Annotated in this window: 52 protein-coding genes (2 of these 52 cut by a window edge); 27 read left to right on the top strand and 25 right to left on the bottom strand. The window is 68.5% G+C overall.

What is annotated here, in order from left to right; all coding sequences use genetic code 11:
* On the bottom strand, nt 1-127 hold the 5' portion of the coding sequence (locus SFC76_RS06875) for a YnbE family lipoprotein (protein ID WP_322848748.1). The gene continues 77 nt to the left of window position 1, outside the view; only the first 127 of its 204 coding nucleotides appear in the window; the start codon lies at nt 125-127; its stop codon lies beyond the left edge, outside the window.
* 17 nt (nt 128-144) lie between these two features.
* Nucleotides 145-3318, bottom strand: coding sequence for a YdbH domain-containing protein (locus SFC76_RS06870; protein ID WP_322848747.1), 3174 nt, complete (start codon nt 3316-3318; stop codon nt 145-147).
* An 86-nt stretch (nt 3319-3404) separates the two neighbouring features.
* Between SFC76_RS06870 and radC the strand changes: the two genes are divergently transcribed.
* Both radC and SFC76_RS06860 read left to right on the top strand, forming a co-directional pair.
* Nucleotides 3405-4097, top strand: coding sequence for a RadC family protein (gene radC, locus SFC76_RS06865; protein ID WP_322848746.1), 693 nt, complete (start codon nt 3405-3407; stop codon nt 4095-4097).
* A gap of 194 nt (nt 4098-4291) precedes the next feature.
* The gene (locus SFC76_RS06860) at nt 4292-5395 is read left to right on the top strand and encodes a hypothetical protein (RefSeq protein WP_322848745.1); all 1104 of its coding nucleotides are present in this window, start codon (nt 4292-4294) and stop codon (nt 5393-5395) included.
* A 63-nt stretch (nt 5396-5458) separates the two neighbouring features.
* On the opposite strand, the gene SFC76_RS06855 is transcribed toward SFC76_RS06860, so the two are convergent.
* Nucleotides 5459-5920, bottom strand: a complete 462-nt coding sequence (locus SFC76_RS06855; protein ID WP_322848744.1) for an EF-hand domain-containing protein — start codon at nt 5918-5920, stop codon at nt 5459-5461.
* A 213-nt stretch (nt 5921-6133) separates the two neighbouring features.
* Between SFC76_RS06855 and purB the strand changes: the two genes are divergently transcribed.
* Complete coding sequence (gene purB, locus SFC76_RS06850) at nt 6134-7444, top strand: adenylosuccinate lyase (protein WP_322848743.1); 1311 nt, start codon at nt 6134-6136, stop codon at nt 7442-7444.
* A gap of 142 nt (nt 7445-7586) precedes the next feature.
* Here purB and SFC76_RS06845 read toward each other — a convergent pair whose 3' ends face one another.
* From SFC76_RS06845 to dnaK, 4 genes are all read right to left on the bottom strand, one after another.
* Nucleotides 7587-8105: a thioredoxin family protein gene (locus SFC76_RS06845; RefSeq protein ID WP_416222394.1), complete on the bottom strand. Its 519-nt coding sequence runs from the start codon at nt 8103-8105 to the stop codon at nt 7587-7589.
* A gap of 346 nt (nt 8106-8451) precedes the next feature.
* A complete protein-coding gene (locus SFC76_RS06840; RefSeq protein WP_322848742.1) occupies nt 8452-8904 on the bottom strand; it encodes a TM2 domain-containing protein in 453 nt (150 codons plus the stop codon).
* Between the two features lie 358 nt (nt 8905-9262).
* On the bottom strand, nt 9263-10384 hold the full coding sequence (dnaJ, locus tag SFC76_RS06835; RefSeq protein WP_322848741.1) for a molecular chaperone DnaJ: 1122 nt from the start codon (nt 10382-10384) through the stop codon (nt 9263-9265).
* Nucleotides 10385-10524: 140 nt separating this feature from the next.
* The gene (gene dnaK / locus SFC76_RS06830; RefSeq protein ID WP_322848740.1) at nt 10525-12426 is read right to left on the bottom strand and encodes a molecular chaperone DnaK; all 1902 of its coding nucleotides are present in this window, start codon (nt 12424-12426) and stop codon (nt 10525-10527) included.
* Nucleotides 12427-12619: 193 nt separating this feature from the next.
* Here dnaK and SFC76_RS06825 point away from each other — a divergent pair, with 193 nt between their 5' ends.
* Together SFC76_RS06825 and SFC76_RS06820 are read left to right on the top strand one after the other, a co-directional pair.
* Complete coding sequence (locus tag SFC76_RS06825) at nt 12620-13069, top strand: copper chaperone PCu(A)C (protein WP_322848739.1); 450 nt, start codon at nt 12620-12622, stop codon at nt 13067-13069.
* 52 nt (nt 13070-13121) lie between these two features.
* Nucleotides 13122-13583 (top strand): vgr related protein, encoded by a 462-nt coding sequence (locus SFC76_RS06820; protein ID WP_322848738.1) that lies wholly within the window; start codon nt 13122-13124, stop codon nt 13581-13583.
* A gap of 9 nt (nt 13584-13592) precedes the next feature.
* Here SFC76_RS06820 and SFC76_RS06815 read toward each other — a convergent pair whose 3' ends face one another.
* Nucleotides 13593-14825, bottom strand: coding sequence for a threonine synthase (locus SFC76_RS06815; RefSeq protein WP_322848737.1), 1233 nt, complete (start codon nt 14823-14825; stop codon nt 13593-13595).
* Between the two features lie 2 nt (nt 14826-14827).
* On the opposite strand from SFC76_RS06815, the gene SFC76_RS19585 reads away from it, so the two are divergent.
* Both SFC76_RS19585 and SFC76_RS06810 read left to right on the top strand, forming a co-directional pair.
* On the top strand, nt 14828-15148 hold the full coding sequence (locus tag SFC76_RS19585; RefSeq protein ID WP_416222393.1) for a BrnT family toxin: 321 nt from the start codon (nt 14828-14830) through the stop codon (nt 15146-15148).
* Nucleotides 15141-15431 (top strand): BrnA antitoxin family protein, encoded by a 291-nt coding sequence (locus SFC76_RS06810; RefSeq protein WP_322848736.1) that lies wholly within the window; start codon nt 15141-15143, stop codon nt 15429-15431. Before SFC76_RS19585 ends, SFC76_RS06810 begins: the two co-directional genes overlap by 8 nt.
* 42 nt (nt 15432-15473) lie before the next feature.
* On the opposite strand, the gene grpE is transcribed toward SFC76_RS06810, so the two are convergent.
* The 3 genes from grpE to SFC76_RS06795 all read right to left on the bottom strand — a co-directional run bounded on the left by grpE (nt 15474) and on the right by SFC76_RS06795 (nt 17707).
* Nucleotides 15474-16028, bottom strand: a complete 555-nt coding sequence (gene grpE / locus SFC76_RS06805) for a nucleotide exchange factor GrpE (protein ID WP_322848735.1) — start codon at nt 16026-16028, stop codon at nt 15474-15476.
* A 16-nt stretch (nt 16029-16044) separates the two neighbouring features.
* Nucleotides 16045-17085: a heat-inducible transcriptional repressor HrcA gene (gene hrcA, locus SFC76_RS06800; protein ID WP_322848734.1), complete on the bottom strand. Its 1041-nt coding sequence runs from the start codon at nt 17083-17085 to the stop codon at nt 16045-16047.
* 103 nt (nt 17086-17188) lie between these two features.
* The gene (locus SFC76_RS06795) at nt 17189-17707 is read right to left on the bottom strand and encodes a DUF6438 domain-containing protein (protein ID WP_322848733.1); all 519 of its coding nucleotides are present in this window, start codon (nt 17705-17707) and stop codon (nt 17189-17191) included.
* An 80-nt stretch (nt 17708-17787) separates the two neighbouring features.
* Between SFC76_RS06795 and rph the strand changes: the two genes are divergently transcribed.
* The 3 genes from rph to SFC76_RS06780 are packed head-to-tail and all read left to right on the top strand — an operon-like array spanning nt 17788 to nt 19799.
* Nucleotides 17788-18501 (top strand): ribonuclease PH, encoded by a 714-nt coding sequence (rph, locus tag SFC76_RS06790; RefSeq protein ID WP_322848732.1) that lies wholly within the window; start codon nt 17788-17790, stop codon nt 18499-18501.
* A complete protein-coding gene (gene rdgB / locus SFC76_RS06785) occupies nt 18498-19124 on the top strand; it encodes an RdgB/HAM1 family non-canonical purine NTP pyrophosphatase (protein ID WP_322848731.1) in 627 nt (208 codons plus the stop codon). The genes rph and rdgB overlap by 4 nt, the downstream gene beginning before the upstream one ends.
* A 3-nt stretch (nt 19125-19127) precedes the next feature.
* The gene (locus tag SFC76_RS06780; RefSeq protein ID WP_322848730.1) at nt 19128-19799 is read left to right on the top strand and encodes a GNAT family N-acetyltransferase; all 672 of its coding nucleotides are present in this window, start codon (nt 19128-19130) and stop codon (nt 19797-19799) included.
* Between the two features lie 490 nt (nt 19800-20289).
* On the opposite strand, the gene SFC76_RS06775 is transcribed toward SFC76_RS06780, so the two are convergent.
* Nucleotides 20290-20859, bottom strand: coding sequence for a CAP domain-containing protein (locus SFC76_RS06775; protein ID WP_416222392.1), 570 nt, complete (start codon nt 20857-20859; stop codon nt 20290-20292).
* Nucleotides 20860-20871: 12 nt separating this feature from the next.
* Here SFC76_RS06775 and hemW point away from each other — a divergent pair, with 12 nt between their 5' ends.
* On the top strand, nt 20872-22020 hold the full coding sequence (gene hemW / locus SFC76_RS06770; RefSeq protein ID WP_322848728.1) for a radical SAM family heme chaperone HemW: 1149 nt from the start codon (nt 20872-20874) through the stop codon (nt 22018-22020).
* Nucleotides 22021-22050: 30 nt separating this feature from the next.
* Here the strand turns inward: hemW and SFC76_RS06765 are convergent, their stop codons facing one another.
* Nucleotides 22051-23238, bottom strand: coding sequence for a penicillin-binding protein activator (locus SFC76_RS06765; protein WP_322849083.1), 1188 nt, complete (start codon nt 23236-23238; stop codon nt 22051-22053).
* Between the two features lie 31 nt (nt 23239-23269).
* On the opposite strand from SFC76_RS06765, the gene rsmI reads away from it, so the two are divergent.
* Nucleotides 23270-24124, top strand: a complete 855-nt coding sequence (rsmI, locus tag SFC76_RS06760; protein WP_322848727.1) for a 16S rRNA (cytidine(1402)-2'-O)-methyltransferase — start codon at nt 23270-23272, stop codon at nt 24122-24124.
* 89 nt (nt 24125-24213) lie between these two features.
* A complete protein-coding gene (locus tag SFC76_RS06755; protein ID WP_322848726.1) occupies nt 24214-25260 on the top strand; it encodes a CAP domain-containing protein in 1047 nt (348 codons plus the stop codon).
* 27 nt (nt 25261-25287) lie between these two features.
* Here the strand turns inward: SFC76_RS06755 and SFC76_RS06750 are convergent, their stop codons facing one another.
* On the bottom strand, nt 25288-26757 hold the full coding sequence (locus tag SFC76_RS06750) for a glycosyltransferase (RefSeq protein ID WP_322848725.1): 1470 nt from the start codon (nt 26755-26757) through the stop codon (nt 25288-25290).
* 199 nt (nt 26758-26956) lie between these two features.
* On the opposite strand from SFC76_RS06750, the gene SFC76_RS06745 reads away from it, so the two are divergent.
* The 3 genes from SFC76_RS06745 to SFC76_RS06735 all read left to right on the top strand — a co-directional run bounded on the left by SFC76_RS06745 (nt 26957) and on the right by SFC76_RS06735 (nt 29014).
* The gene (locus tag SFC76_RS06745) at nt 26957-27337 is read left to right on the top strand and encodes a YraN family protein (RefSeq protein WP_322848724.1); all 381 of its coding nucleotides are present in this window, start codon (nt 26957-26959) and stop codon (nt 27335-27337) included.
* Between the two features lie 94 nt (nt 27338-27431).
* On the top strand, nt 27432-28388 hold the full coding sequence (gene gshB / locus SFC76_RS06740; protein ID WP_322848723.1) for a glutathione synthase: 957 nt from the start codon (nt 27432-27434) through the stop codon (nt 28386-28388).
* A gap of 23 nt (nt 28389-28411) precedes the next feature.
* Nucleotides 28412-29014 carry a DedA family protein gene (locus SFC76_RS06735; protein ID WP_322848722.1) on the top strand — a complete coding sequence of 201 codons (603 nt, stop codon included), beginning with the start codon at nt 28412-28414 and terminating at the stop codon, nt 29012-29014.
* A gap of 118 nt (nt 29015-29132) precedes the next feature.
* On the opposite strand, the gene SFC76_RS06730 is transcribed toward SFC76_RS06735, so the two are convergent.
* Complete coding sequence (locus SFC76_RS06730; RefSeq protein WP_322848721.1) at nt 29133-30029, bottom strand: tyrosine recombinase XerC; 897 nt, start codon at nt 30027-30029, stop codon at nt 29133-29135.
* Nucleotides 30030-30105: 76 nt separating this feature from the next.
* Between SFC76_RS06730 and SFC76_RS06725 the strand changes: the two genes are divergently transcribed.
* The 3 genes from SFC76_RS06725 to SFC76_RS06715 are packed head-to-tail and all read left to right on the top strand — an operon-like array spanning nt 30106 to nt 34796.
* Nucleotides 30106-31563 carry a diguanylate cyclase domain-containing protein gene (locus SFC76_RS06725; RefSeq protein WP_322848720.1) on the top strand — a complete coding sequence of 486 codons (1458 nt, stop codon included), beginning with the start codon at nt 30106-30108 and terminating at the stop codon, nt 31561-31563.
* A 41-nt stretch (nt 31564-31604) separates the two neighbouring features.
* On the top strand, nt 31605-33776 hold the full coding sequence (locus SFC76_RS06720; protein WP_322848719.1) for a primosomal protein N': 2172 nt from the start codon (nt 31605-31607) through the stop codon (nt 33774-33776).
* Between the two features lie 33 nt (nt 33777-33809).
* Nucleotides 33810-34796, top strand: a complete 987-nt coding sequence (locus SFC76_RS06715) for a N(4)-(beta-N-acetylglucosaminyl)-L-asparaginase (protein WP_322848718.1) — start codon at nt 33810-33812, stop codon at nt 34794-34796.
* Nucleotides 34797-35016: 220 nt separating this feature from the next.
* Here SFC76_RS06715 and SFC76_RS06710 read toward each other — a convergent pair whose 3' ends face one another.
* The 6 genes from SFC76_RS06710 to SFC76_RS06685 form a co-directional block, all read right to left on the bottom strand.
* Nucleotides 35017-35268 carry an ATP synthase F1 subunit epsilon gene (locus SFC76_RS06710; RefSeq protein ID WP_322848717.1) on the bottom strand — a complete coding sequence of 84 codons (252 nt, stop codon included), beginning with the start codon at nt 35266-35268 and terminating at the stop codon, nt 35017-35019.
* 105 nt (nt 35269-35373) lie between these two features.
* The gene (locus SFC76_RS06705) at nt 35374-35622 is read right to left on the bottom strand and encodes a hypothetical protein (protein WP_322848716.1); all 249 of its coding nucleotides are present in this window, start codon (nt 35620-35622) and stop codon (nt 35374-35376) included.
* 35 nt (nt 35623-35657) lie between these two features.
* Entirely contained in the window at nt 35658-37139 is a 1482-nt protein-coding gene (atpD, locus tag SFC76_RS06700; RefSeq protein ID WP_038662646.1) for a F0F1 ATP synthase subunit beta, read from the bottom strand.
* Nucleotides 37140-37164: 25 nt separating this feature from the next.
* Entirely contained in the window at nt 37165-38058 is an 894-nt protein-coding gene (locus tag SFC76_RS06695; protein ID WP_322848715.1) for a F0F1 ATP synthase subunit gamma, read from the bottom strand.
* Between the two features lie 109 nt (nt 38059-38167).
* Nucleotides 38168-39697: a F0F1 ATP synthase subunit alpha gene (atpA, locus tag SFC76_RS06690; protein ID WP_322848714.1), complete on the bottom strand. Its 1530-nt coding sequence runs from the start codon at nt 39695-39697 to the stop codon at nt 38168-38170.
* Between the two features lie 6 nt (nt 39698-39703).
* Entirely contained in the window at nt 39704-40273 is a 570-nt protein-coding gene (locus tag SFC76_RS06685) for a F0F1 ATP synthase subunit delta (RefSeq protein ID WP_322848713.1), read from the bottom strand.
* A 361-nt stretch (nt 40274-40634) separates the two neighbouring features.
* On the opposite strand from SFC76_RS06685, the gene SFC76_RS06680 reads away from it, so the two are divergent.
* Together SFC76_RS06680 and ada are read left to right on the top strand one after the other, a co-directional pair.
* Nucleotides 40635-41570 carry a hypothetical protein gene (locus tag SFC76_RS06680; protein WP_322848712.1) on the top strand — a complete coding sequence of 312 codons (936 nt, stop codon included), beginning with the start codon at nt 40635-40637 and terminating at the stop codon, nt 41568-41570.
* 49 nt (nt 41571-41619) lie between these two features.
* Entirely contained in the window at nt 41620-42645 is a 1026-nt protein-coding gene (ada, locus tag SFC76_RS06675) for a bifunctional DNA-binding transcriptional regulator/O6-methylguanine-DNA methyltransferase Ada (protein ID WP_322848711.1), read from the top strand.
* 337 nt (nt 42646-42982) lie between these two features.
* Here ada and SFC76_RS06670 read toward each other — a convergent pair whose 3' ends face one another.
* Both SFC76_RS06670 and SFC76_RS06665 read right to left on the bottom strand, forming a co-directional pair.
* Nucleotides 42983-44524, bottom strand: a complete 1542-nt coding sequence (locus SFC76_RS06670) for a hypothetical protein (RefSeq protein WP_322848710.1) — start codon at nt 44522-44524, stop codon at nt 42983-42985.
* A 53-nt stretch (nt 44525-44577) separates the two neighbouring features.
* A complete protein-coding gene (locus tag SFC76_RS06665) occupies nt 44578-46086 on the bottom strand; it encodes a serine protease (RefSeq protein WP_322848709.1) in 1509 nt (502 codons plus the stop codon).
* 136 nt (nt 46087-46222) lie between these two features.
* Here SFC76_RS06665 and SFC76_RS06660 point away from each other — a divergent pair, with 136 nt between their 5' ends.
* Nucleotides 46223-47764 (top strand): CpaF family protein, encoded by a 1542-nt coding sequence (locus tag SFC76_RS06660; RefSeq protein ID WP_322848708.1) that lies wholly within the window; start codon nt 46223-46225, stop codon nt 47762-47764.
* A 67-nt stretch (nt 47765-47831) separates the two neighbouring features.
* Nucleotides 47832-49013, top strand: coding sequence for an aspartyl protease family protein (locus SFC76_RS06655; RefSeq protein ID WP_322848707.1), 1182 nt, complete (start codon nt 47832-47834; stop codon nt 49011-49013).
* A gap of 327 nt (nt 49014-49340) precedes the next feature.
* Here SFC76_RS06655 and SFC76_RS06650 read toward each other — a convergent pair whose 3' ends face one another.
* Both SFC76_RS06650 and phaR read right to left on the bottom strand, forming a co-directional pair.
* A complete protein-coding gene (locus SFC76_RS06650; RefSeq protein WP_322848706.1) occupies nt 49341-49517 on the bottom strand; it encodes a hypothetical protein in 177 nt (58 codons plus the stop codon).
* 18 nt (nt 49518-49535) lie between these two features.
* Nucleotides 49536-50096 carry a polyhydroxyalkanoate synthesis repressor PhaR gene (phaR, locus tag SFC76_RS06645; protein ID WP_322848705.1) on the bottom strand — a complete coding sequence of 187 codons (561 nt, stop codon included), beginning with the start codon at nt 50094-50096 and terminating at the stop codon, nt 49536-49538.
* Between the two features lie 107 nt (nt 50097-50203).
* Here phaR and SFC76_RS06640 point away from each other — a divergent pair, with 107 nt between their 5' ends.
* The 4 genes from SFC76_RS06640 to SFC76_RS06625 all read left to right on the top strand — a co-directional run.
* Nucleotides 50204-51205, top strand: a complete 1002-nt coding sequence (locus tag SFC76_RS06640; protein WP_322849082.1) for an alpha/beta hydrolase — start codon at nt 50204-50206, stop codon at nt 51203-51205.
* 13 nt (nt 51206-51218) lie between these two features.
* Nucleotides 51219-52391 carry an acetyl-CoA C-acetyltransferase gene (locus SFC76_RS06635; protein WP_322848704.1) on the top strand — a complete coding sequence of 391 codons (1173 nt, stop codon included), beginning with the start codon at nt 51219-51221 and terminating at the stop codon, nt 52389-52391.
* A 186-nt stretch (nt 52392-52577) separates the two neighbouring features.
* Nucleotides 52578-55838, top strand: a complete 3261-nt coding sequence (locus SFC76_RS06630; protein WP_322848703.1) for a TonB-dependent receptor domain-containing protein — start codon at nt 52578-52580, stop codon at nt 55836-55838.
* 87 nt (nt 55839-55925) lie between these two features.
* Nucleotides 55926-56335 carry the start of a 2OG-Fe(II) oxygenase gene (locus SFC76_RS06625; RefSeq protein ID WP_322848702.1) on the top strand. Its footprint extends 559 nt past the window's final position, so 410 of the gene's 969 nt are visible here — the first part of the coding sequence; it begins with the start codon at nt 55926-55928; the stop codon falls past the right edge of the window.

Below are 56335 nucleotides of genomic sequence, written 5' to 3'. Positions count from 1 at the left end.
TGATGTTGAGGTTGATCTCGATCGGCTTGTCGGGCGCCGAGACGTTGATGCAGCCACCAAGCGTCGTCGCCAGACCGATCGCGGCCAGCCCCGTCCTGCGTCTCAAGGTCGTGATTCGCTGCTCCATCTTCAATCCTGTTTCGGTCATGGCACGATTCCGCTTGCGGGGGGCTGAATGGGTGCGGGCTGCTGGCTCTTCTGCTGCTGTTGCTGGCGTTCGAGCAATGCCGGCAGGTTGCGCTGGATCAGCCGGCTGGGGTCGTAGAAGGACTGCGCCGAATCGAGCAGCCCGCGGAAGGGCGCCTTGATCCGGATGTTGAACACGAACGGCAGCCGCTGCAGCCGGCGGACGAGGAAGTTGCTCTTCGCGCCCTGCCCCTGCGTCACCCCGGCGAAGCGCACCTCGGTCACCATCTCGCCGGCGAGCGGCCCGTTCATGCCGATCGTCAGGTTGCGGTAGCGCAGCGATTTCAGCGCCTGGAAGGCGATATTGCCCCACAGTCCCAGATCCTTCTGCGAGAGGTCACCGACATAGGCGAGACTGCCGCCGCCCTGCCGCACCGCGAGGCGCCCGCCCTCGATCCGCCCGCCCTGCACGTCGAAGATCATCGGCAGCTCGCCGTCGAAGACGCCGGTCGCGCTCAGGTTCTTGAAGTCGAACTGTTCGAGGAACTGGTCCGCCGCGGCACCCTGGATGCGGAAGGTCATCCGCCGCGCCGCGGATTCGGTGAAGTCGAGTGTCGTCGGCAGCAGCGTCATCGTGCCGCCGGCGAACGGCCAATCGCCGCTGTCGATCCGGACGCGGAGATCGGGGAGCAATTGGTAGACGATCGTGCCGTCGGTGACCGCGATGCCGGGATTGACCGTCTTGATCGTCGCCACCTGCGCCGGCGCGCTCGCGAGGCCCAGCAGGTCGGTAAAGTGCAGGGTCGTGCTGATCCCGGTCACCGGACCGAAGGCGGCGGCGAGATCGGTATCCTTGGTCGCGAACGTGCCGGTCGAGCCGACGCCTTCGGGGCTCCACGCGATATGGCCGTCGCCATTGACGCTGCCGCGCACGTCGGCGACGACGCCGAAGGTCAGGCGGGTGAGCAATTCGGGCTGGAAGTCCTTGGTGAAGGCGATCCCGGGCACGGTCAGATCGGCGGTGCCGCGCCCGCTCGCCAGCGTGTGGCGAATCGCGACATCGGCGACCTTCACGTCTTTCGTCGGCTCGTAGAGCGTCCCGCGCGCGGCGATCGCGCCGCCCACCAGATCGAACGTGACGTCGCGCGCCGCCAGCGTCTTGAAGCGCGGATCGGGTGCGGCATCGTCGACCGTCATCGTCGCCGCCAGCCGCAGCGCACCGCCGCGCAGCGACCAGTCGCCCGCCGCCGCGCCGAGCAGCAGCGGCACGTTGGCGATCTGCCCCGCGCCGCCGCCGAACGTGCCCGCCACCGCGCCGCCGGCGATCCGGCCGGTGAGCTGCGCGAGGTCGATCCGCGTGACCCGCTCCGGGCTGCCCAGCCGCGCCGCGACGCTGTCGAGCACGAAGCCGCCGTCGCCGAGCCGCACCTGCGCACCGCTCGCCGCGACGGTCAGCGGCGTCTGGCCGAGCCGCCCCGCCAGCCGCACCGCCGGCAGCCGCGCCCCGCCGGTCAAGCGTCCATCCGCCAGCGTCACCATCGCCCCGGCGATCGGACACAGCGTCGTACGCAGCGGATCGAGCACCAGCCCCGCCACCGCCAGCCGTTCGATCGCCACCGGCGTACAGGCGGGGTTCGCCACCAAGGTGCCGCGTCCGTTCCAGCGCAGGTCGACCGGCAGCGCCAGCCCGTCGACGCGCCCGTTGCCGAGCGGCCCCGACAACGCCACCCGCGTCGCGATCCGCGTCGCCCCGTCCGGCGTCGCGGTGAAGTCGACCGGCGTCAGCGCCAGCCGCGCACCGCCGGCGGCATAAGGCGCAATCGTCGCGCGGCCGGTGATCGGTCCGCCCGCACGTGCCTGCGCCAGCGCGATCTGCGCATCGGGCAATCCGCCGCCGGCCATGGCGAGGCGCGTATCGATCCGCAGCCGCGCACCCGGCCAGCCTAGGGTCAGCCCCGTACCACCTTCGATTTGCACGCGGGCGCCGCTCGCCGCTTCCAGCGACGCGGCGGTCACCCGCGCCTGCCCCGTGCCGCCGTCCTGCCGGACCGCGAGCGCCGCCGATCCGCCGAACCGATCAGCCGCGCCACGCAGCGCCTGCGCCGCCGCGGCGACCAGCGGCGCGACCGGCGTCCCCGCACCCGCGGCGGTGCCGATCGTCGGCAGCCGATCCGGTGCGATCCGCGCGTTTGCGACGCGGACGGTGCCGGCGAACGTCTGCGCCGCGCCGACCCGATAGCGCCCCTCGATAGCGATGGTCCCCGCGGTCGCGCCGGCTACCGCGGCCGTGCTTGCCGCGAGATCCACCGTTCCGCCCGTCCCCTGCGCGGCGCCATCGAAGGTGACCGCGCCGCGCAGCCCGGCGACCCGCGCACCGGCGCCACGCACCGGTCCGCTCGCCAGCCGGGCGCTGCCCCGCCAGCCGTCCAGCGCCGGCGTCAGCGCCACGTCGATATCCGCCCCGCCCCGTTGCACGTCGACCCCGGCGCAGCGTGCCGCGGCGATCTGCACCGGGCCACGCAGCCGCGGCGCACCGGCGGTCACCGCGACCTTCAGCGCCGCGCGGACCCCGTCGGCGTCGCAACCGCCCTGTGCGAGCCGGTCGCTCACCACCGCGACGGTGCCGGCAAAGCCGCCATCCAGCCGCCCGCGTCCGGCGATCTTCAGCCCCGCGACGCCGAATGGCGTCTCCAGCCGCATCCGCGCATCCGCGACGTCGACGTCGAGCGCCGGCAGCGCGAACGCCTTGCCCGACGACGGCGGGATCACTTTGTCGAGTTCGCCGAGCGACAGCCGTCCATCGATCATCCGCCCGCGCAACCGCACGTGCCCGGCGCGCACCATATCGAGGCGCACGCCGCCGAGGCCGATGCGCGTCCGCGTCTCCAGCCAGTCGGCGACGAGATCGGGATCGGCGGGGTCGCCGATCACCACGTTGGTCAACCGCTGCCGCCCGAACCCCAGATCGCGCACGTCATAACGCGCGACGACGCCGCGCCTGGCGAGTTCGCCGTCGATGACCCGGCTGGCGATCGGCTTGCGTTCGACCCACAGGCCGATCAGCGCGGCGAGCACGACAAGCGCGGTGCCGAGCGCGATCCGTCGCCGCCGACTCCACGACGCGAAGCGTCGCGCCTGCGCGGGCGTCGCGAAGCGTCGCGGCCGCGCGGGCGTATCGTTCAACTCGTCCACGCCCTCGCCCATCGTCGCCCCTCATAGGCGGGGGCGATGCGTCCGCGCAATTGCGCCCATGCCGGACCGACGATAGCCTCGCCGCGATGGCCGCTCCCCCCTCCCCGCCGGACGATGCCGCCGGCCACCGCGAACGGCTGCGCGGGCGGCTGCTCGCCGGCGGCGGCGACGCGCTGCTCGATCACGAGCTGATCGAATATCTGCTGATGCTCGCCATCCCGCGGATCGACACCAAGCCGATCGCCAAGGCCCTGCTACGCGAGTTCGGCGGCATCGGCGGGCTGCTCTGCGCCGATGCCGAGGCGCTGGGCCGGGTCAAGGGCGTCGGCCCCTCCGCTGCCGCCGCGGTCAAGATCGCGCATGCGATCGCGATCCGCCTGCTCAAGGCGGAGGTGACCGAACGCCCGATCCTCGGCAATTGGCAGGCGCTGCTCGATTATCTGCGCGCCGACATGGCGCATCACGGTATCGAGCGATTCCGCGTCCTCCACCTCAACACGCGCAACATGCTCATCCGCGACGAAGTGATGAGCGACGGCTCGATCGATCAGGCCGCGGTCCATGTCCGCGAAGTGATCCGTCGCGCGATCGACCTGGGCTCGGCAGCGATCATCCTCGTCCACAACCATCCGTCCGGCGACCCCGCCCCGAGCCGCGCCGACATCGCCATCACCCGCACCATCGCCGACGCGGGCGCGGCGATGGGCGTCGTGCTGCACGACCACATCATCATCGGTCGCAACGGCCATGTCAGCCTGAAGGCGCAAGGATTGATTTGACGTCGGTGCCGGACTCCCAATCCTGACGGGGGTATTCCGATATCACCGAAAACAATTTCAATGAATACAAAGGGGAAGTGAGTCTAACATTGACTCTCTTCCTGCCCCTATATTCACTCGGTGGATCGATATACGCCGCCGCCAGATCGATTGGCGTCGGATAGCTCGGTAAATTGGGAGATGGGGAAAACAAGATGCTGAAATCATTGGTTCGTTCGACGGCATGCCTGGCGGCGCTGATCGCCGTGACGCCGGCCATGGCGAAAACGTTGACCGTCAAGGTCGATTCGAAGTCGATGCCGTGGGATATGCGCGCCAACCGCACGCTGCGCTACGGCCTCAACGATGGTCGCCCGGCCGCCATCGTCATGGACCCGGCGATCAAGGCGGGCGCGACGATAACGATCACCGCGTCGGGATCGACCGCCTATATGCGTGGCGGCCGCTCGTTGGGGCCGGACGGCGACACGTCCTGGCCGAACGATCGCGGCAATTTCGACTATCTCCCCAGCCACCATATGAGGGCGGCGAAAGAGCCGATCTTCCTCGACGAACTGGTCGGCGCGTTCATCTCCGGCGACGGCGTCATCGTCGGCAGCCCGTTCCCGATCGGCCGCAGTACCAAATTGGTCGTGCCGGCCGGCGCCGCCGGCATCTCGATGGGGCTCAACGACGATGCCTTCTTCGACAACAGCGGCACGCTGTCGGTGACGATCGATATCCCGGTCGCATCCGTCACCGTCGAGGACGCCGATGCCAAGCCGGGCGCTGGCGCGCCGGCGGGCGCCCCCGCCCCCGCGCCGGCGGCACCCGCGACCGTGCATCGCGTCTCGGTCGCAATCGACGCCGCCACCGCGCCCTGGGACCCGGTGGCGAATGCCGCGACGCTGCCGATCGGCGCCAAGGGGGCGAAGCCGCCGGTGGTCGTCCCTATCGAGGTGCCCGCCGGCAAGGCGGTGATCTTCGCCGAAGGCACGACCAACACCGCCGAGGCGGCCGGCGTCGGTGCGATCGGCAACGAAAAGAAGACGATCAACGACACGCTGTCGCCCGATGGCCAGCGCTATCCCAGCTTCTACGTGCCCAAATTGCTTTATCCCGCCTATCGTCACGGGCTAGTCGCGGTGTTCGTCGACGCCAAGGGTGCGGTGGTCAGCCGGCCGTTCATGGTCGGCAAGGGTGTCCGCCTGCCGATTCCGGATGCCGCGGCGGGACTGGCCCTCGGCTTCAACGACGTCGATTTCACCGGCAACACCGGCACGCTTCACGTCACCGTCGAATTGCCACCACAGCAGTAACCGTCCGAACGAAAGGTGCCGCCGGATCGCACCGGCGGCCCCTTTTCTCACGTCACCCCGAGGTTACGACTGGCCCTTGCTCAGGAAGCCGATCAATTCGGGTTGAGAGACCGACTGGCTCTTGTCGGTGTCGGCCTGGGCGAAGGCGGCGTTCACCCATTTCTTGGTCGAGGCGCTTTCGGCGCTCGCCTTGGGGTCGCTGGCCTGTTTCAGCTTGACCATCCAGCTGGCGAATTCGGCCTTTTCGAGCTTGCCGTCCTTGTTGGCGTCATAGGTCGGGAATTCGGTCTGGACCACCGTCGCGACCTGATCGGCGCCTGCGGGTTGCGTTGCCGCAGTCTGCGCAGGGTCGGTCGCAGTCGTCGCATCGGCAGGCGTCGTCGATTGCGGCTGCGCCTCAACAGAACCCGAATCCGGCACAGTTTGTCCCGGCGTCGTCTGAGTTGGTGCAGTATTGGTCTGCGTTTTCGCCAGAGCAGGCGCGGATAACGTCATCACTCCGGCGAGAAGAGCATATTTCAGCATTACCTGTCTCCCATCGTACTACATGAAGCATGCGCCGATCGACTGTGCCGACCGCATCGCATACTTGATGTGGGAAATGATCCTTCGCATGCAATGGTTCCGGATCGGGAGGTTTGTCGCAGGCCGCCCCTGCTGCTACTGCGCCGCAGAAATCCGCGAGTCGGGCCGAAATGGCCGCGACGAGCCGTGCTCCCGTCAGGACGAAGAAACACTATGGTCCCCCGTTATTCCCGCCCCGAGATGACCGCGATCTGGACCCCGGAGGCGCGTTTCCGCATCTGGTTCGAGATCGAGGCGCATGCCACCGATGCGCTCGCCGACCTGGGCGTCGTGCCCAGGGAAGCCGCCGAGGCATTGTGGGCGTGGTGGCGCACCAACCCGGCGATCGACGTGCCCGCGATCGACGCGATCGAGGCGGTCACCAAGCATGACGTCATCGCCTTCCTCACCTGGGTCGCGGACAACGTCGGCGATCAGGCGCGCTTCATGCATCAGGGCATGACCTCGTCCGACGTGCTCGACACCTGCCTCGCGGTGCAGCTCGCGCGCGCCGCCGACATCCTGCTCGCCGACCTCGACGCCTTGCTCGCGGTGCTCAAGCGCCGCGCGGTCGAGCACAAGCTGACGCCGACGATCGGCCGCAGCCACGGCATCCATGCCGAGCCGGTCACCTTCGGCCTCAAGCTCGCGCAGGCCTATGCCGAGTTCGACCGCTGCAAGACCCGGCTGATCGCGGCGCGCGCCGATATCGCCACCTGCGCGATCTCGGGTGCGGTCGGCACCTTCGCCAATATCGATCCGTCGGTGGAGGAGCATGTCGCCGCCAAGCTCGGCCTGTCGGTCGAGCCCGTGTCGACGCAGGTCATCCCGCGCGACCGCCATGCGATGTTCTTCGCGACGCTGGGCGTGATCGCCTCGTCGATCGACCGGCTCGCCACCGAGGTCCGCCACCTCCAGCGCACCGAAGTGCTCGAGGCGGAGGAATATTTCTCGCCCGGCCAGAAGGGCTCGTCGGCGATGCCGCACAAGCGCAATCCGGTGCTGACCGAGAACCTCACCGGCCTCGCGCGGATGGTGCGCGGCTATGTCACGCCGGCGCTGGAGAATGTCGCGCTGTGGCACGAGCGCGACATCTCGCACTCGTCGGTCGAGCGTTATATCGGCCCCGACGCGACGATCACGCTCGACTTCGCGCTGGCGCGCCTCACCGGCGTGATCGACAAACTGCTCGTCTACCCCGAGCGGATGGACAAGAACCTCAACAAGATGGGCGGGCTCGTCCATTCGCAGCGCGTGCTGCTCGCGCTCACCCAGGCGGGTGTCAGCCGCGAGGATTCCTATCGCCTCGTCCAGCGCAACGCGATGAAGGTCTGGGAATCGGACGGACAGCTCTCGCTGCTCGAATTGCTCAAGGCCGACCCCGAGGTCACCGCGGCGCTGTCGCCGGCACAGCTCGAGGAGAAGTTCGACCTCGGCTATCATCTCAAGCACGTCGACACGATTTTCGCGCGGGTGTTCGGGTAAGCCATTCCTCCCCGGCACGGGGAGGGGGACCGCTCGGCGCCAGCCGAGGGGTGGAGGGGGATCGCCGCAGACGCAGCGCTTGCGAAATCCCCCCTCCGTCACCGCTGCGCGGTGCCACCTCCCCGTGCCGGGGAGGATTTGCTCACACCCATTGCGCCAGCCAGTCGGCCAGCCCCTGCGGCGACAGCGAGCGCGCATCCGCCAGCGCCGTCTCGCGCCCGGCATTGACCACCCGGTCGGTCTTCGGATCGACGATCAGCAGCGCGGGCACCCCGGCCGGCCGGCCCTTGATCCCGTAGCGTGCGGGAATGTCGAGATTCTTGTCGAACCGGCCGATATCCACCGTGACCACCTCGTAATGGCGCGCGACGAAGCCGCGCATCGTCGGCAGCTCCATCACGCCGGCGAGCAGCCGGCAATCGAGGCACCAATTGCCGCCGAGATCGATCAGCAGCTTCTTGTGCCCCTTGAGCGCACGCACCTTGGCCGCGGCGACCGCCGCCTTCGCATCGGCATTGCCGTCGTACGGCAGCGGCAGCGGCTGCGACAATTGCTCGAAGCTCGCCGCCCCCACCCGCGGCGCGGCGACCCGCGCATCGGCAGCGACGGCGACCGTCAACGACGCTACCGCGAGCATCGCGGCATAAGGCAATCTGGGCATCGGCATCTCCCGAACGACAAAGCGGCAGTCTGACGTACGCGATATGGGTCTGGCAAGCGTCCGCTACACGGGTCCGACGTTGGCATTATTACAGTTGCGTGAAACGCATTGGCGCATGCAAGCAACAATGTTGCGATCTCAAGCAATTATAGCCATCTCGCGCTTGCCGGATATTCCTCCGGCATCGGAGACCTTCCATGCGCATGTTCGAAACCGCAGCCAGCAGCGTGCTGGCGATCGCGGCCCAGGCGCTGGTGGTCGGGGTGATCATTTCCACCCTTTGACCCATCGGCCCGCCCGCCCCCTTGCCCGCACGGGCCGAGAGGGCGTGGCTCGGGCGGCCGCCTCAATCCCGCGCGTAGCGGGCGTCGAATTCGCGGTTGGACATCACGAGATAACGGATCGCGTCGATCAGCGCCCATGGCCCGGTGACGAGCATCCCGACGACGGTGAGCGTCATCACGAGCATGACGACCCCCGATCCGGTCCGCCCCAGATAGAAGCGATGGATGCCGAGCGTCCCCAGGAAAAGGGCGAGCAGCGCGGCGACGATCTTGTTGCGATCGCTCGCCGGCTCGCGCGGTGCCGGATGCCTCGCCGCCGCTACGCCGCCCGCGGCAGGCATCGCGAAGACGCTCAGCGCGCGATCGCCCTCGGCCTCGAAATCGACGTGGAGGCCGATCGCCGGTTCGCCGCGCTGCGCCCAATCCTCGGGGGTGAAGCGATAGCGCCGGCCGTCGTCGCCCGCGACCAGCCCTTCGCCGGTCCGCTGATCCACCCCCAACACCTGTCCGCGCATGCATGTCCCCCGGTTTACGAAGCGCGCATCATCCGCATCCGCGACAAGGGCGCAAGATGGCGTGAATTGCGGCGGAAGCGAGAGCTCTGTTGAACACTTCATATACCCCGGCGAAGGCCGGGGCCCAGCTGGGGAGGCCGTTGCAAGTCATTACAGACCTTCACCCAACTGGGCCCCGGCCTTCGCCGGGGTGCAGCCATGGTAAGTCACGGACTGCGTTTTGCGGAGGGCTTGCCATTGTTTAGCCCCCGTCCCGCAGGAGCAACGCCGTGCCCGTGAGAGGGTGAACCTCGCGACACGTCCGCCATAACGGGGTGGATCAGGCTCGAGTCCGATCTCACCCCGCGTCGTGCGCGCCTCACTCCGCGGCGAACACGCCCTTCAGCTTGGCGAAGAAGCCCTGACTGTCGGGGCATTCGTCGCCCGTCTCGGTCTCGCGGAACAGTTCGAGCAGCTCGCGCTGCCGCACCGACAGCTTGGTCGGCGTCTCGACCTCGATCTGGATGACCAGATCGCCCTGCCCGCGGCCTTGCAGCACCGGCATGCCCGCACCGCGCTGGCGAAGCTGCTTGCCCGACTGGATGCCCGCCGGGATCTTGATCTCATGCGTGCGCCCGTCCAGCCCGGGGATCGACAGCGCGCCGCCCAGGGCCGCGGTCGTGAAGCTGATCGGCGCGCGCGCGAACAGCGTCGTGCCTTCGCGCTCGAAGATCGGGTGCCGCTTGACGTGGAGGAAGATGTACAGATCGCCCGCCGGCGCGCCCCGCGGTCCCGCCTCGCCCTCGCCGGACAGGCGGATGCGCGTGCCTTCGTCGACACCGGGCGGCACGTTGACGCTCAGCGTCTTGGTCTTCTCGACACGCCCCTCGCCGCGGCAGTCCGGGCAGGGATCGGCGATGATCTCGCCCGCGCCCTGACATACCGGACAGGCGCGCTCGACGACGAAGAAACCCTGCTGCGCGCGCACCTTGCCGTGACCGTTGCACTGCCGGCAGGTCGACGCGTGCGTTCCGGGCTTGGCACCCGAGCCGTGGCAGGTGTCGCATTGTGCCGAGACGTCGACGGTGATCTCGGTCGCCTTGCCATGGAACGCCTCTTCCAGGCTGACTTCCATGTCGTAGCGCAGATCGGCGCCGCGGCGCTGCTGCGCCCGGCCGCCGCCGCGCGCACCGCCCATGAACTCGCCGAACACCGATTCGAAGATATCGGAGAAGCCGCCGAAGTCCTGCGCACCGCCACCGCCGCCGCCGTTCTGGAACGCGGCATGGCCGTAGCGATCATAGGCCGCGCGCTTCTGCGGGTCCTTCAGGACCTCATAGGCTTCGCTGACCGCCTTGAACTTGGCTTCGCTGTCCTTGCACCCGGCATTCTTGTCCGGATGGTATTTCATCGCGAGCTTGCGATAGGCCGACTTGATCGTCGCGCCATCCGCACCGCGCTCGCATTCGAGCAATTCGTAATAATCGACTGTGCTGCTCATGATCGCCTCGCCGCCCCCCGGCCGTCACCCCGGCCGATGCCGGGGCCTCCCCGATGACGGGAGCTGCCGGCGGGCCGGTCGCGGGCGAAGCATCGCTTCGCCGGGACCGCCGCTGGCATGACGGTGGAGATCATAAGTGGTTACGCCTTGTGGTCGTCGACTTCCGAGAATTCGGCATCGACCACGTCATCCTTCGGTGCCTCACCGGCACCATTCTCGGGAGACGCATCGGCCTGGGCCTGCTTCTCGTAGATCGCCTGGCCGAGCTTCATCGCCACCTGCGCGAGCGCCTGCGACTTTTCGGTCATCTGATCGGCATCGCCGCTCTCGACCGCCGCCTTGGCGGCGTCGATCGCCGACTGGATCTCGCCCTTCAGTGCCTCGTCAACCTTGTCGCCGTTGTCGGCGAGCTGGCGCTCCGTCGTGTGGATCAGCGATTCGGCGTTGTTCTTCGCCTCGGCGCCGGCGCGACGCTTCTTGTCCTCGTCGGCGAACTTCTCCGCGTCGCGGACCATCTGCTCGATGTCGTTGTCCGACAGACCGCCCGAGGCCTGGATGCGGATTTGCTGCTCCTTGCCGGTGCCCTTGTCCTTGGCGGAGACGTTGACGATGCCGTTGGCGTCGATATCGAACGTGACCTCGATCTGCGGCACGCCACGCGGCGCCGGCGGAATGCCGACCAGGTCGAACTGGCCGAGCATCTTGTTGTCCGCCGCCATCTCGCGTTCGCCCTGGAACACGCGGATCGTCACCGCGCCCTGATTGTCGTCCGCGGTCGAATAGGTCTGCGACTTCTTGGTCGGGATCGTCGTGTTGCGGTCGATCATCCGGGTGAACACGCCACCCAGCGTCTCGATGCCGAGCGACAGCGGCGTCACGTCGAGCAGCAGCACGTCCTTGACGTCACCCTGCAACACGCCCGCCTGGATCGCGGCACCCATCGCGACGACCTCGTCCGGGTTGACGCCGGTGTGCGGCTCCTTGCCGAAGAAGGTCTTCACCGCCTCGCGGACCTTCGGCATGCGCGTCATGCCGCCGACCAGCACGACCTCGCTGATGTCGTCGGTCTTCACGCCGGCATCGGCGAGCGCCTTCTTCATCGGCTCGATGGTGCGCTTGATGAGGTCGTCGACGAGACGCTCCAGATCGGCGCGGCTGATCGTCTTGACGAGGTGCTTCGGGCCGTTCTGATCGGCGGTGATGAACGGCAGGTTGACCTCGGTCGAGGCTGCCGACGACAGCTCGATCTTCGCCTTCTCGGCGGCTTCCTTCAGGCGCTGCAGCGCGAGCTTGTCCTTGGCGAGGTCGATGCCCTCGTCCTTCTTGAAGCCCTCGGCGAGATATTCGACCAGCTTGTTGTCGAAATCCTCACCGCCCAGGAAGGTGTCGCCGTTGGTCGCCTTCACCTCGAACACGCCGTCGCCGATCTCGAGGATCGAGACGTCGAACGTGCCGCCGCCAAGGTCGTAGACCGCGATCGTCTTGCCGTCCTGCTTCTCGAGGCCATAGGCCAACGCCGCCGCGGTCGGCTCGTTGATGATGCGCAGCACTTCGAGGCCGGCGATCTGGCCGGCGTCCTTGGTCGCCTGACGCTGGGCGTCGTTGAAATAAGCAGGAACCGTGATGACCGCCTGCGTCACCGTCTCGCCGAGATACGATTCGGCGGTTTCCTTCATCTTCTGCAGCGTGAAGGCGCTGATCTGCGACGGGGAATAATCCTTGCCGCCCGCCTGCACCCATGCGTCGCCGTTCTGGCCGCGCACGATGTGGTACGGGACCAGCTCGGTGTCCTTCTTGGTGATCGGATCGTCGAACCGACGACCGATCAGGCGCTTCACCGCGAAGATCGTGTTGTCGCCGTTGGTGACGGCCTGACGCTTCGCCGGCTGGCCGACCAGACGCTCGCCGTCCTTGGCGAAGGCGACGATCGACGGCGTGGTGCGCGCGCCTTCCGCATTCTCGATCACCTTGGGCTTGCCGCCCTCCATCACCGCAACGCAGCTGTTGGTCGTGCCGAGGTCGATACCGATTACTTTAGCCATGTGTGCTTACTGAGCCCCTCACATACGAAACGATGGCAAAAATCATTGCCGAACCCAGGGAACCTTTGCCCCGTTACGGCAGCGAAAGCTCCTGTGTATGGCGGCGATATAGGTGGGGTTCCGCTTGCCGCAAGACGGTGGCGACCATAGGGCTGTGACAGAAATGATCGCGTTTGCGGGAAGAGGAGCGACGATGCGCCGGACAGGAGTGGGAACGATGCTGGTGCTCGCCGCCGCACTGGGCGGCTGCGGCGGACCGGACCGGGTCGAGGTGGACGACGCGTGGATCCGCCTGCCGGCGGTGCCGGGCCGGCCGGGTGCGGCCTATTTCACGCTGCACGGCGGTCGTTCCGACGCGACGCTGATCGACGTCACCGCCGACATCGCGGTACGCGCCGAGATGCACGAGAGCATGGCCGGCGATAGCGGCATGACGGCGATGAAGCCGCTCGCCCGCGTGGCCGTACCGGCGAAGACCAAGGTCGCCTTCACCCCGGGCGGCCGCCACGTCATGCTGTTCGACATCAACCCCAAGGCGAAAGCCGGCCGAATCTACAAGCTGACGCTCAACTTCGGGAATGGCGGCCGGCTGTACGTCGATGCGATGACGGTGAGTGCGGCCGCGGCGGCACCGGATTTCTGATGGGGGAAGCATATCCCCCCCTCTTCGTCATCCCGGCGAACGGGCGGACAGGATGACGATCCCGACGACCCGCGCCCTCACCGACGGCGAACGCAGCCTTGCGGCGTCGGTCTTCCGCGACACGATCGACTATGACGCGGTCCGTCTGTCGCGCAGCAAATGGGCGTTCTTCCAGCCGCGCGACACGGTGATGGCACCGCGCGGCTGCATCCACTTCCACCCCAAGGGCCAGAGCTGGCGCGACGATTTCGCCGCTGCCGCGCTGACCGACCAGGGGCTGTTCATCCACGAGATGGTCCACATCTGGCAGCACCAGCGCGGCATCTTCCTGCCGCTCGCGCGGCATCCGTGGTGCCGCTACGATTACGCCCTCAAGCCCGGCCAGCCGCTCCACCGCTACGGCATCGAGCAGCAGGGCGAGATCGTCCGCCACGCCTTCCTGCTCCGCCACGGCGCGCGCGTGCCCGGCGCGCCGAGCCTCGCGCAATATGAGACGCTGCTGCCGTTCGGCTGAGCGCCCGCTCTACAATGCGTCGAAGTCGATCGCGCCATGCCGGTCGAGCGTCCGCGGCGCCTCGGGCATCGGATATTTGAGCCCGGTCGCGCAATTGAACAGCACCACGCGCTCGTCCTCGTCGACCTCGCCGGTGCGCAGCGCCTCGCGATAGGCGGCGAGCGTCGCGCCGCCCTCGGGACACAGCAGCAGCCCGTCCTTGCGTGCCGCCTCGTCCACCGCCTTGAGGATCGCGGGGTCGCCCACCCCCAGCGCCTTGCCGCCGCTCGCCCGCACCGCGCGCAGGATCAGGAAGTCGCCCACCGCCTTCGGCACGCGGATGCCCGCCGCGACGGTATGCGCATCCTCCCAGCGTGTCGCATGTTCGACGCCCTCCTCGAAGGCGCGGACGATCGGCGCGCAACCGCTCGCCTGCACCGCATACATGCGCGGCCGCTTCGCGCCGATCCAGCCCAGCGCCTCCAGCTCGTCGAACGCCTTCCACATGCCGATCAGCCCGGTGCCGCCGCCGGTGGGATAGAAGATCGCATCGGGCAATTCCCAGCCGAATTGCGCGGCGAGTTCCAGCCCCATCGTCTTCTTGCCCTCGATCCGATACGGCTCTTTCAGCGTGGAGAAATCGAACCAGCGTCCCTCGGCGGCGCCCTTGCCGACGATCGCCCCGCAATCATCGATCAGGCCGTTGACCCGCCACACCCGCGCGCCCTGCATCGCGATCTCGCGCACGTTCACTTCCGGCGTGTCCTCGGGGCAGAAGACGATCGTCTCGATCCCCACCCGCGTCGCATAAGCGGCGAGTGCCGCCCCGGCATTGCCGTTGGTCGGCATCGCGATGCGGGTGACGCCCAGCTCCTTGGCCATCGCCACTGCCATCACCAGCCCACGCGCCTTGAAGCTGCCGGTCGGCAATCGCCCCTCGTCCTTGACCCAGACGTTGGTGCTGCCCGCGCTTTTCGGGATCGGGATCAGCGGCGTCTCGATCTCCCCAAGGCTTATGACATGCTCAGACCCCCGCACCGGCAGCACCTCCCGCCACCGCCACATGTCGGTCTGCCGTGCTGCCAGCGCGTCGCGCGACAGGGTCGCCTTCACCGCGTCGAGGTCGTAGCGCACCAGCAACGGCCGTCCCGCACGCGACAGGCCGTGCAGCCGGTCCGCGTCGTAGCGCTCGCCGGTCAGCGAGCATTCGAGATGCGTGACGAAGGTCGGGCGATCGGCGGTGAGATTGGGGTTGAGCTGCATGCGTGTCTCGCTTTTGGAAGACCGTCGGGTCGCAGACCGGTCATATCCGGTCGCTAGCCTCAATCCATGCCTATCGCCTTCGATCCCGACAAGGATGCGATCAACATCGCAAAACACGGCCTGTCGCTAGCCGAGTTACGACCGTTCGACTCGGACCGGTTGTACGCGTCGACGAGCGATTCGATTATGGGGAGCAGCGCTATCAGGCATTCGGCCGGAGCGACGGCAAGGCACATTGCCTCGTGTTCACCTTCACCGACATGGGCATTCGCGCTATAAGTTTTTGCCGCGCGCACGAGAAGGAGCTTCGCCGTTATGAATAGGCCGGACCCGACACCGCCCTTCGACGCCGATCCTGATTTCGACGACAATCCCGAATGGACCGAGGAGGATTTCGCAAAGGCGCGCCCCGCAAGCGAGGTACTGCCGCCCGAAATCGTCGCGATGCTGGTCCGCTCGGATACCGAATGGGAAGAGGTGACGCTGCATCTCGACCCTGACGTGATTGAAAAATTCCGCGCCACCGGCCCCGGCTGGGAGGCGCGCATCAACGCGGTGCTGCGCGACGCGGAGCCGTTCAACGACATCCAGTCGCACGCCGCGTAATCGGCGCGACCCCGGTTTAACCAACCGGAGCCGCCGCCCACCTCAATCCGGCTTCTTCGCCACGCCGACCAGCGCCGGGCGCAGCAGGCGATCCTTAAGCATATAGCCCGCCTGCATCTCTTGCACGATGGTGCCGGGTTCTGCGTCGCTCGGCACTTCCATCATCGCCTGGTGCTTGTTGGGGTCGAGCATCGCGCCCATCGCCTTGACCTTGGTGATGCCGTTGCGGGTGAACACGCTTTCCAACTCGCGGCCGGTCGCTTCCAGCCCGGTCACCAGCCCCTTCAGCCGCTCGTCGCCGCGCAGATCGGCCGGGATCGCCGACAGGCCGCGCGCCAGATTGTCGGCGACCGACAGGATGTCGCGCGCGAACGAGGTCGTCGCATAATTGCGCGCGTCCGACACTTCCTTCTCGGTACGGCGGCGGAGGTTCTGGATCTCGGCCTGAGCATACAGAGTCTGCTGCTTGGCGTCGGCGAGCTGGTTCTCGAGGTCGGCGATCCGCGCCGCCGCGCCGTCATGCTCCGCCACTTCGGGAGCGGCCTCCGCCGTCTCCTGGCGCAGTGCTTCCACGTCGATCTTGGTCTCTTCGGTCATGTAGGTCCCTGTAGTGTCAGCCCATCAATCGGGCGAGCGTTGCCGCCGTGAAATCCACCATGGGCACGACGCGCGCATAGTTCAACCGCGTCGGCCCGATCACGCCGACCACGCCGACCACCCGCCCGCCGGGTCCGCGGAACGGCCGCGCGATCACCGAAGACCCTGATAAAGCGAACAATTTGTTCTCCGCACCGATGAAGATGCGGGTCGCGTCGCCGGCACTTGCACTGTCGAGCAGATGCGCGATTTCCTGCTTGCCCTCGAGGTCGTCGAGCAGATCGCGCACCCGGTCGAGGTCGGCCGCGGCGGCGGCGTCGATCAGCCGCCCCTGCCCGCGCACGATCAGCACCGGCCGCCGCGCGCCGTCCTCGCTCCATACGGCCAGCCCCGCCTCGACCAGCGCCCGCGCCGCGCCGTCGAGCGCCGCCTCGCCCTCCGCCATCTGCCGCCCGACACGCGCGCGCGCCTCGGCGAGCGTCAGGCCGGACAGCGTCGCCGTCATGTAATTGCCCGCCTCGACCAACGCCGAGGGCGTCATCCCCGCGGGAAGCTGGATCACCCGGTTCTCCACCGAGCCATCCTCGCTGACCAGCACCGCCATCGCCTGATCGGGCGACAGCGCGACGAATCCGATCGACCGCAGCGCCAGTTCGCGCTTGGGCACCATCACCAGCCCCGCGCAGGCCGACAGGCCCGACAATGCCGCGGTCGTCGCCGCCAGCGCCTCCTCGACCGGACCGCGATGCCCGGCGCGCGCCTCGATCGCGGCGCGTTCCTCGGCGGAGGGTTCGAGCGCCTGCATCATCCCGTCGACGAACAGGCGCAGCCCGCGTTCGGTCGGGATACGGCCGGCGCTGGTATGCGGGCTGGCGAGCAGCCCCAGTTCCTCCAGCTCCTGCATCACGCCGCGGATCGACGCCGGCGACAGGTTGAGCCCGGAGGCGATCGCGATCGTCTTCGACCCCACCGGCATGCCGTTTTCGACATAGCCGTCGACCACGGCACGGAAGATGTCGCGGGCGCGATCGGTGAGTTCGGTGACCGGTTGTGCCATGCGCTTTATCTAGGCCGGATCGTGGCGGCGCAACAGGCCTGCGCCGCCGTCTGCGCCGATACCGGCGATCCACCGCATGCGGATCGCCGGTGGAGGACGCGCCTCACGATGCCCCCGGCCGCTGCGGGGTGCCGATCAGGCCGGCGATCGGCAGCAGCGCCGCCGCGCCGCGCAGCGCCTCGCGCATCGCGGGATCGCCGCAGCCGTAATAGAAAGCGAGATGCTGGCGTCCGCCGCTCGCCTCGCTCCATGTCACGTCGACGCTGGGCAGGTCGGTCGGTGCGTTGCGGCAATCGGGCGTCCCGGGCTGATAGATCGTCTCGCTGCCATGCGGCCGATACGGTGCCAGTCTGGCGGCGAACAGGTGATAGGCGGCGGCCGATGCCTGGAAGGTGCGCGTTCCCGCGACGGTGGTGAACCGTTTGCCCTCGAACGTCCCCTTGCCGTCCGGCGCGATCGTCACGGCATAGACCGGGCAGGTACCGTGGCAGGCGCCGGTTTCGTAGCGGATCGTCTCGCTTTCCAACGCCACCGGCTTGCCGTCGCCGCGCGACGCGTCGACGACCACGCATCCCGACAGGCCGATCGCCGCCAATGCTACACCCAAGACCGTGCCGCGCATGTCCTTCTCCCCTTGCTCACCACTGGCGTGTGCCAGCCGTGCCGTCTAGGGCTGCGCCATCGAACCTTGAGGAGAGTTGAATGCGCCCCAGCGGCCGCGCCCCCGACCAGATGCGGGCGATCACCATCGAACCGAACTTCACCCGCCACGCCGAAGGATCGGTACTGGTCGGCTTCGGCGATACCAAGGTGCTCGTCACCGCCAGCCTGGAAGAGCGCGTGCCGCCATTCCTGCGCGGCAAGGGCGAAGGCTGGGTGACCGCCGAATATGGCATGCTGCCCCGGGCCACCCACACCCGCGGCAGCCGCGAGGCCGCCAAGGGCAAGCAGTCGGGCCGTACCCAGGAGATCCAGCGTTTGATCGGCCGGTCGCTGCGTTCGGTGGTCGACATGAAGCTGCTCGGCGAGCGCCAGATCACGCTCGACTGCGACGTCATCCAGGCCGACGGCGGCACGCGCACTGCCGCGATCTCGGGCGCCTGGGTCGCGCTGCGCCTCGCGGTGAACACGCTGATGACCAGCGGCAAGCTGACCGTCGACCCGATCCGGCAGAAGGTCGCCGCGGTCAGCTGCGGCATCTATCAGGGCACGCCGGTGCTCGACCTCGACTATCTCGAGGATTCGGCGGCGGATGCCGACGGCAATTTCGTCTTGCTCGAAAACGGCAATATCGCCGAGGCGCAGGCGACCGCCGAACACGCCACCTATGACGAGGAGGCGCTGCTCCGCCTGCTCCGCCTCGCGCGGATCGGCTGCACCGAGATCTTCGCGGCGCAGGATCGCGCCGTCCAATGAGCGGCGAAGGCGATATCCCGCAGGCGATCCGCAAGCTGAAGCCCGGCCGGCTGGTCATCGCCAGCCACAATGCCGGCAAGGTGCGTGAGATCGCCGAACTGCTCGGCCCTCATGGCATCGCGCCCGTCTCGGCGGGCGAACTCGACCTGCCAGAGCCCGAGGAGACCGGCACCACCTTCGTGGCGAACGCCGAGCTGAAGGCGTTGCAGGCGGCCGATCTGTCCGGCCTGCCCGCGCTGGCCGACGACAGCGGCCTGTGCGTCGATGCGCTGGGCGGCGACCCCGGCATCTTCTCGGCGCGCTGGGCGGGGGAGTCGAAGGACTTCGACCTCGCGATGCGGCTGGTCGAGGATCGCCTCAACGAAGAGCCCGACCTGCCGCGCAGCGCGCATTTCGTCTGCGCGCTGGCGCTGGCCTGGCCCGACGGCCATGTCGAATGGTTCGAAGGCCGCGTCGACGGCACGTTGGTCTGGCCGCCGCGCGGCGCCAACGGCTTCGGCTATGACGCGATGTTCCTGCCCGAGGGCGGACCTGAGACGTTCGGCGAGATGGACGCCGCCGCCAAGCACGCGATCAGCCACCGCGCCGACGCGTTCCGCCAATTGGTCGCCGCGGTTCTCTAGGCGATGACGGGCGTCGATCCGGTCCTCGTGCGGGGCTGGCTCGCCGCCCGCTCGCTGTCACGCGGCCTGCCGGCGCCGGTCGCCGACCATGGCGGCTGGCGCGTCGACACGGGCGGCGAGGTCGAACGCCGCCGTTACGTGTTTGCCGAGCCCGGCCCCGGCCTCACCGCCTTGCTCGCGACGATCGCCGAGCCGGGTGTCTTCGTAAAGCTCTGCGCCGATGCCGACACCTTCCGCACGCTGCTGCCTGCGCATTGGACGATCACCGACGCCAATTGCATGATGGTGCCGGACCAGCCCGTACCGATGCCGCCAATGGTGCCGCCCGGCTACCGGCTGACGTCTCTCCGCGACGGCGGCGTCACGCACACGACGATCGCCGCACCGGATGGCGGACCCGCGGCGAGCGGCTATGCGGCGGAACTGGACGGCATCTTCGTCTACGACCGGATCGTCGTCGAGGAGCCGCACCGCCGCCGCGGCTTGGGGAAAGCGCTGATGATGGCGCTCGGCGCGCAATGCACGCCGACATCACGCCAGGTGCTGACCGCCACCGCGATGGGCGCCGCGCTCTACGCGACGCTCGGCTGGCGGGTTTATGCGCCTTATACGACGGCGACGATCCTGATTCCTCCCCCGCAAGGGCAGGGCGATCGCATATGGCCCTCCCGGTAAGTCGTTCGCCCTCCAAATCCACTTCGTCACCCCGGCCTTGCGCCGGGGTCCCGCTTCTTTGACCGGCGCGAAGAAGCGGGATGCCGGATCAAGTCCGGCATGACGGGGATGGGAAAGCCGTTGCAGCACCCCAATGGCCATATGCGATCGCCCTGCCCGCCAGGGAGCGCCGCGTTGAACGGCCCCCGGCCGTTCAAACCGGCATTGTGGCGCGGCGAAGCCGTGACGGAGGGGGAGGACACGGAACCGACGTTTCCCTTTCCTCCCCCTCCGTCATGCCTGCGGCATGCCACCTCCCCCTGGCGGGGGAGGAATTGCGTTACGACGATGAATGTCGATCCCGCATAGGTCGGGGCAATATTCGGGGATTTGAAGACGACTCCTCCCCGCCAGAGGAGGAGACGGCATCATCGCAAGCCGTTCTCCTCGCCGCGGCGTGGACCCCGGAACGAGTCCGGGGTGACGGGAGATGAGGGGCGCCCGGCGCCTCTCAATACGCCACCGTCCCCCACACGTTGCCCGGCGGCGAATAGCGGCACACGACGAAATCGTCCTTGGCATTGCTCGCGATCGCGCAGCCGACCTGCGTCGTCCCGCGCCAGACGATCTGCGTGTAATGGCCGACGTCCTCCCAGCGGCCGGTCCTGCTCGATTGCGCCACCGGCAGGTTCACGAAATCCTTCTTCTCCGCCACCCAATGGCCGACCATCTCGTCGAAGCGATACGCCCCGCGGGTGCCGGTCCACAGATTCTCACCCTCGCGGTCCATTCCCATCGACTGCGGCGCATGTTCGAACTTGCCCGTCCGTGCCATCTCCTGCGCGTAGGCGAGCGCGGAGGCGGCGAGCGGCGCGCTCCACGTCAGCGGCGCGACGCCGACGTCGGCGCGGGCGCGATTCTGCCCCGCCAGCATCACCTCGCGCAGCAGCACCGAGCCGCGCGGCGCCGGCGCGGCGCTCGGCCGCGGCTCGACGACGCGCTCGGGCGCCTGCGTACAGCCGGCGACGAACATCAGCGCGGCGGCGAGCCATGAGTGGCGTTTCCCTGTCATTGCCGCCATATCGGCAGCATCATGACCCCCGACAAGACGCCGCTCGCGCTCTACGTCCATTGGCCGTTCTGCGTCTCGAAATGCCCCTATTGCGATTTCAACAGCCATGTCCGCGAGTCGGTGGATCAGGACGCGTGGCGCGACGCCTTGCTCGCCGACCTCGCGCATGAGGCGCACGCGCTGCCCGGCCGGACGCTCGGCTCGATCTTCTTCGGTGGCGGCACGCCGTCGCTGATGCCGCCCGCCACCGTCGCCGCGATCCTCGACGCGGCGCAGATGCATTGGCCGCCGACCGCCGATATCGAGATCACGCTGGAGGCCAATCCGTCATCGGTCGAGGCGGCGCGCTTCGCCGATATCGCCGCGGCGGGGGTCAACCGCGTGTCGCTCGGGTTGCAATCGCTGGACGACGGCGCCTTGCGCTTCCTCGACCGCGCGCATGGCGTCGACGAGGGGCTGGCGGCGCTCGCCACCGCGCAGCGGCATTTCGCGCGGGTCAGCTTCGACCTGATCTACGCGCTCCCCGAGCAGAGCCTGCCCGCGTGGGAGGCCGAACTGGCGCGCGCGCTGTCGTTCGGCACCGAGCATCTCTCGCTCTACCAATTGACGATCGAGCCCGGCACGCGCTTCGCCACCGAGGCCGCCAGGGGTCGCCTCGTCATCCCCGACGGCGACGCCGCCGCCGATCTGTTCGAGGCGACGCGTGCGCTCACCGATGCGGCGGGCCTGCCGGCCTATGAGACCTCGAACCACGCGCGGCGTGGTGCGGAGAGTCGCCACAATCTCACTTATTGGCGCTACCGAGATTATGCCGGCATCGGCCCGGGCGCGCACGGCCGCCGCGACGGATTGGCGACGCAGCGCCACAAGAAGCCGGAGAATTGGCTATCCGCCGTCGCCCGCAACGGCCACGGCCTGCAGATCGAGGAGCCGCTCTTCGCGCACGATCGCGCCAGCGAGGCGCTGGTGATGGGCCTGCGCCTGCGCGAGGGCATCGACCTGACGCATGTCGCAACGCTCGCCGGCGGTATCGCGCCGATCGACTGGGCCGCGGTGGAGCGGCTGGAGGCACAAGGCCTGCTCGCGCGCGATCCCGGCCGGCTGCGCGTGACGGAGGCGGGCACGCTGCTGCTCGACGCGATCCTGCCGCTGGTGGTCAAGGACGCCTAAGTCCTCCCCCTTGCGGGGGAGGAATGGGGTTCAGCGGCCGAACCCGGCCGGTGCCGGCGATACCGTCACCGTGGCGCCGTTCTGGATTTCCTGCACCTCGAGCGCCCGCTCGGCGATGCCGTCGCGCCCGAAGCGGAACGCGCCGTCGATCCCCGCAAAGCCATCCGCATCGCGCAACCGCGCCTCCGGGAACGGCCGCCCCACCGGCCAGTCGCGCGAGATGCGCACCGTCAGCAGCACCGCGTCATAGCCGAGGCTCGACAGCCGGTACGGTGCCGCATTGTAGCGCGCGCGATATTTGGTCGCATATTGCCGGTAGAGCGTATTGCCGACGCTGGCGAACCACGCGCCGTTGAGCGCCGGCTTGGTGGCGAGGCTGGTCTCCGAATTCCACAATTCGGTGCCGAGCAGCCGCGTCGATGCGCCGCTGCCGCGCTTGACCAACGGCGCCGCCACCGCCGCGCTCGATCCGGCATCGGCGATCAGCACCGCACCGTAGGGCGCCTTGGCATTGAGCCGCGTCACCGCGCCGGCGATGCCGCCGGCCACCCGGCCATAGGTCTGCAACGAGACGACCGAGCCGCCCGCCCCCTCGACCGAGCGCAGGAACGCAGTCGAGGCGCGCTCGCCGTACAGGCCGTTGGGGATCAGCCCGGCGAAGCTCGTCACGCCGCGGCTGGTGGCATATTGCACCACGCGGTCGATCGACTGCGCCGGCGCATAGCCCATCAGATAGGTGCCGTTGCCCGCCACCGACACGTCGTTGGAGAAGCTCAGCACCGGCACCCCCGCCGCCTTGGCGATCGGCGCCACCGCGCGCACGTCGTCGGACAGCAATGGCCCGAGGATCAGCTGCGCACCCTCGGCGATGGCATGCTGCGCCGCCGCCGCGGCACCGGTCGCGGTGTCGTAATTGGTGATCCGCACCTTGTCGGTGCCGGTGTCGAGCACCGCCAGCATCGTCGCATTGGCGATCGAGCGGCCGACCCCGGCATTGCTCCCCGACAGCGGCACCAGCAGCGCGACGCGGTTGCGCGCGGTATCGCGCGGCAGCCCGGCCTCGACCGGCTCGGGCCGGTTCGCCGCAGGACGCGGCGCCCGCTCGGGCGCGGTCACCGGCGCGCGCGGCACCACCGTCGAACAGGCGGCGAGCATCGCCGCCGCGGCCAGCGCGATGCCGCGGCGCAGCCACGGCCGTCGCGGTTCCGGCTGTCGCATCCCCGGCTGTGCAAGTGTCGATGCCTCTGCCATGACGTCCCCTGTGGCCATATCCGAACCTTTAGAAGCCGGGCTCTACATCGTCGCGACGCCAATCGGCAATCTTGCTGACCTGTCGCCGCGTGCCGCCGACATATTGACCCGCGCCGACGTGATAGCGGTGGAGGACAGCCGCGTCACCGCCGGCCTGCTCCGCCATATCGGCATCAAGCGCCCGATGCTCCCCTATCACGACCACAATGCAGAGGGGATGCGCCCCGGCCTGATCGCGCGCATGGCGAGCGAGGCGGTTGCGCTCGTCTCCGACGCGGGCACGCCGCTGATCTCCGATCCCGGCTACAAGCTCGTCCGCGACGCGCGCGCCGCCGGCCATCATATCGTCACCATCCCCGGGCCCTGCGCCGCGGTCGCCGCGCTGACGCTCGCCGGCCTGCCGACCGATCGTTTCCTGTTCGCCGGCTTCCTGCCCAGCAAGGCGCATGCGCGGGCGGTGGCGATCGACGAGATCGCCGCGATCCGCGCCACGCTCGTCCTCTACGAATCCGGTCCGCGCCTGTCCGCCTGCCTCGCCGCGCTGGCCGAGGGGCTGGGCGACCGCGACGCCGCGGTGACGCGCGAGATCACCAAACGCTACGAGGAAGCGGTCACCGGCACGCTCACCCATCTCGCCGCGCGCTACGCCGACGCGCCGCCGAAGGGCGAGATCGTGATCGTCGTCGCGCCGCCCGGCGAGGCGCCGCCGCCCGATCCGCAGGACGCCGACGCCGCATTGGTCGAGGCGCTGACCCGCCTGCCCGTCGCCAAGGCCGCCGGCGAGGTGGCCAAGGCGTTCGGTCTGGATCGCAAGGCGCTCTACGCACGCGCGCTGGAACTGAAGGGCGAATAGCGCCACGGCGCGCCGCCCCGTGCCGGCAGGACGGTAAATAGCGCCGTCGTTCAACGACTTGTCAACGAGTCCGCGGTTATGGTCCGCGCATGCAGATGTGGAAGACCGGCGTCACCTCGGCGCTCCTGATGGCCCTGGCGGGATGCGGCGGCGGCGACGGCAGCAGCGGCGGTTCGACCGCGGTGCCCGTGGTCAGCGCACCGGCGCCGACCCCCACGGCGACGCCCGCACCCAGCCCCACGCCGACGCCGGTACCATCACCGACCCCGACACCCGCTCCGACGACCTGGGCAGGTGCCGCCGCCGCGCTCTACGACGCCCAGCCGGATGCCGCGACCTGCCGCTCCGGCATGCTCAAGGCGAGCGTCAAGGCCGACTTCCTCGCCAAGCTCAACGCGATCCGCGCGCTGCACCAGCTCCCCGCGGTCACCTATTCGGAGGCCGAGGACGCGCAGGAGGCCGATTCGTCGCTGATGATGGCGGTCAACAAACAGCTCAGCCACACGCCGCCGACGAGCTGGACCTGCTATACCGCGAGCGGCGCCACCGCTGCCGGCGCGAGCAACCTGATCGGCGGCTGGGGCACCGGCCTCGGCTTCGACAGCGAGGACAGCTATCTCGGCCTGTGGCTGACCGAGGGCGGCAGCGCCTCGATCGGCCACCGCCGCTGGATCCTCAACCCGTTCCTCGGCAAGACCTCCTACGGGCGCGTCGCGGTCGTCCTGCCCGACGGCAGCCGCGCCAGCGCCGCCTCGATGCGCGTCTTCAACTTCGCCGGCGGCGTCACCGCACCGGCCGGCCTGCCCGCCTATGTCGCCTATCCGTCGGGCGACTATCCGGCGCGCTATTTCACGCTGTCGAGCTATCTGTCCTTCAGCGTGGTCGCGGGGACGACGAGCACGTTCGGCGCCAATGCCAACGTCCGCTACGATCGCGCGACGATCACCGTCACCGGCCCCGGCGGCGCGCTCGCCGTATCGGACGTGACCAGCGACAACGAAGGCTACGGCCTCGCCAACAACGTGCAATGGCGCGTCGCCGGTCTGCAGGCGGGCGTCACCTATACCGTGACCATCGCCGGCGTCACCGGCGCACCCCGCACCGATTACAGCTACACCTTCCGCGTCGTGAGTTAGGCGGCGCTGGTGTGGGGATGGTGCGCCCTACCAGTTGATCTTGTAGCTGTTGATGGCCTCGGTCTCCCCCACGACGCGGCTGATGAGGTCGACCTTCAGGTCGTATGGCGATTGATCGAGCTCTACGCCGCGCCCCACGCCAGTACGCCAGTCAAAGCGCACCTCGTGATTTACTGGCTTATCCGGATTGATCGGTCCCAGTGTGACGCGCGGTTGTCCTTCGGTGATGTAGACCGCAGGATGATCCCGCAGTTTCTCGATGATCCTCTGGATGTCGGCGTTAGAGAGATGTTGCAGCACCTGCCGGACGAGATAGACGTCCGCCTCGGGCAGGGGATCGGCGACCGCGTCCAGAATCTGGAACGACACGCGGTCGCCCGAGTGCACGGCCTGATTGTGCTCGACGAGTTCCGGCACGATGTCGCACCCGATATAGGTGTCCGGCGTATGCCGCGCGATCTCGGCACCGATCACGAAGTCGCCACAACCGATGTCGACGATCTTCAACGGACGCTGCGCCGCGGTCCGTAACGCATCCAGTTCCGCCAATATGGCGATGACATAGGCGTCGGCAGCATAGCCCCGCGATCCCGCCCCGGAGAAAAAGCGGCGGTCGCCCTCGCTGCCCCATAAGCCCTCGGCATAGGTCCGCTGAAAGGCTGCGCGTCGAACATGAGCCTCCCCCTCCGAACGCTTGCTACCCGCGCCGCCGAACTCGTCCGGGAGGTGTTCGACATAGGGCCTGGCCCAGCGCGCGAAATTGCTGTCGAGCGCGCGGACCGCGCCGGGCGTCAAATTCTTGACATAGGGCCACCCGAACGTTTCCCAAAGGTGGGTCGCATAGCTTTCCGAAATGTCGATCGGCTCATGCGACCGAAAGATCTGCTCGATCCCCTGCTCCGTCCACAGCGGCCAGAAGAACGCGCGATGGTCGAGCACCGTGACCTCGTTCGGAAACAAGCGGCTCATGAAGAACGGCAATTGCACCGAATGCTCGTTCCAGAAAGGCCGGTGCAGGTTCGTACCCCTGAACCAATTATACTGGTCAAGCCAACGCGTAACGAACAACGAATGCGGCTGTGCCAGGATCACCGCATTGGCGGTGCCATATTGGCCATTGACGCCCTCCTGTCCCAGAACGGCGGATTCATTTAGCAGCGGGTCGAAGCTGCGGTGGACCATGACGTCTGCGTCGAGATAAATGCCGCCCCGGTCCAGCAGCGCGACCAATCTTACGACATCGGCCCGGTGCGCGGTGTTCAGCAACGGATGACCGAATATCTCACGCGGCGCTTCCACCTTGACCTTGGTGACGAGCGGCTCCGTCAAACCCCACCAGACCGTGTCGGGTTCGAATTCATAGTAGAAGAACACCGAATCGGGCTTGATATGCTCGATCGCGCTGCGCAAGCACACGTAATGCATCAAACTCCACGGCTTTCCGCCGAAATCCTCGGATAGACCGAAGCAGTAATGCAAAATCTTCGGAATCTTCATCAATCGGTTCCGTCGTTATGGATTCGGGGGAAATGGCGTCGGGCGTAAGCGGCCTGCACGCGACGTGGCTGCGCCGCATCTTGCAGACCTCCATTATAGGCCGGTCGAGCAAGAGGTTGTGTCGGAGCCTCACCGAAATAGCCTTGCCCTCAAGCCGGGCATGCTTGTGCGACGGGAGCCGGTGCGGCAGGGTCGATACATGCGTCCCCCTCGCCGTGCCTCCACCACCGAGCGTCGTACTGCGGAGGCGGCGGGACGTCGCGGCGAGCGGCTGGCCGGCTGGTGGTTGCGGCTCAAGGGCTGGACGGTGCTCGATCGCCGCGTCCGCACGCCGGCGGGCGAAGTCGACCTCGTCGCGCGCAAGGGCAGCCTGATCGCCTTCGTCGAGGTCAAAATGCGCCGGACCGCCGCCGAACTCGACTTCGCGATCGACGAACGGCGCCTTGCCCGCGTCGCGGCGGCCGCCGAGCTGCTGATGCCGCGCTATGCCGGTCCCGGTGACGACATCCGCATCGACGTGATCCTGCTCGCCCCCGGCACCCGGCCGCGGCATATCGAGAATGCGTGGATCGGCGGCTGACGTTCAGGAATAACGCGCGGGTTGCGAAGCGGGTGACATTCCCCCCACGCCACCCTAAGTCCCGCCCCCAGACCAACAGCCCGCGAGTGTCCCGATGTCCCTCACCGTCGCCGTCCAGATGGACCCGCTCGACAGTATCAACATCGCGGGCGATTCGACTTTCGCGCTGATGCTCGCCGGGCAGAAGCGCGGCCACCGGCTGTTCCATTATGACGCCGGGGATCTCAATTATCGCGACGGCCGCGTCTGGGCGAAGGCGCATCCCGTCACCGTGCAGCGGGTCGAGGGCGATCATTTCCGGTTCGACGCGCCGGTCAGCCTCGACCTCGGCGAGGAGGCGGATGTCGTGCTGATGCGGCAGGACCCGCCGTTCGACCTCGGCTATATCACCGCGACGCATCTGCTCGAGCGGATCGCCGACCGGACGCTGGTGGTCAATGACCCGGTCAGCGTCCGCAACGCGCCCGAAAAGGTGTTCGTGCTCGATTATGCGCGCTTCATGCCGCCGACGCTGATCACCCGCAGCCTCGACGAGGCGCGCGCCTTCCTCGCCGAACATGGCGAGATCGTCGTCAAGCCGCTCCACGGCAACGGCGGCAAGGCGATCTTCAAGGTCGGCAGCGATGGCGCCAACCTGTCCGCGCTGATCGAGGTGTTCAACCAGACGTGGCGCGAACCGCATATGATCCAGGCCTTCCTGCCGGCGGTGGCGAAGGGCGACAAGCGTATCGTGCTGGTCGACGGCGTGGTGGCGGGGGCGATCAACCGGCTGCCCGGCGAGGGCGAGATCCGCTCCAACCTCGCGGTCGGCGGTTCGGCGGTGAAGACCGAGCTGACCGACCGCGAGCGCGAAATCTGCGACGCGCTGGGCCCCGAGCTGAAGCGCCGCGGCCTGATCTTCGTCGGCATCGACGTGATCGGCGGCGAATGGCTGACCGAGATCAACGTGACCTCGCCGACCGGCATCGTCGCGATCGAACGGTTCGACGGCACCGACGTCGCCGGCCTGATCTGGGATGCGATCGAGCGCAGGGTGGCGGAACGCGGCTGACCCCCGCGCCGTTACCCACCGGCATGACGGAGCTTATCCTCAACGGCATCGCCTGGGGCGGCTATATCGGCATCTTCCTGCTGATGGCGCTGGAGAATATTATCCCGCCGATCCCGTCGGAGGTGATCATGGGCCTTGGCGGGATGGCGGTCGCCCGCGGCGACATGGCAATGGTGCCGCTGGTGCTATGGGGCACTGCGGGCACGACCGCGGGCAATTACGTCTGGTATTATATCGGCCGCCACGTCGGCTACACGCGCTTCCGCCCCTTCGTCGAGCGGCACGGCCGCTGGCTGACGATGGAATGGGAGGATGTCGAGGCGCTGCACCGCTTCTTCGTGCGTCGCGGCGGCTGGGTGGTGTTCGTGTTCCGCTTCATGCCGACCTTCCGGACGATCATCTCGCTGCCAGCGGGGATCACCTGCATGCCGGTGTGGCGGTTCCTCGTCTGGACCTTCGCGGGCAGCCTGATCTGGAACAGCATCCTTGCCGGCGCAGGCCTCTACCTCGGTGCGCGCTTCGCCGAGCTGGACCATTATGTCGGGCCGCTGGCGGTGGCGATCATGGTGCTGATCGTGCTGGGCTATATCTGGCGCGTGGCGAGGTGGAAGCCGCGGGAGCGGTGACGTCGGCTGACGGAGGGTGGGAAAGAGCGGAAGCCCTGCGATGCTCCCGCCCTGTCCTCCCCCTCCACCACCACGCTGCGCGTGGCGGTCCCCCTCCCCCTGGCGGGGGAGGATTTCCTCATCCGTGCGGGTGGGCGTTGCGGTAGACGTCGAGCAGATGCGCCGCGTCGACCGCGGTATAGACCTGCGTCGAACTCAGGCTGGCATGGCCCAGCAACTCCTGCAGTGCGCGCAGGTCCGCGCCCCGGCCGAGCAGATGCGTCGCGAAACTGTGCCGCAGCGCGTGCGGCGTCGTCCGCTCGCCGAGCCCCAATTGCCCCCGGGCGCGCTGCACCGCCTTGCGGACCATGCCGGGGGACAGCGGCCCACCCTTGGCGCCGCGGAACAAAGGTGCCGCCGGATCGAGCACCCACGGCTGCTGCGCCGCATAGGCTTCGATCGCGTCGCGGACCTGCGCCAGCAGCGGCACGATCCGCGTCTTGTCGCGCTTGCCGGTCACCGCCAGCGTCTCGCCGAGCGGCAGCACCGCCGCCGGCAAGGCGATCGCCTCGCCGATGCGCAGGCCGGCACCGTAGAGCAACAGCAGCATCGCCCAATCGCGCGCGCCGATCCACGGCTCGACCGCCGCATCCGCCACCGCGCCGGCGAGCGCCAGCGCCTCGTCGGGCGACACCGGCCGCGGCACCCCGACCTTCACCCGCGGTCCGCGCAGCCGCGGCACGTCGCCATCGGGCACGACGAAGGCGAGGAAGCCGCGCACCGCCGACAGCTCGCGCGCGGCCGAGGCGTTGCCCAGCCCTTCCGCGCGGCGCGCGGCGAGGAAGGCGCGCAGGTCCGCCGCCGTCACCCGCGCCAACGCCGCCGCATCGACGCGCTCGCCCCAATGCGCCTGGAGGAAGGCGGTCAGCCGCTCGGCGGTCGCCTGATAGGCGCGCACGGTATGCGCCGACCGCCGCCGGTCGCGCGCGAGATGCGCGGCCCAGCGAACCGATGGAGGCGGCTCGGCAGCGCTCATCGCCGGGCCGCCGCGGCGCGCGCATCTAGGGTCAAGAAGAACATTTTAACTGTTTTGGGACAACACCATAGCGGCCATGAATGATCATCCGTCGTCATCCCATCCCTCCTATGACGAAACCGGCCGGCTCGCCGCGTTGCATGCGCTGGCGCTGCTCGACAGCGAACCCGAGAAGGAATTCGACGCGCTCGTCGCACTGGCGGCGGAGCTGCTCGGCTGCCCGATCGCGCTGCTTGCGTTGATCGACCAAAAACGGCTGTGGATCAAGGCGAGCACGGTGCCCGGCGCACGCGAGCTCGATCGCGACGTCGCCTTCTGCGATCGCACGATCCGGCAGGACCGGCCGCTGATCGTCGACGATCTCACCCAGGATACGCGGTTCGACAGCTTCCCGCTGGTCACCGACGCCGGCATGCGATTCTATGCCGGGACCGCGATCCACGTCGCCGACGGCGCCGGCGTCCGCCAGCCGATCGGCACGCTCTGCGTCCTCGACACCAGCCCGCGTTCGCTCAACGCCGCCGGCCATGCCGCCTTGCAGCACCTCGCCAGCCTCGCCGAGGCGCTGATCGCGGCGCGGCGCACCGCGATCGAGGCGATCCGCATCGCCACCACCGGCGAGGAGCTGGTCCGCCGGCTGGCGCGCAAGGAGCGCATCTTCCGCCAGGCGGAGCGGATCGCGATGATCGGGTCGTGGCGCATGTCGGTCGCCGATTCGGCGCTGGAATGGTCGGAGAACGTGTTCCGCATCCACGGCCTGCCGGTCGGTGCGGTCCCGCCGCTCGACAACGCGCTCGATTTCTACCCGCCGCACGCCCGCATGATGGTCGCCGACACGATCCGCCGGACGCTGGAGACGGGCGAGCCGTTCGAATTCGACACCGACCTGATCACCGCCGACGGCCACCGCCGCCGGGTCCGCGCCGCCGCCGAGGTCGAGGCATGCGACGGCATCGTCCAGGCGCTGGTCGGCGTGTTCCAGGACATCACCGGGCAGCACGAGTTGGAGACGCGGCTGCGCCACTCCGCCGATACCGATGCGCTGACCGGCATTCCCAATCGCGCCGCGTTCGACCGCGAATTGGATCATGCGATGCGGCGGGCGCGGGTCGACGGATCGCCGTTGATGCTGGCGCTGATCGATCTCGACGGCTTCAAGGACATCAACGACGCGCTCGGCCATGGCGTCGGCGACGACGTGCTGCGGCTGACCGGTGCGGCGCTGACCGAACCGTGGCTGCGCGACTGCTTCACCGCGCGGATCGGCGGTGACGAATTCGCGGTGGTGATCACCGATCCGGCGATGATCGCCGATCCCGATCGGCTGCGCGACCGGCTCGAGGCGGCGTTGCACATCCCGGTCGAAAGCGGCGGCATCACGATGACCAGCGCCGGATCGGTCGGGCTCGCGCTGTTCGACGCCGATTGCCACTCGCTGCGCGACTTCGCCCGCCGCGCCGACGTCGTCCTCTATGCGGCGAAACGCGCCCGCGTCGGCCAGGCGCAGCGCGCGAACGTCCGCAAGGCCGCTTAACGCTTTCCGACGAGTCGCCGAGCCCCCATATGGGCTCGGCCATGTCCTCGCGTGCCCGCGTCCTCGTCCTCAACTCCGCGCTCGGCCCGCTCGATTATCGCGTGCCGGCGGGCATGGCGGTCGAGCCCGGGTCGGTCGTCATCGCGCCCCTGGGGCCGCGCCAGTTGCTCGGCGTCGTCTGGGAACCCGAACGGCTGCCCTCGGATGCGGAGGTCGGCGACAACCGGCTGCGGCCGCTGCTCGGCGTGGTCGAGGTGCCGCCGCTCGCCGCGCCGCTGCGCCGGCTGGTCGAATGGACTGCGGATTATTATCTCGCGCCGCCCGCCGCGGTGGTGCGGATGGCGCTCGCCTCGACCTCGGCGCTGGAGGGGAAGCGGACCGCGACCGAATATCGCGTCACCGGTCACGTCCCGCCGCGCCTCACCCCGCAGCGCGAACAGGCGCTGGAGCGGATCGGCGACCGCCAGGGCCTGATCCGCGAGCTGGCGACGATGGCCGACGTCTCCGACGCGGTGATCCGCGGGCTCGTCAAGACCGGTGCGATCGAGGCGGTCGAGGTGGCGATCGACAGCCCCTATCCGCATCCCGATCCCGATTTCGGCCCGCCGGCGCTGGCCGGCGAACAACAGGCCGCCGCCGCGACGCTGGTCGCGGGCGTCGCCGCGCATGACTTCCGCCCCACTTTGCTCGACGGCGTCACCGGCTCGGGCAAGACCGAGGTCTATTTCGAGGCGGTCGCCGAGGCGATCCGGCAGGGCCGGCAATGCCTCGTCCTGCTGCCCGAGATCGCGCTGACCGAGCCGTTCCTCAAGCGCTTCCACGACCGCTTCGGCTGCGAGCCGGTGGCGTGGCATTCCGGGCTCCGCTCGACGCAGCGCCGCCGCGCGTGGCGGGCGATCGCAACGGGCGAGGCGCTGGTGACGGTCGGCGCGCGCTCGGCGCTGTTCCTGCCCTATCGCAACCTCGGGCTGATCGTCGTCGACGAGGCGCATGAGACCAGCTTCAAGCAGGAAGAGGGCGTCCATTACCACGCGCGCGACGTCGCGGTGATGCGCGGCAAGTTCGAGGGCTGTCCGGTGATCCTCGCCAGCGCGACCCCGGCGATCGAGACGCGCCAGCAGGTCGCGCTCGGCCGCTATGCCGAACTCAAGCTGCCCGGCCGCTACGGCGCCGCGGAGATGCCGACGATTGAGGCGATCGACCTGATCCAGCAGCCGCCCGAACGCGGCCGCTGGCTCGCGCCCAAGCTCGTCACCGCGCTGGAGGAGACGCTCGCCAAGGGGGAACAGTCGCTCCTCTTCCTCAACCGCCGCGGCTATGCGCCGCTGACGCTGTGCCGCACCTGCGGGCATCGCTTCCAATGCCCCAATTGCACCGCCTGGATGGTCGAGCATCGGCTGACGCGGCGGCTCGCCTGCCATCATTGCGGCCATGTCCTCCCGACGCCGCGCGCCTGCCCCGAATGCAAGGAGGAGGATAGCCTCGTCGCCTGCGGCCCCGGCGTCGAGCGGATCGCCGACGAGGTCACCGCGCTCTTCCCCGAGGCGAAGACCGCGGTCGTCACCTCCGACACGATCTGGTCGCCGGCCAAGGCGGCGGAGTTCGTCGGGCGGATGGAGGCGGGCGACATCGATATCGTCGTCGGCACGCAATTGGTCACCAAGGGCTATCACTTCCCCAATCTGACGCTGGTCGGCGTGGTCGATGCCGACCTCGGGCTGGAGGGCGGCGACCTGCGCGCCGCCGAGCGTACCTTCCAGCAGATCCGGCAGGTGTCGGGGCGCGCCGGGCGCGGTGCCAAGCCCGGCCACGTGTTCATCCAGACGCACAGCCCCAAGGCGCAGGTGATGCAGGCGCTGATCACCGGCGACGCGGACGCCTTCTACGAGGCGGAGACCGAGGCGCGCCGCGACGCCGGGGCGCCACCGTTCGGCCGCTATGCCGCGATCGTCGTCTCGTCGGAGGAACAGGCCTGCGCCAACGAGATCGCGCGGCTGGTCGCGCGCTCGGCGCCGCAGGTCGAGGGGATGGCGGTCTATGGCCCCGCCCCCGCCCCGTTGGCGATGCTGCGCGGGCGGCATCGCTACCGCCTGCTCGTCCATGCCCGCCGCGCACTCGACGTGCAGGATGTGATCCGCGATTGGCTCGGCGCGCTCGACTGGCCGGCGAAAGCGCGCGTGACGGTGGACGTCGATCCGTATAACTTCCTCTAGCAGACCAATACAGGTCCAACAGGGGTGTGGCGAATGACGACACGGCGCGGATTTCTCGGTGGGGCGGCGGCGACCGCCGGTGTGGCATCGCTCGCCGGAGCGGCGCCGGCGGGCAGCGGCGCGATGATCGTCTCGACCTGGGATTTCGGCGCCGCGGCGAACGACGCCGCCTTTGCGCGGCTGAAGGCCGGCGGCACGCTGATCGACGCGGTCGAGGCGGGCGGCATGGTGCCCGAGGCGGACCCGAACAACCATTCGGTCGGCTATAGCGGCTATCCCGATCGCGACGGCCACGTCACGCTCGACGCGGTCATCATGGACGATCGCGGCGGCGTCGGCGCGGTGGCGGCGCTGGAGGACACGGTCCACGCCATCTCGGTGGCGCGACGGGTGATGGAGAAGACGCCGCACACCCTCATCGTCGGCGAGGGCGCGACGCGCTTCGCGCGCGACCAAGGCTTCCCCAAGGTCGATCTGCTCACCCCCGAGGCGGAGAAGGCGTGGCGCGACTGGCTCAAGACCTCGCAATACAGACCGGAGGCCAATATCGAGAACCGCCGGCCGCGCGGCGGTGCGCTCGACCACGATACGATCGGTCTGCTGGCGCGGACGGCGGACGGGCGGATGGCGGGGGCGTGCACGACCTCCGGCATGGCGTTCAAGATGCGCGGGCGCGTCGGCGATTCGCCGCAGGTCGGCGCGGGCCTCTATGTCGAGGCGGGGGTCGGCGCGGCGACCTCGACCGGGCTCGGCGAGGAAGTGACGCGGGTCTCGGGCAGCGCGCGTGTGGTGGCGTCGATGCGCGCCGGCCTGTCGCCGCAGGCGGCGTGCGAGGAGGTGGTCCGCCATATTGCCACGCTGCGCGGCGATGCCATCAAGGGCACGCAGGTCGGGTTTCTGGCGCTGTCGCCGAAGGGCGAGGTCGGCGCCTTCTGCCTGCTGCCGGGCTTCACCTTTGCGGTGACCGATGCGGCGGGCGTGACGGTGGTGAAGAAGGGGCCGTCGCTGTTCAAGGCGTGAGGGTCGGGCGCGGGCGATCATGCCCTCATGCGCCGAGGTCGCCGCGCCAACATGGACAAGTTGGACACCTTAATGGAAACGATCGCCTCCCGATCGTTTCCGTTTCTGCACGGATGGGAAGGAGCCGGGTGTACGGCTCCTCCCCTAGCAGCGGCGCGCCGTGTAGGACAGCGCGGCCAAATCAGGCCGACAGGTCAGCGACTTACCGGCCGGTCGGGCCTCAAGCGGCCTGTTCGGCCAGCACGGTCAGGCCCTTGGCGTTGACCTCGGCGAAGCCGCCCTGGATCGCGATCGTCTCGGGCTGGCCGCCCTCGGTGCGATAGACCGACAGCGCACCGTCGCGGACCGTCGACATCAGCGGCGCATGGCCTTCGAGTACGCCGAAGTCGCCCTCGGTGCCGGGCACCACGACCATATAGACGTCCTCGGAGCGGACCAGTTTCTCGGGCGTGACGAGTTCGAAATGGAGCATGTTATCGCAAGGTCCTGAGCGCGATGCCCGTGATGCAGGCGTTGATGTACATGGCGGCGACAAACTGGGCGATCACCCAATTTCCGCGCGCGCGGAATGGATCGATCACAGCTTCAACACCGCGATCAGAATGCCAGCCGTGGCGACGATGACGCCCATCAGCCAAGTCAGCAACTGCGTCTTCGCGCTTTCAAGTCGCGCGCTGAGCCGTTCTTCCATGAGTTGGATATCGGCTTTAGTAGCGACCCCGTCCGTCACCGACCGGCCGATGGCAGCAGCGATCGCTTCCGCCTGCGCGGCGGGAAGTTCGGTGGCCTTCAGGTCCCGGGCGATCGAGAGCGTATCGACGTTCACGGACCCAGCCTAACCGAACTTCCTGCCGAAGTCGATTACGCCTCCTGCGCGAGCTTCTCGGCCTTGGCGACGACTTCGTCGATGCCGCCGACCATGTAGAAGGCCGCCTCGGGCAGATGGTCGTATTCGCCGTCGACCACCGCCTTGAACGAGCGGACCGTGTCCTCGATCTGCACGAACTTGCCGCTGATGCCGGTGAAGACCTCGGCGACGTGGAACGGCTGGCTGAGGAACTTCTGGATCTTGCGCGCGCGCGTCACCGTCAGCTTATCCTCTTCGGACAATTCGTCCATGCCGAGGATGGCGATGATGTCCTGCAACGATTTGTAGCGCTGGAGCAGCGACTGGACCGCGCGGGCGGTGTCGTAATGCTCCTGGCCGACGACGCGCGGTTCGAGCACGCGGCTGGTCGAATCGAGCGGATCGACCGCCGGATAGATGCCGAGTTCGGAGATCGCGCGGTTGAGCACGGTCGTCGCATCCAGATGGGCGAACGAGGTCGCCGGGGCCGGGTCGGTAAGATCGTCCGCGGGGACGTAGACCGCCTGCACCGAGGTGATCGAACCCTTGTTGGTCGAGGTGATGCGCTCCTGCAGGGCGCCCATGTCGGTCGACAGCGTCGGCTGATAGCCCACCGCCGACGGGATGCGACCGAGCAGCGCCGACACTTCCGCGCCCGCCTGGGTGAAGCGGAAGATGTTGTCGACGAAGAACAACACGTCCTGCCCTTCCTGATCGCGGAAATATTCCGCGATGGTCAGGCCCGACAGCGCGACGCGGGCGCGGGCGCCCGGCGGCTCGTTCATCTGGCCGAACACCAAGGCGACCTTCGAGCCCTCGCTGGTCGGATTGCCCTCGGCATCCTTGGCGATGACGCCCGCGTCGAGGAATTCGTGATAGAGGTCGTTGCCCTCGCGGGTGCGCTCGCCGACGCCGGCGAACACCGAGGTGCCGCCGTGGCCCTTGGCGATGTTGTTGATCAGTTCCTGGATCAGCACGGTCTTGCCGACGCCGGCGCCGCCGAACAGGCCGATCTTGCCGCCCTTGGCGTAAGGCGCGAGCAGGTCGATGACCTTGATGCCGGTGACGAGGATGGCGTTCTCGGTCGACTGGTCGACGAACAGCGGCGCCTCGGCATGGATCGGCGCGCGCAGGTCGGTCTGCACCGGGCCGCGCTCGTCGATCGGCTCGCCGATGACGTTCATGATGCGGCCGAGCGTCGCCGGGCCGACGGGAACGCTGATCTGCGCGCCGGTGTCGCGGACGGTCTGGCCGCGGGTCAGGCCCTCGGTCGCGTCCATCGCGATCGTGCGGACGGTGTTCTCGCCGAGATGCTGCGCGACTTCGAGCACCAGCTTGTTGCCGTTGTTGTCGGTCTCGAGCGCCGAGAGGATCGCCGGCAGATTGTCCGGGAAGTGGACGTCGACGACGGCGCCGATGACCTGGGCGATCGTGCCGGTGGTGTTGCTGCTGCCCGTCGACTGGGTCGGGCGGATGTCGTCTGCGGCGGTTGCCATGGCGGTTCTTCCTGCTTCGGATTCGTTAGAGCGCTTCGGCGCCGGAGATGATCTCGACCAGCTCGGTCGTGATCGCGGCCTGACGCGTGCGGTTATACTGGATCGACAGGCGATTGATCATGTCGCCCGCATTGCGGGTGGCATTGTCCATCGCGTTCATGCGGCTGCCCTGTTCGGATGCGGCATTTTCGAGCATCGCGCGGAACACCTGGATCGCGACGTTGCGCGGCAGCAGGTCGGCGAGGATATGCTCCTCGTCGGGTTCGTATTCCACCACGGCGCCCGCCGAGGTGACCGGCGTTGCCGCCGCATCCGTCCTGGCCTCGTCGACCGCGACCGGGATGATCTGGCGGCCGACGGGGATCTGCACCAGCGCCGAGACGAACTTCGCGTAGAACAGATGCGCGACGTCGAACTCGCCCGCGGCATAGCGCGCGAGCAGGTCGTCGGCGACTTCGCGGGCCTGCTGGAAGCCGAGCGTCTTGTGGCCGCCCAGCTCGTGATCGGCGAGGATCGCCTTGGGATAGAAGCGTTTGAGCACCCGCCCCTTCTTGCCGGCGAGATAGAAGCGCACGGTCTTGCCCTGCGCCTCCAGCTCCTCCGCCTTGCGGCGGGCGGCGCGGACGATGTTGGTGTTGAACGCACCGGCCAGGCCGCGCTCCGACGTGGCGACGACGAGCAGATGCACCTGGTCCTTGCCGGTGCCCGACAGCAGCGGCGACACGGTCGCCCCGCCGGCGAGCTGGCGCGACAGGCTGGAGACGACCGCCTCCAACCGCTCCGCATAGGGACGGCCGGCCTGCGCCGCCTCCTGCGCGCGGCGCAGCTTGGCGGCGGCGACCATCTTCATCGCCTTGGTGATCTTCTGGGTCGATTTGACCGAGTTGATCCGAATCTTGAGGGCCTTCAGGCTTGCCATCTATTGTCCTCTTGCCGTCATGCCGGACTTGATCCGGCATCCCGCTTCTTCCTGCATCGTCGGAAGGGCAGCGGGACCCCGGCTCGAGGCCGGGGTGACGTGGTTGGCTTTACGCGAAGGTCTTCGCGAACTGGTCGAGCGCGGCCTTCAGCCCCGACTTGGCCTCGTCGCCGAGATCGCGCGTCTCGCGGATCTTGGTGAGGACGCCGGCGTGGTTGGCGCGCAGGTCCTGCAGCATCGCCTGCTCGTAGCGGACGACGTCGGTCACCGCGACCTTGTCGAGATAGCCCTGCGTGCCGGCGAAGATCGACGCGGTCTGCTCCTCGAAGGGCATCGGCGAGAACTGCGCCTGCTTGAGCAGCTCGGTGAGGCGCGCGCCGCGGTTGAGCAGGCGCTGCGTCGAGGCGTCGAGGTCCGAACCGAACTGCGCGAACGCCGCCATCTCGCGATACTGGGCGAGCTCGAGCTTGATCGAGCCCGACACCTTCTTCATCGCCTTCGTCTGCGCGGCCGAGCCGACGCGGCTGACCGACAGGCCGACGTTGATCGCCGGGCGGATGCCGGCGAAGAACAGGTCGGTTTCGAGGAAGATCTGGCCGTCGGTGATCGAGATCACGTTGGTCGGGATATAGGCCGACACGTCGCCCGCCTGCGTCTCGATGATCGGCAGCGCGGTGAGCGAACCGCCGCCGTTGGCGTCCGACATCTTGGCGGCGCGCTCGAGCAGGCGGCTGTGCAGATAGAAGACGTCGCCCGGATAGGCTTCGCGGCCCGGCGGACGGCGCAGCAGCAGCGACATCTGGCGATAGGCGACCGCCTGCTTCGACAGATCGTCGAACACGATCAGCGCGTGCATGCCGTTGTCACGGAAATATTCGCCCATCGCGGTGCCGGTATAGGGCGCGAGGAACTGGAGCGGTGCGGGCTCCGACGCGGTCGCGGCGACGACGATGGAATAATCCATCGCGCCATTCTCTTCGAGCGTCTTGACGAGCTGCGCGACGGTCGAGCGCTTCTGGCCGACCGCGACATAGACGCAATACAGCTTCTTCGATTCGTCCGACGACTGGTTGATCGTCTTCTGGTTGATGAAGGTGTCGATCGCGACCGCCGACTTGCCGGTCTGGCGATCGCCGATGATCAGCTCGCGCTGGCCGCGACCGACGGGGACGAGCGCGTCGATCGCCTTGAGGCCCGACTGCATCGGCTCGCTGACCGACTGGCGCGGGATGATGCCCGGTGCCTTGACCTCGACGCGGCTGCGCTTCTCGGCGACGATCGGGCCCTTGCCGTCGATCGGGTTGCCGAGGCCATCGACGACGCGGCCGAGCAGGCCCTTGCCGACGGGAACGTCGACGATCGTGCCGGTGCGCTTGACGATATCGCCCTCGCGAATCTCCGAGTCCGAGCCGAAGATCACGACGCCGACGTTGTCGGCCTCGAGGTTGAGCGCCATGCCCTGCACGCCGTTGGCGAATTCGACCATCTCGCCCGCCTGGACGTTGTCGAGACCGTAGATACGCGCGATGCCGTCGCCGACCGACAGCACCTGACCGGTTTCGGTGACCTGCGCTTCGGTGCCGAAGTTGCTGATCTGGTCCTTGATGACCTTGGAGATTTCTGCGGCGCGGATATCCATCGTGAGTTAGCCCTTCATCGCGTGCGCGAGAGTATTGAGACGGGTGCGGATCGACGAATCGATCATCTGTGAACCGATGCGGACGACCAGGCCGCCGAGCAGTTCGGGGTCGACCGACAGGTCGACGGAGACGTCGCGGCCGACGCGCTGGCGGAGCTGCTGCTTGAGCTCGACGACCTGCTCGTCGTTCAGCGGATGCGCGCTGGTCACCTCGGCGGCGATCTCGCCACGGTGGCGCGCGGCGATCTGGCGGAAGGCGCGGATGATCGCGGGCAGCTGGCCGAGGCGGCGGTTCTCGGCGAGGACGCCGAGGAAATTCTTGGTGGTCGCGTCGACGCCGAGCGCATCGGCGGTGGCGAGCACCGCCTTCACCGCGGCGCCGCGGGCGACCAGCGGGCTGACGGTGAGCGCGCGGAAATCGTCGCTTTCGTTCAGCGCGTCGCGCACATTGGCGAGGCTGGATTCGACGGTGTCGATCGTCTTGGCATCGCGCGCGAGATCGAACAGGGCGATCGCGTAGCGCCCACCCAAGCTCGCCTGAATACCGCCGCCAGAAGTACCGATGGATGTCTCCACGGAGCTGAAGTCCTCGTGCCGAATGTTGGCCCATGGGGAAGAGGGCGCGCGATGCACACCTGCTATGGGTGGCGGGCGGCTAGCATGAGGGGGCGGTTAGTGCAAGTACGGGGGATGCAAAGTGGTGTGCGGGCGGGGGTTTGAGGCGGCCAAATTCCTCCCCCGCAAGGGGGAGGGGGCCGTTCGGCGCAGCCGAATGGTGGAGGGGGAGGTAAGGGTGGGAGCCTGGACAATGGGCCTCCCGCCCTTCCCTCCCCCTCCGTCACGCCTTCGGCGTGCCACCTCCCCCTTGCGGGGGAGGAATTGGGGGCTTTCGTTCAGGGTCGGGCGAGTAGGCTCGATCCGGGCAGATGGAGACACGATGATGCGGTGGTGGGCGGCGGTGGCGATCGGAGCGATGCTCGCCCTGCCCGCGGCCGCCGAGACGTTGCGCGTCGAGGGCGTCTTCGCCGCGCAGGCGCGCGAGGCGAGCCTGTTGCCGACGATCGGCGTCGGGCCGTTCGCCGGGCCGGACGGCGCGGACCTCGCCGATGCGATCGAGCGGCGGCTGGCGAAGCTGGGTACGGACGGGCTGCCGCACGTGCGGCTGATCCCGCCGGCGCTGCGCCCCGACGGGATGCTCACCGGACGCACCGGCGTGCAGGTCGCGAGCAGCGACTATCGCGAGGGGCGCGAGCGGTGCGCCGAGAAGAAGGACGGCAAATGCGTCCGCAAGGAACGCTACAGCGTCGCCTGCGTCCGCCGCACGATCGCGTTGCGCGCCGATGTGGAGGTGCGGCGCCGGACCGGCGCGCTGCCCTATTCGGCCACCAAGACGCGCGACGACCGCGCGGACTGGTGCGAGGACGGCGGCGTCGCGACCAGCGCCGAGGCTGTGGTGAGCGGCATGATCGAATCGGTCGCCGCCGAGGTGCAGCACGATCTCGCCCCGCATGCCGAGGATTACACGATTCGCGTGATCGAGACGCGCGAGGGCCTGCCGCCCGATGCTGCGGCGCGGTTCAAACAGGCGGTGCGGCTGACCAAGCACGATCCCGCCGCCGCCTGCGCCGCCTTCGCCGACGTCGACCGGATGGCGCCCGACCATGGCGCGACGACGTTCAATCTGGCGCTCTGCGCGGAAGCGGCGGGGCGATATCGCGAGGCGGCCGACCGGTATGCGCGCGCGCGGCTGTTCGCGCCGGCTGCCGGCGGCGAGATCAGCAAGGGACTGGCGCGCGTCGCCGCGCTCGCAGCAGGGGCGCAGGACGTCGCGTCGATGCGGCGGCGGCCACTGCTGACGGGCAGCGGGTTTTGAGCGCAAGCGGCGGGATGGGGCGGCGTGCGCGATCGGCTATCGCGGTGGCATGACGATGATCGATCAGGACGCGGCCTGGGCCGCCTTCGCATGCCGCGACCGGGCGCGGGACGGCACCTTCGTCGCGGCGGTGCGGACCACGGGCATCTATTGCAAGCCGAGCTGCCCGGCGCGGCATCCGCGACGCGAGAACGTGTCCTTCCTTGCCGACGGCGCGGCGGCACGCGCGGCGGGCTATCGCGCCTGCCTGCGCTGCAAACCCGACGACGTCGCGCGCGACAGCCGGGCGGTGGCCGAGGCGATCGCGCTGATCGCCGCGGCAGAGGCGCCGATCGGGCTCGCCGCGCTGGCCGCCGCGGTCGGTTATGCGCCGCATCATTTCCAGCGGCTGTTCACCCGCGCGACCGGGGTCAGCCCGGCGGGCTATGCCCGCGCGCTGCGCGCCGGGCGGGCGGCGGACGCCTTGCAGCGCGAGGGCCGCGTCACCGACGCGATCTACGACGCCGGTTATGGCGCGGCGAGCCGCTTCTATGCCGACGGCGCCAAGCGGCTGGGGATGGCGCCGAGCGCCTGGGCGCGCGGCGGCGCGGGGGTGACGATCCGCTGGACGCAGGCGGCGACGACGCTGGGGCCGCTGCTGGTCGCGGCGACCGACAGGGGCCTGTGCCGGGTGGCGTTCGACGAGGATGCGACGGCGCTCGCGGCGCGCTTCCCGCGGGCGGAGATCGCGCCGGGCGACGATGCGCTGGCGGCGCTCGCCGCGGCGGTGGTGGCGCTGGTCGAGGCGCCCGGCCGCGACACCGCGCTGCCGCTCGACGTGCGCGGCACCGCGTTCCAGGAGGCGGTGTGGCAGGCGCTCAAGACGATCCCGGCGGGAGAAACGCGCAGCTACGCCCAACTCGCCGCCGCCGCCGGCCAGCCGGGTGCGGTACGCGCGGTGGGCACGGCCTGCGGCAGCAACCCGATCGCGGTGGTCGTCCCCTGCCACCGCGTCACCCGCAGCGACGGCGGGCTCGGCGGCTATGCCTATGGCGTCGAGCGCAAGCGCGCCCTGCTGGCGCGCGAGGGCGGGTGAGCGGGATGCTTTGGGTGAACCGACGGTCTTTCCGGAAAGCGCCTGCGTAGAAGACGTTCTATGTTCGCGCAGAGGCGCAGAGGACGCAGAGGTGTTGCGCTCGCCGCATCCACGGCGCTTCCCTTCCAGCTATTGCGATGACAGGGCCACGCCACCTTGAGCGGTAGACCTCCGCGTCCTCTGCGCCCTCTGCGCGACACCTTCTCCCTTTCGTCACCCCGGGCTTGACCCGGGGTCCCGCTTCTCCCCAATGGCCAGCGTGAAGGACGTAGCGGGACGCCGGATCAAGTCCGGGGTGACGGATCTGACGTCGCGGGCGCCGATGAAGTCGACCTGCCTAATCCTCGATCGTCACCTTGGCCGCGTCGCCGCCGAGCGAGGCGAGCGCCTGCGGGCCGGTCTTGCCCGTCGCGAGTGCGGCGATGAGCTTGGCGGCGGCATTGTCGGGATTGCTGTGCGCCGAATAGGCGAGCGGACGCAGCGCCGCGCGTGCCTCATCGCGCTTGTCGTCGATCAGCATCTGCGTCGCATAAGCGTAGGCGAGACCTTCGTCCTGCGGCACCAGTTCGTGCGCGCGGCGCAGCGCGGCCTTGGCGTTGTCGGTGGCCGGCGTGCCCGCCATGCCGAAGCTCGAATAGAAGAGCATCAGCGCATAAGCGTCGTTGGTGTCGAGCTTGTTGGCGCGGAGCAGCCAGCCGCGCGCCTCGCGCCAGACGAGCGGATCGGTCACCTTCGCGTCGCGTGCCCGGCGCAGATGCACCTGCGCCTTGTAGACCAAAGCCTGCGACGATTTGGGATCGATCGCCAGCGCGCGGTCGGCGGCGGCGTCGGCGAGGTCGTTGCGGCCGGCGTCGAGCGCCATTTCGGCGAACCAGCCCTGCACCATCGCATCCTTGGGATAGCGGTCGGCGATCGGCAACGCTTCGGCGAGGATCGGCTGCGCGGTTTCGCGGTTGACGCCGCGGTCGGAGCGCATGCGCAGCGTGATCATCTCGCGCTCGCCCGCCGACAGCGGCCGGATGGCGACGACCGGGGTGGTCAGCCGCGTTAGCGGGATCTTGTAGGCCGACATCGTCGACTTGTGGAGATAGGACGACAGCGCGCGATTGAGCGCATCGAGATCGCCGAACGCCGCGCGCGCCGCCTCGACCCCCGGCTTGCCGTCGTTGATCGCGAGCAGATAGGAATTGAGCTGCGCGGACCGCTTGGGATCGATCATCAGGTAATGGGTGAGCAGCCAGCCGCGCGCATAGAGCGCGGCGACCTTCGCATCGCGCATCTTCTTCGACATATCGAGCGAGAAGAGCTGCTCGGCGGTCAGCTCGGTGCCGAGCAACAGGTCGTAGGCGCGGTGCTGCGCGGGCGCGCCGAGCCAGACGAAGTCCTTCTCGAACCGCGCGGTAGACAGGAATTCGGGATAGCCCTCGGCATACCAGGCCGGGAGCGCGACCGAGATATTGCCCAGCATGAGATGATGGGTATATTCGTGGAACAGCACGATCTGCGGCTGGAGCGCGTTGATGTCGCCGGGCTCGCCGCCCTGCGCCGGGGTGAAGGCGACCGATCCGCTCGCGCGGCCCTGATAGAAGCCGGCGATGTTCTTGCCGCCGGCGCCGAACAGCCGCCGGACCGCCGCGTCGTTGGCGACGACATAGACGGTCACCTTGTTCGAGCCGTCGCCCTCCTGCGAGGGGATCGATTGATAGTAACGGACCAGGCTGTCGAACTGTTCGAGCCGCTCGGCGCGTTTGCGCACCGACTCGGCGGTGCCATTGGCGTATACGATGAAATGCTTCGAGGTCGCCTCGAACCATTCCGCCGCCGCGGGTTGCGCGCAGCACATCGCCACCAGCGCCGCAGCGAATTTCAACCGACTCATATCATGCCCCCCAACATGCCCGGTCACAGCCTAGACCGGCCCGGATACGTTTGTCAGCCCGTCCGACAACTATAGACGAGCTTCTCGTTGGGCAGCGGCGGCAGCGTGGTGCGGATCGCCGCCTGCTGCTGGGCGAGGCGCTCGATCGCGGCGGGATCGACGGTGCAGCGCGGCGCAGCGCCCTGCCCCTGCTGCAGCTTGCGCGCCTGCGCCATCGCCTGCGCGCCGAGCATGTAGCGGGTGTCCGTGTAGCGCCGGGTGAGCGGATCGAAGGCGACGACCGACACCGTCTGCTCGCCATCGGGCACCACGACGCGTTCCCAGCGGTCGCCGGTCGGCAGATACTGGATGCCGCCGCCGCAGCCGCTGCGCCCCCATTGCATCGCGACGTCGCTGGTCGGCGAGACGGTGACGCGGCTGCGATCGGGCTGGAAGACGCAGGTGAGCTTGCCGAGCGGGGCGTTGGGCACGATCTGGCTGACCGCAGCGGGCGGCGGCGGAAGGGCGGGTTCGCTCCTGGGCCGCAGCACGAAGACGACGATCGCGGCGATCATGACCAAACCGCCGAGGCTCGCCGCCCAGCGCACGCGCCGCCGCTGCCCCTGCACCGCGAACAGCCCCGCCGCGCCGACGCCCATCGCACCGACGACGAGCAGCAGCCCGGCGAAGCCGATGACGTTCTCGCGCCGGGTCTGCGCGGCCTCGCGGGCGCGGGCGAGCGCCTCCTCGCGGCCCATCGCCGTCCGGGTGGCGGCGTCGCGCTGGCTGGTCAGCGCATCGGCGCGGGCGCGCACGTCCGCCTCGCTGTCGTCGCGCAGCCGTTCCTCGATCGAGGTGCAGGCGGTGCCGACGCTGGCATAAGGCTGTTTCGCCTCGCGCAGGAAGGCGGAGAGTTCGGTATCCGCGATCGCAAAGCCGAACGAGCCGTCGCCCTCCTCGCCGCGGGTGATCGCCGAATTGATGCCGATCACCCGGCCGCAGCGATCGAGCAACGGCCCGCCCGAATTGCCGCGGGCGATGCTAGCGGTGTGGAGCAGCACCTCGATCCCGGTCAGGCTGCGCCGACCGGAGAAGACGCCCTCCGAGCGCACGGGCGAGGTCGGGCGGATGTAGTCGGCGGCGGATTGCGCGGTGGCGAGATCGACGTTGCCGGGATAGCCGAGCGCGACCACCGGATCGCCCTCGCTCACCGGCCCCGTATAGAGCGCCGCGGTCGGCAGCCGCGCGCCGGCGAATTCGATCAATGCGAGGTCGCGCTTGGCGTCATAGGCGACGACGCGGCCCTGGTAGCTCTTGTCGCCTTCCGACGGCACCACGCCGATCACGACATTGTCGGGATAGCGTTCCGCCAGCTCCATGACGTGCGCGTTGGTGACGATGCGGTTGGGTGCGATCGCGACGCCGCTGCCATGGCCGAAGCCGACCACCTGGCCATCGACGACCGCGATGGTGACGACGCGGACGACACCGCGCGCGGTCGCGCCGATGTCGTCCGCGGCGGCGGGCACCGTCCAGAGCGAGGCGCCGAACAGGGCGAGGAGGAGGAGCAGGAACCGGCGCATGTCGCGCCTTCCGAACGGCCTCGACGCGCCGCTGTCAAGCACGGCGATCGGGTCCCTTTCATACCGTTCTGGTTTGGTTAGGAAATTCTCAAACTCTGTTGCCTACCCCCTACCAGCGAAGTTCGAGGATTGGTGTATGAGCGCGTTCGGGCGTCGGAACGGAATGGGTAACGGGCAGCCGGCGCGGCCGGCATTCGGCGTGGCGCGCCCGATGCAAGGCGGCGCGGCCCCGCGCGCCGACGAGCCCGCACCCGGCAGCCAGTTCCCGCCGATCGAGACGATGCCGCTGCCCGGCGGCATCTCCGGCGACGATCCGCTCGCCGGCAGCCTGCCCGCCGGCACGCTCGACGCGATGCAGCGGCTCACCGACCGCCAGAACGCCAGCGGCGACGCCGGCAGCAGCCGCGGCGAAGGGTTCGAGGCGTCGATCCACAAGATCAAGGAACAGGTGCTGCCGCGCCTGCTCGAACGCGTCGACCCCGAGGCGGCCGCGACGCTCGGCAAGGACGAGCTTGCCGAGGAATTCCGCCCGATCATCGGCGAGGTGCTCGCCGAGCTCAAGCTGACTCTCAACCGTCGCGAACAATTCGCGCTGGAAAAGGTGCTGGTCGACGAGCTGCTCGGCCTGGGGCCGCTCGAGGAATTGCTCGCCGATCCCGCGATCACCGACATCATGGTCAACGGTCCCGACCAGACCTATGTCGAGCGCAAAGGCAAGCTGGAGCTGGCGCAGATCCAGTTCCGCGACGAGGAGCATCTGTTCCAGATCGCGCAGCGGATCGTCAATTCGGTCGGCCGTCGCGTCGACCAGACCACGCCGCTCGCCGACGCGCGCCTCAAGGACGGCAGCCGCGTCAACGTCATCGTGCCGCCGCTGTCGCTGCGCGGCACCGCGATCTCGATTCGTAAATTCTCCGCCAAGCCGATCACGCTCGACATGATGGCGGGCTTCGGCAGCATGAGCCCCAAGATGGCGACCGCGCTCAAGATCGCGGGCGCGAGCCGGTTCAACGTCGTCATCTCGGGCGGCACCGGTTCGGGCAAGACGACGATGCTCAACGCCTTGTCGAAGATGATCGACCCCGGCGAACGCGTGCTGACGATCGAGGACGCCGCCGAACTCCGCCTGCAACAGCCGCACTGGCTGCCGCTCGAGACGCGGCCGGCCAATCTCGAGGGGCAAGGCGAGGTCAGCATCCGCGATCTCGTCAAGAACGCGCTGCGTATGCGCCCGGACCGCATCATCCTGGGCGAGATCCGCGGCAGCGAGTGTTTCGACATGCTCGCCGCGATGAACACCGGCCACGACGGTTCGATGTGCACGCTCCACGCCAACTCCCCGCGCGAGGCGCTGGCGCGTATGGAGAACATGGTCATGATGTCGGACATCAAGGTGCCCAAGGAGGCGATCAGCCGCCAGATCGCCGATTCGGTCGAGCTGATCATCCAGGTGAAGCGTCTGCGCGACGGCTCGCGCCGCGTCACCAACGTGACCGAGGTGATCGGCATGGAAGGGCCGGTGATCGTGACGCAGGAATTGTTCAAGTTCGAATATCTCGACGAGAGCGCCGACGGCAAGATCATCGGCGAATATCGCTCGATGGGGCTGCGGCCGTACACGCTCGACAAGGCGAAACAGTTCGGCTTCGACCAGGCGTATCTGGAGGCGTGCCTGTAGGGTCGGGCGTTATCGACCGAACGAACCCCTTGTGGCAGCGCCGGCGTTCCGCCGTTAGGATCGGCCGATGCACCTGCTCCTGCCCCTCGCCCTGCTCGCCGCCGCGCCCCAGCCTGCGGGGCGCGAGGGCGTCGTCACGCTCGCCGCCGACAGCGAGGCGCGCTGGGTGGCGTTCGATCTGACGCCGGGCAACCAGATCCGCTTCACGCTGACGCTCGACGAACGGCCGGTGACCGCGATCCTCGACACCGGGGTGAGCTATTCGGTGCTCGCCGCGAAATCGGCCGCCGCCGATCCGGCGCGGGTCACCGCCAACGGTCAGGCGACCGCGATCGGCGGGGGCGGCAACGGCGCGGTCGCGGTCGGCTGGCTGGCGACGCGGCGACTGGCGATCGGCGGGCTCACCCGCACCGGCGGCGGCGTCACCGTCGCCGACCTGCCCGCGCTCGCCACCGGCAGCGCGCAGGCGGTCGACATGCTGATCGGCCGCGACGTCACCGGCGGTCAAGCGCTCGACATCGATTACGCGAACCACCGCTTTCGCCTGTTGCCGTCGGGGCGGCTGCCGTTCGTCGGGGCGATCGCGCCGCTGACCATCTCGCCCGGCCGCCGCGTCTATGAGAGCAGCGCGACGATCGCAGGCAAGCGCATCGCGCCGATGATCGTCGACACCGGCGACGGATCGGCGCTGACGCTGTCCGCCGCCTCCGCCAGGACCGCGGGGATCGCGAAGCTGCCGACCACGACGACGATCTCCTTCGGCCTCGCCGGCGAGACGGTGAGCACGCTCGCCATCCTGCCGGCGGTGTCGCTCGGCCAGCAGGTGGCGCGCAACGTCGAGGCGCGGGTGGAGCCGGCCGCCGGTTTCTCCGAGACGATCGGCGTGGCGGGGCGGATCGGCTCCGGGCTGTTGCAGAATTACCGCGTGCTGCTCGATCCCGGTGCGGGGCGGATGGTGCTGCAGCCCGGCCCCGACGCCAACACCCCGCCGCTGCGCTCGACCAGCGGGCTGCTGGTCGGGCTGGAGCGCGACCGGCTGAAGGTGCTGCACGTCATGCGGGGCGGACCGGCGGCGGCGGCGGGCTGGCAGCCCGGCGAGACGATCTGCCGGATCAACGACCAGCCTGTCACCGCGGACTATCCGACCAGCGCGCTGGCGAAATGGGCGATCGGCGCGCCGGGGACGGCGGTGCGGCTGGGCCTGTGCGACGGGACGGTGCGGACGCTGACCTTGCGGCAATTCTATTGAGGCGGACGGCAGCAGGAGAAGATTGGTTCACGCGAAGGCGCGAAGGCGCGAAGAGAAGAAGAAGGGATTTGCGCGCAGGGGCGCAGAGGCGGTCCGGCCGCGCCAGCGGCCTTCAGTCTTCCTGATCGCTGAATGTATGGCGCTGCGCGCCGGGCGTAACATCTCTGCGCCTCCGCGCCTCTGCGCGAACCGATCTTTTTCTTCCCTTCGCGCCTTCGCGCCTTCGCGCCTTCGCGTGAACACTCCTGCTCACTCCGCGGCAAAGCGCAGGCATCGTGACACCTTGCTTCTCGCGATTCTCCGTCCCGGTCGCGGAGGACACCTCACCTACCGCGTATGCAGGCCGATGCTCACCAGCAGGATCGTCGCGAGCAAGGCCGCCATCTGGACGGTACGCCAGTCGACGAAGCCGACGCGGTCGGGATCGGCGCGCAGCCGGCGGCGGCGGTCGGCGATCCCCGCTGCAAGCGCGAGCAGCACCGCGGCGCCCGCCGCCCAGAACATCGCCGGCATCCTCCGCGCTCAGCCCAGCTTCTCGACCTTGTCCTGCAAGCGCGTCAGTTCCGCCTTCAGCGCGGCGATCTGGTCGTCCTTGCTCGCCGGGGCGGGCGACGGTGCCGGTGTGACGGGTGCGACCGCCGGCGTCTGGAACGCCTGCGCGGCGACTTCGAGCATCTGCAGATTGCGCTTGGCGATTTCCGCGAAGGGAGAATGCGCGAAGGCGCCCTCGACCGCCGACTTGAACTGTTCCTGGTTGCGGCGGAAGCTGTCCATCGACGCCTCCAGATAGCCCGGCACCATCGCCTGCATCGAATCGCCGTACATCGAGATGAGCTGGCGCAGGAAGCTGACTGGCAGCATCGTCTGGCCGCGGCTTTCCTCTTCCATGATGATCTGGGTCAGCACGTTGTGCGTGATGTCGTCGTCGGTCTTGGCGTCGACGACCTTGAAGTCGCGCCCTTCGCGGGTCATCGTCGCCAGATGCTCCAACGTGATGTAGGACGAGGTCTCGGTATTATAGAGGCGCCGGTTGGCGTATTTCTTGACGATGACGAGTCCGTCGGCCCTGGCCTGCTTCTTCATACCGCTCCCCTGTCGCGCGACGGTCCTTTGCCGTGACTGAGGCCGATGGTACGCCGCAATTTTTCGCACCGCAACACGGCCCGCGCCCCCTGCCGCTGTTCCTCGACATGCTGCGCAGCGAAACCGCAGCAGATCCGGCACGGACCGCGGCGGCGCTCGCCGGGCTCGCCGCCTATCAGCAGGCGCCCCGCCCTGCCCCGCCCGCGCCGATGCCGGCGCTCGCCACCGCCGGGCGCGCGTGCCTGCGCTATTACGGCGGGCGTGGACGGATGGTCGTGTTCGTACCGTCGCTGATCAACCCGCCCGCGATCCTCGACCTCGGAGAGGCGTCGCTGGTGCGCTGGATGGCCGGCCAAGGCTGCCGCGTCGCGCTGGTCGACTGGGGCGAGCCGGGCGCCGCTGACCGCGATATGGGCATGACCGGCCATATCGAATCCTTGCTGCTGCCGCTGATAGAGCAGCTCGACGAGCCGCCGGTGCTGGTCGGCTATTGCCTGGGGGGAACGATGGCGATGGCAGCGGCGGGGGCGACGCCGGTCGCCGGCCTCGCGACGATCGCCGCGCCGTGGCATTTCGCCGGTTATGGCGATGCCGCGCCCGGCATGCTCGACCTGTGGCAGGCGGCGAAGCCGACCGCCGAGGCGCTGGGCGTGCTGCCGATGGAGGTGTTGCAGGCGGGCTTCTGGCGGCTCGATCCGGCGCGCACCGTCGCCAAATACGAATCGTTCGGGCGGCTCGACCCCGACGGCGAGGCCGCGCGCGCCTTCGTCCGGCTGGAGGATTGGGCCAATGCCGGCGCGCCGTTGCCGCTCGCCGCGGCGCGCGATCTGTTCGAGCGGTTCGTCGCCGCGGATGCGCCGGGCACTGGCGCCTGGATCGTCCGCGGCGGCGCCGCAGCGCCGCAGCGGCTCGGATGCCCGGCGGTCGAATTCGTCTCGCTCACCGACCGGATCGTACCCGCGGCGACCGCGGCGGGGCTCGCCGACCGGCGCGACCTCGGCCTCGGCCATGTCGGGATGATCGTCGGCGGGCGCGGCCGCGCGATGCTGTGGGAGCCGCTCGCGCACTGGATCGCGGCGCTGCCGCCGGGTAGACACGGATCACAATAGGAGCAGGATCATCATGACCGAGATCGTCATCACCGCCGCCAAGCGCACGCCCGTCGGCAGCTTTCTCGGCGCCTTCGCCGCCACCCCCGCGCACGAGCTGGGCCGGATCGCGATCGAGGCGGCGCTCGCGCAGGCCGGCGTCGACGGTGCCGACGTGTCGGAGGTGATCCTCGGCCAGGTGCTGACCGCGGCGCAGGGCCAGAACCCCGCGCGGCAGGCATCGATGGCGGCGGGCATTCCCAAGGAGGTGCCGGCGTGGGGCGTCAACCAGGTCTGTGGTTCCGGGCTGCGCGCGGTCGCGCTCGCCTGTCAGGCGATCCAGACCGGAGACGCCTCGATCGTCGTCGCCGGCGGGCAGGAGAGCATGTCGATGAGCGCGCATGCGCAGACGATGCGCGGCGGCACCAAGATGGGCACGGTCAGCCTCGTCGACACGATGGTGGTCGATGGCCTGACCGACGTGTTCAACGGCTATCACATGGGCATCACGGCGGAGAACCTCGCCGAGCAATATCAGGTGACGCGCGCCGACCAGGACGCCTTCTCGGTCGCCAGCCAGAACAAGGCCGAGGCCGCGCGCGGCGGCGGTCGCTTCAAGGACGAGATCGCACCGGTGACGATCAAGGGCCGCAAGGGCGATACGATCGTCGCCGACGACGAATATATCCGCGCCGGCGCGACGATCGAGAGCGTCGGCGGCGTTCGCCCGGCGTTCAAGAAGGACGGCACCGTCACCGCCGCCAACGCCAGCGGCCTCAACGACGGCGCCGCCGCGCTGGTGCTGATGAGCCGCGCGGAGGCCGAGCGGCGCGGCACGCCGGTGCTGGCGACGATCAGGAGCTGGGCGAGCGCCGGCGTCGACCCGTCGGTGATGGGCATCGGCCCGGTGCCGGCATCGCGCAAGGCGCTGGAAAAGGCCGGCTGGACGATCGCCGACCTCGACCTGATCGAGGCGAACGAGGCATTTGCGGCGCAGGCGCTGTCGGTCGGCAAGGAGCTCGGCTGGGATGCGGAGAAGGTCAACGTCAACGGCGGCGCGATCGCCATCGGCCACCCGATCGGCGCCAGCGGCGCGCGCGTGCTGACCACGCTGCTCTACGAGATGCAGAAGCGCGACGCGAAGAAGGGCCTGGCGACTTTGTGCATCGGCGGCGGGATGGGGATCGCGATGTGCGTGGAGCGGTGATGCACACGCTGACGAATGCGCAACATCCGGACATATAAGCTGTAATTTTTGTGTCATTTTAGCGACACTTTTGGTTAAACCGCTCGATTACAATTGTTTCCACTTTAAACCGGCTTGTCCGGATCGGTCCGGGTACGCCAACAAGGCCTCCTGACAAGGCGCAAAGCCTGAAAACAGGGGACTGACATGAAGAACTGGTTGCTCTCCGCGAGTGCGCTCGCGGGCGGGATGTTGCTCGCCACCAACGCCTTTGCGCAGACGGCGCCCGAAGCCGGTGCGCCGCAGGCTGGCAGCAACACCGCTGGTACGTCGATGGCCGCGCCGGATCAGGATGAACCGGCTCAGCGTTCGGGCGAGGAGATCGTCATCACCGGGTCGCGCATCCGTTCGCCCAACGCCGTGTCGGTCGTGCCGATCACGACGGTGTCGGCCGCCGAACTGACGCAGACCGCACGAACCTCGATCGGCGACGTACTCAACGACCTGCCGCAGCTGACCAGCACCTATAGCCAGTCGAACTCGACGCGCTTCCTGGGTACCGGCGGCCTCAACCTGCTCGACCTGCGTGGTCTTGGCACGTCGCGTACGCTCGTCGTGGTCAATGGCCGCCGCCATGTCGGTGCGGACATCCTCAACAACGCGGTCTCGGTCGACGTCAACACCATCCCGACCGATCTGGTCGACGGCGTCGATCTCGTCACGGGCGGCAACTCGGCGGTCTATGGCTCCGACGCGATCGCCGGCGTGGTCAATTTCCGTCTTAAGCAGAATTACGAAGGTCTGCAGATTCGTGCACAAGGCGGCGTCAGCGACGAAAAGGACGCCGGTAGCTATTTCGTCAGCCTGACCGGCGGCAAGAATTTTGCCGACGATCGCGGCAATATCGCGGGCAACCTGGAATATGCCCGCACGGAGGCGTTGTTCGCTTCCGACCGCAAGGCCTATCGCCAGAACGACACGTTCGTCACGACCAACGTCGATCCGTCAGGCGTGGGCGTCGACGGCAAGCTGAATTACGACGGCGTTCCCGACGCGGTCTTTTTCCGCAACGTGCGAAGCGCCACGATCTATGACGGAGGGCTCGTGTCCTTCGCGGGTGCACCCGGCGGCGCAAACTCCCAAGCGCTGTGCGGTCGCGATCCGCTGGGACGCGCCTATACCTGCAACTATTTGTTCCAGCCCGGCGGCTCACTGGTGCAGGAGACCGGCACCCGCGTCGGCATCGCCAACGGTTCGGCGGCCGCACCCTCGGCCGCGCCGTCCGGCGCGTTCATCGGTGGCAACGGCAACACTCGCCGTGAAGGCACGCTCGTCCAGCTCCTCCCGCAGCTCGACCGGTATTCGGCCAACCTGCTCGGGCATTTTGCCGTATCCGACGCGTTTGTGCCGTTCTTCGAGGCGAAATACGTCCGCGTCGACTCGGTCAGCCTCGGCGGCTCGGGCCCGGCATTCTACACCGGTCAGACGATCGATGCGCTTTATGAGCGCCCCCGTCTGGACAACCCCTTCCTCAGCACCGACTCGCGTGCGGTCCTGACGGCGCAGGCATTGCAGGCGGTCAACGCAGGCCTCAACCCCACCACGGGTGCGGCGATCACCGCCGCTCAGGCGGATACGTTGCGCGCGCAGATCAACAGCGGCGCCTATCGCTTCATCCTGCGCAAGAACCTGACCGACCTGGGGTCGCGTCGCGAGGATGCGCGGCGTGAAACCTACCGCTTCGTAGGCGGCGTGCGCGGCGACTTCGCCGAGACGTTCAACTACGAAGTGTCGGCGAACTACGGCGAATTCAAGGAGCGGACCCGCGTCCTCGGCAACGTCGACGTACAGCGGCTCAGCCTCGCGCTCGACGCGGTGCGCAATCCTGCCGGGCAGATCGTCTGCGGGTCGCAGCTCGATGCCTCCCGCTTCGCTTTCGGTGAGGATCTCGGCGGGAACGCTGCAAACCTTGCCAGCGATATCGCCAATTGCCAGCCGCTCAATCCATTCGGCACCGGCGGCATCTCCGATGCATCGCGCAACTACGTGCTGCGCAACACCGTATCGGAAGGCAAGATCACGCAGCTTGACCTGCTCGCCAACGTCTCAGGCGATTCGTCGAAGTTCTTCAATCTGCCGGGCGGCGCCGTGGGCTTCTCGCTCGGCGCAGAATATCGCCGCGAGACGAACTACTTCCAGGCGGATCCCTACGTCCAGGCCGGCTATACCTTCTACAACGCGCTGGCAAAGTTCGACCCGCCGTCGTTCGAAGTGAAGGAAGCGTTCGGCGAGTTGCGCGTTCCGCTGCTCAAGGACATCACGCTCATCAAGGAGCTGACGGTCGGCGCCGCCGGCCGTGTCTCGGACTACAAGGGTTCGGCGGGCACCGTCTATACTTACAACCTCAATGCCATCTACGCACCGGTCGAGGGTGTACGTCTGCGCGCCAATTACGGCCGGTCGGTGCGCGCGCCGAATCTGAGCGAATTGTACGCTTCGGCTGGACAGAACTTCGCACCGAATTTCAGCGACCCCTGCTCGGCGGACAACCTGGGCCGCGGCACCCAATTCCGGGCGGCCAATTGCGCGGCGGCGGGCATCCCGACGTCGTACAATTACCAGTATGTGCAGTCGCTCGAGATTCTCAGCGGCGGCAATGCCAATCTGCGCGCGGAAAAGTCCGACTCCTACACTTACGGCGCCGTGATCTCACCGACCTTCGCGCCGGGATTGGTGCTTTCGGTCGATTACTACAATATCAAGGTGAACAACGTCATCACCTCGGCCGGTGCTCAGGGAACGGTCAACAATTGCTACGACTCGCCGTCGATCACGGACAATCAGTTCTGCGCCCAATTCCAGCGCGTGGCAGCGGGGCAGACCGGGCCGAACGGCGAACAATCCTACCGCATCATCGAAGGTGCTTTGCTGGACAACCCGCTCAACTACGCGAGTCTGAAGCGCCGTGGTATCGACGCCAATCTTTCCTACTCGCACCGGGTCGGCGAGACGCGGCTCTCGGGCCAGGTGATCTATACGCATCTTCTGGAGAGCAGCAGCTTCCTCAACCCGCTGCAGCCGGGCTTCGCCGACACGGTCGTCGGGGAGCTGGGTTATCCCAAGGATGAGGTCACGGTTAATCTCGGGGCGGACTTCGGCGTGATCTCGCTGGATACGCAGTTCCGCTATCTGTCGAAGCAGTCCGTCGGGGCCATCGAGAACCGTGTCGCGTTCCAGGGTCGCCCGGCACAGAATCTCGACGACTATGACATCCCGTTCTACCCGGACGTGCTGTACATCGGTGCCAAGCTTGGCATCGACATCGGCGAGCGCTCCACCTTCTATCTCGGTGTGGACAATCTGACCGATCGCCTGCCGCCGCTCGGGGCGACCGGCATCGGCTTCGGCAGCGCCATTTTCGACAACATCGGCCGCCGCTTCTACGCGGGCGTGACCGCTCGCTTCTAAGTCGCTTAGATAGCAACGACAAAACTAGGGCCGGTGGTTTCCACCGGCCCTTTTTTCGTTCAGTCTCCACGGATGCAGAACGACCCGATGGCCGCTGTGGATGCGATGATGCGCGCCGGCCGCGTCGCCGAAGCAATCGCCACGGTCGCCCGGCTCGCGGCGGCCGATCACGGCGACGCGCTATTCCAGCAAGCGTTGTGGCTGCTCCAGGGCAGCCCCCTGCCCCGCGATCTGCCAGCGGCACGCGCGGCGTTGCGGCGGGCAGCGGAGGGCGGCCATGCCGAGGCACGGCTGATCGAGATCGCGCTCGCGGCGAACGGCACCGGTGCGACCGCCGACTGGCGCCGCGCGATGCGGCTTCTCGCAGTAGCGACCGCGGCAGGCGACCCGCATGCCCGGCATCTCCAGATGCTGCTGTCGGCGATGGCGATCACCGACGACGGCCTTCCCGCCGGTCCGCCCGAGATCGAACCCCTCACCAGGGACAGCAGCGTTCG

Source organism: Sphingomonas sp. CD22, from assembly GCF_034556155.1.
Taxonomy (GTDB): Bacteria; Pseudomonadota; Alphaproteobacteria; order Sphingomonadales; family Sphingomonadaceae; genus Sphingomonas.
Note: the sequence above shows the minus strand (reverse complement) of the source record. Positions and strands in the feature narration are given on the sequence as shown.

Bases quoted from the DNA above. Each gene is read 5' to 3' on its own strand.
- SFC76_RS06715 (WP_322848718.1), top strand. From the start codon at position 33,810: ATGACGACACGGCGCGGATTTCTCGGTGGGGCGGCGGCGACCGCCGGT.
- SFC76_RS06640 (WP_322849082.1), top strand. From the start codon at position 50,204: ATGCTGCGCAGCGAAACCGCAGCAGATCCGGCACGGACCGCGGCGGCG.
- SFC76_RS06650 (WP_322848706.1), bottom strand. From the start codon at position 49,517: ATGTTCTGGGCGGCGGGCGCCGCGGTGCTGCTCGCGCTTGCAGCGGGG.
- SFC76_RS06670 (WP_322848710.1), bottom strand. From the start codon at position 44,524: ATGAGTCGGTTGAAATTCGCTGCGGCGCTGGTGGCGATGTGCTGCGCG.
- SFC76_RS06750 (WP_322848725.1), bottom strand. From the start codon at position 26,757: ATGAAGATTCCGAAGATTTTGCATTACTGCTTCGGTCTATCCGAGGAT.
- SFC76_RS06815 (WP_322848737.1), bottom strand. From the start codon at position 14,825: ATGCAGCTCAACCCCAATCTCACCGCCGATCGCCCGACCTTCGTCACG.
- SFC76_RS06820 (WP_322848738.1), top strand. From the start codon at position 13,122: ATGACGATCCCGACGACCCGCGCCCTCACCGACGGCGAACGCAGCCTT.
- SFC76_RS06855 (WP_322848744.1), bottom strand. From the start codon at position 5,920: ATGCTGAAATATGCTCTTCTCGCCGGAGTGATGACGTTATCCGCGCCT.
- SFC76_RS06860 (WP_322848745.1), top strand. From the start codon at position 4,292: ATGCTGAAATCATTGGTTCGTTCGACGGCATGCCTGGCGGCGCTGATC.
- rdgB (WP_322848731.1), top strand. From the start codon at position 18,498: ATGAGCGGCGAAGGCGATATCCCGCAGGCGATCCGCAAGCTGAAGCCC.
- SFC76_RS06780 (WP_322848730.1), top strand. From the start codon at position 19,128: ATGACGGGCGTCGATCCGGTCCTCGTGCGGGGCTGGCTCGCCGCCCGC.
- SFC76_RS06695 (WP_322848715.1), bottom strand. From the start codon at position 38,058: ATGGCAAGCCTGAAGGCCCTCAAGATTCGGATCAACTCGGTCAAATCG.
- SFC76_RS06665 (WP_322848709.1), bottom strand. From the start codon at position 46,086: ATGCGCCGGTTCCTGCTCCTCCTCCTCGCCCTGTTCGGCGCCTCGCTC.
- SFC76_RS06655 (WP_322848707.1), top strand. From the start codon at position 47,832: ATGCACCTGCTCCTGCCCCTCGCCCTGCTCGCCGCCGCGCCCCAGCCT.
- dnaJ (WP_322848741.1), bottom strand. From the start codon at position 10,384: ATGAGCAGCACAGTCGATTATTACGAATTGCTCGAATGCGAGCGCGGT.
- SFC76_RS06745 (WP_322848724.1), top strand. From the start codon at position 26,957: ATGCGTCCCCCTCGCCGTGCCTCCACCACCGAGCGTCGTACTGCGGAG.
- SFC76_RS06840 (WP_322848742.1), bottom strand. From the start codon at position 8,904: ATGCGCGGACAGGTGTTGGGGGTGGATCAGCGGACCGGCGAAGGGCTG.
- hemW (WP_322848728.1), top strand. From the start codon at position 20,872: ATGACCCCCGACAAGACGCCGCTCGCGCTCTACGTCCATTGGCCGTTC.
- radC (WP_322848746.1), top strand. From the start codon at position 3,405: ATGGCCGCTCCCCCCTCCCCGCCGGACGATGCCGCCGGCCACCGCGAA.
- SFC76_RS06725 (WP_322848720.1), top strand. From the start codon at position 30,106: ATGAATGATCATCCGTCGTCATCCCATCCCTCCTATGACGAAACCGGC.
- ada (WP_322848711.1), top strand. From the start codon at position 41,620: ATGACGATGATCGATCAGGACGCGGCCTGGGCCGCCTTCGCATGCCGC.
- gshB (WP_322848723.1), top strand. From the start codon at position 27,432: ATGTCCCTCACCGTCGCCGTCCAGATGGACCCGCTCGACAGTATCAAC.
- SFC76_RS06660 (WP_322848708.1), top strand. From the start codon at position 46,223: ATGAGCGCGTTCGGGCGTCGGAACGGAATGGGTAACGGGCAGCCGGCG.
- SFC76_RS06775 (WP_416222392.1), bottom strand. From the start codon at position 20,859: ATGGCGGCAATGACAGGGAAACGCCACTCATGGCTCGCCGCCGCGCTG.
- rsmI (WP_322848727.1), top strand. From the start codon at position 23,270: ATGACGTCCCCTGTGGCCATATCCGAACCTTTAGAAGCCGGGCTCTAC.
- SFC76_RS06755 (WP_322848726.1), top strand. From the start codon at position 24,214: ATGCAGATGTGGAAGACCGGCGTCACCTCGGCGCTCCTGATGGCCCTG.
- SFC76_RS06635 (WP_322848704.1), top strand. From the start codon at position 51,219: ATGACCGAGATCGTCATCACCGCCGCCAAGCGCACGCCCGTCGGCAGC.
- SFC76_RS06825 (WP_322848739.1), top strand. From the start codon at position 12,620: ATGCGCCGGACAGGAGTGGGAACGATGCTGGTGCTCGCCGCCGCACTG.
- hrcA (WP_322848734.1), bottom strand. From the start codon at position 17,085: ATGGCACAACCGGTCACCGAACTCACCGATCGCGCCCGCGACATCTTC.
- phaR (WP_322848705.1), bottom strand. From the start codon at position 50,096: ATGAAGAAGCAGGCCAGGGCCGACGGACTCGTCATCGTCAAGAAATAC.
- SFC76_RS06680 (WP_322848712.1), top strand. From the start codon at position 40,635: ATGATGCGGTGGTGGGCGGCGGTGGCGATCGGAGCGATGCTCGCCCTG.
- atpA (WP_322848714.1), bottom strand. From the start codon at position 39,697: ATGGATATCCGCGCCGCAGAAATCTCCAAGGTCATCAAGGACCAGATC.
- SFC76_RS06845 (WP_416222394.1), bottom strand. From the start codon at position 8,105: ATGCCCAGATTGCCTTATGCCGCGATGCTCGCGGTAGCGTCGTTGACG.
- SFC76_RS06795 (WP_322848733.1), bottom strand. From the start codon at position 17,707: ATGCGCGGCACGGTCTTGGGTGTAGCATTGGCGGCGATCGGCCTGTCG.
- SFC76_RS06765 (WP_322849083.1), bottom strand. From the start codon at position 23,238: ATGCGACAGCCGGAACCGCGACGGCCGTGGCTGCGCCGCGGCATCGCG.
- SFC76_RS06735 (WP_322848722.1), top strand. From the start codon at position 28,412: ATGACGGAGCTTATCCTCAACGGCATCGCCTGGGGCGGCTATATCGGC.
- atpD (WP_038662646.1), bottom strand. From the start codon at position 37,139: ATGGCAACCGCCGCAGACGACATCCGCCCGACCCAGTCGACGGGCAGC.
- dnaK (WP_322848740.1), bottom strand. From the start codon at position 12,426: ATGGCTAAAGTAATCGGTATCGACCTCGGCACGACCAACAGCTGCGTT.
- SFC76_RS06630 (WP_322848703.1), top strand. From the start codon at position 52,578: ATGAAGAACTGGTTGCTCTCCGCGAGTGCGCTCGCGGGCGGGATGTTG.
- SFC76_RS06810 (WP_322848736.1), top strand. From the start codon at position 15,141: ATGAATAGGCCGGACCCGACACCGCCCTTCGACGCCGATCCTGATTTC.
- purB (WP_322848743.1), top strand. From the start codon at position 6,134: ATGGTCCCCCGTTATTCCCGCCCCGAGATGACCGCGATCTGGACCCCG.
- SFC76_RS06720 (WP_322848719.1), top strand. From the start codon at position 31,605: ATGTCCTCGCGTGCCCGCGTCCTCGTCCTCAACTCCGCGCTCGGCCCG.
- SFC76_RS06730 (WP_322848721.1), bottom strand. From the start codon at position 30,029: ATGAGCGCTGCCGAGCCGCCTCCATCGGTTCGCTGGGCCGCGCATCTC.
- SFC76_RS06710 (WP_322848717.1), bottom strand. From the start codon at position 35,268: ATGCTCCATTTCGAACTCGTCACGCCCGAGAAACTGGTCCGCTCCGAG.
- grpE (WP_322848735.1), bottom strand. From the start codon at position 16,028: ATGACCGAAGAGACCAAGATCGACGTGGAAGCACTGCGCCAGGAGACG.
- rph (WP_322848732.1), top strand. From the start codon at position 17,788: ATGCGCCCCAGCGGCCGCGCCCCCGACCAGATGCGGGCGATCACCATC.